Genomic DNA, 56662 nt, shown 5'->3' on the forward strand with positions numbered 1-56662 from the left:
GCGCGATGTCAAGCAGATCGACTGTCAGCGGATTTTGAACGCCATGGAGGACGACTACGCCGGTTCAACCATCCGGCAGACCTATATGACAATGGGTACGTTCTTCAAAAGCGCCAGAGAGAACGACCTCATTGCCAAACACCCAATGGACGGTGTCCGCTACACAAAGCCCGTTCGTGCACCTGATGATATCCATTTTTTGACCGTAGCTGAGCAGAAACAATTTTTGGATGCTGCCAAGCATTCCCATAACTACGCTCAGTATGCGCTGATTCTGGAAACAGGCTTACGCACTGGTGAAATGATCGGTCTGACATGGGATGCTATTGATTGGGAAAAGCATACTCTGACCGTCAACAAAACTTTGGAGTATCGTCACAAGCAGGGCGTGTGGCGTGCTGGCCCTCCGAAAACGGAATCCAGCTACCGCACCATTCCTCTGACCGACACCGCTTACGACATCCTGCGGGAAATCTATGACACCAGAGAATACCGCAAGGAATCGAAAGACCTGTCCACTGTCCTGACCTTTATGGATCGTAAGACTGGTCAGAAGCGGAAATTGGTTATGCGTGATTTAGTGTTCATCAACTGGCGCACCGGAATGCCCGCCAAGAACAGCTCCTATGACACTCACCTCTACAAGCTGTGCGACGATGCAGGGATCGAGCGATTCTGTATGCACGCTCTGCGCCATACATACGCTACCCGCGCCATTGAGAGCGGAATGCAGCCCAAGGTCCTGCAAAAGCTTCTGGGTCACGCCAGTATCACGACCACTATGAACCGCTATGTTCATGTAACAGACGATTCCATGAAAAAGGCCGTAGCGCAGTTCGCAAAGGCACAGGAAGCACAAAAAGGGTGAGCAAAGGGTGAGTAAATCCGATTTTCCCACCCAACGCCAAATTTAGTTTTCGTAAAAAACAACCTATATCCGTTCAATATAGCTGTTTATCATCTACATCATAAAAGGAGAAATCATAAAAATGAAATTAGGTATCGTCGGCCTGCCGAACGTCGGCAAGTCCACTCTGTTCAATGCCATCACCTCCACCAAGAACGCAGAAGCCGCAAACTATCCCTTCTGCACCATCGAGCCGAACAGCGGCATCGTAGCCGTGCCGGACAAGCGTCTGGACAAGCTGGCCGAGATCTGGCAGACCAATAAAAAGACCCCTGCCATCGTGGAGTTCGTGGATATCGCGGGCCTTGTAAAGGGTGCCAGTCAGGGCGCGGGTCTGGGCAACAAGTTCCTGGGCCACATCCGCGAGTGCGACGCCATTGTGCATGTGGTGCGCTGCTTTGACGATGACAACATCATCCATGTGGTGGAGGATGTTTCCAAGGCTGAGGCCGTGGACCCCATTGCCGACATCGATGCCATCGACTACGAGCTGATCCTGTCCGACCTTGAGGTGGTGCAGAACCGCGCAGGCCGCATGGCAAAGGCTGCCAAGAGCGGCAACAACAAGGGCGCTGCCGCCGAAGCCGCATGGCTGCAGCAGCTGGCCGACCACCTGAGCGCCGGCAAGCCTGCCCGCAGCTTTGATTTTGACGAGGGCGATGCCGAGCAGCAGACCGTGCTGCATGAAATGGGCCTGCTGAGCGCAAAGCCGGTGCTGTACGCCTGCAACGTGGGCGAGGACGACCTGATGGAGGGCATCGAAAACAACAAGTATGTCCCGCTGGTGGCCGCACGCGCCAAGGAAGAGGGCGCACGCTACATTCCCATCTGCGCCAAGACCGAGGAGGATATCGCCGACTATTCCCCCGAGGAAAAGAAGGCTTTTCTGGCTGAAATGGGCATTGAAGCCAGTGGTCTGGACAACCTCATCACTGCCAGCTATGATTTGCTGGGCCTGATCTCCTTCCTGACCGACGGCAAGAAGGAGTGCCGCGCATGGACCATCCGCAAGGGCACCAAAGCACCGCAGGCTGCCGGCAAGATCCACAGCGATTTCGAGCGCGGCTTCATCCGTGCCAGCGTCATTGGCTACAGCGATCTGGAAGCCAATAACTTCGATTATGCCGCCGTCAAGGCCAAGGGTCTGCAGCGCACCGAGGGCAAGGAGTACGTTGTCAACGATGGCGATGTGATCGAGTTCCTGTTCAACGTCTGATTTTCGGCAAAGATGTCACTTCCGGTTTCGCCCCTTCCCGTGAAAAAGTAAGTTTCAAAAGCCCGCAGGCTTTTGGAACTTACAAAATTAAAAATAAATTTCTGCTATCTATGGCCAGAGCGCACGCGTCGGCCATTTAAAATCGTAAAAGAGGTTTCCTATGATTTTCGGTATTATGGGCGCAATGCCCGATGAAGTCGATCAGCTGTGTGCAAAGCTGGAGAATGTCACCGTGGAGCCCTACGGCGGCGTGGATTACCACAAGGGCACGCTGGCCGGCAAACAGGTGGTGGTGTGCTGTGCCGGCATGGGCAAGGCCAATGCCGCCGCCACCACGCAGGTGCTCATCACAAAATTCGGCGCGGAGAAGATCATCTTTTCCGGCATCGCAGGCAATATGACCTCGAAGATCAGCATTGGCGATGTGGTCATCGGCAAGACCGTGCTGTACCACGACGCACAGCTGGACATGATCTGCCAGAACCCGCCGTTCCTCAAGGAATACACCGGCGACCCGGAGCTGATCGCTGCCGCCGAAAAAGCCTGCGCCAAAGCGGGTGTGAAGGCTCTGGTGGGCAAGATTGCCACCGGCGACCTGTTTGTGGGCGACAGTGAAACCAAGGCTGCCATTGAAGCCAAATGCGCCCCCGACTGCGTGGAGATGGAAGGTGCCGCTGTGAGCCAGATCGCCGCCAAGAACGGTGTGCCCTGCGTCATCCTGCGCGCCATGAGCGACAACGCTGACGAGGACGGCCACGAGGTGCTGGTGGTGAAAAAGTTCAGCATTGCGGAATATGTAGCCACCGCCACCCGCATCGTGGCAGCAATGGTGGAAGCGCTGTAAAAGGATCTGCCGCCATTGCGGCAATGACCCCGCCCGTCAGGCAGCTGTACCTGACGGACGGGGTCGCTTTTTTCATGCGCCGCAGCGCAGCCTTATAAGAACTGTTCCAGCTTTACCCGGCTGTCCTCCTGAAACTCCTGCAGCCTTTGGGCAAGGCGCTTTGCGCCGGGCGCGGCATTGGGGTAATCCTTCTGGGCCTTTACGCAGTCCACCACCCCCATGCCGCTGCCCTGTGTGAGCATCTCGGCCAGATTGCGGGTGGACTTATCCGTGAGGGTCTTCATACTGATGCCCATTTTGGTGTTCAGCTTTGCCATGGCGCTTTGACCCTGCGCGGTGCCGCCGCAGGCCTCGATGGCGGTGTGCGCTTCCTGATTGAGCTGGTGGTACACATTGCGCTGGCGCAGCAGCTCGGCCTTGAACTGCACATCGTCGGTCATCGGCACGATCTGTTCCAAGGTGTTCTTGCCCATCTCGGTATTCTGCACCACGGCTTCCAGCAGGTTCAGGTTGTCGTTTTTCTGGTTTTCCATACAAAAAATCCCCCTTCTGGCCTTAGTCTGCGCCAAAAGGGGGATTTTATACACTGGTTTTATTCTGCACGCATTTGATCGCCGCCGGCGTTCTGTGCCTCCCGCAGGCGTGCATCGCACAGCTCGTACAGTGCCTGCCAGTTCTTTGCAGGGACATCCTCAAGGCTCGCCACGCCGCAGCTCAGGGTAAAGGGCACCCGGCGCATCATGCCGGTGGTGGTGATGCATTCCCGGGGCATCTGCCGATACAGGTTCTGCATTTCCTCTGCCAGCTGCTTGCCGTCGGCATCCAGACAGCCCACCGCAAAGATGCTGCCGGTCAGGCGGCAGACCACGCGGGCCGCAGGGGTATCAAAGCTCTTTTTCCACTGGTTGCCCACAAAGCAGTGCAGCTGATCCATCACAGGCTGGCCGTAGGTATCCCGCAGCTTCTGGCCGTTGTCGATGCTCACCAGCGCCACAGCCGCCTTGCGGCCCTGCGCTGCACACTGTTCCAGCTTTTGGGCAAACACCGTTTCCAGATAACGGCGGTTGTACACGCCGGTAAGGAAATCGTGGTTCATATCCTCGCGGCACAGCTCCCGCTCCCGGGGTGTCATGCGCTCTTCCGGCAGCACATTGCCTGCCAGCGGTGCGCACATTTCCAGCTCCCAGCATTTGCTGTCCGCTTCCACTCTGCGGTGCAGCACACAGTCCACACGGCCATTGCGCAGCTCGTAGTCCACCCGCAGGCCATCGTCCTGCCAGCCGTCACAACGCGGCGCTTCGGTCAGGGTCACCGCCTCAAATACGGCCTGCGCTGAGCGCACAAGTTCCCGCAGATCCTGCTCGGTACATTCTTTCTTCATGTAATTTTCCCCATCATCTGCGCACGCGGCGCTCCCGTATCCCGCGTGCAGTCACCTGTTCCCCATACGTTCAGGAACCATCTGCCGCATTATGCATCCCGCGCCCGCCCTGTTTCCAGAAATGCCGGGAACGCATCAGGCAAAGAAAAATGGCATAATGCCGCTTTAGCAACATTATACCATTCAGCTTCCGATTTTACCAGCAAAACGCACAATTTTCTGCCGGAGTTTTTACATTTTCGTCAAATTGCTAAGCTCCCGCCGCTCTTCGCCTTCTGTTTATACGCGGCAGTACACACTGCACTCGTCGTGGATGGTCTTGGCCAGTGCCTTGGCGGCAAAGCCGTCAGCGGCGCGCCATGCCCAGTTTCCGCCCAGCTTGCCGGGGGTATTCAGGTGTGCTTCCGCACCCAGACCCAGCCAGTCGTACATGGGGATGATGGCCCGGTCAGCCACCGACCCCAGCGCTGCGCGCAGCAGAGCGATGCGGACATCATCGGTCCGGATGGCCGCCAGCTCCTTTGCGGTGGGCTTTACGCCGGTCAGGTGCAGGTAAGCGGCAGCGGCAGCCTTTTCCTTTTCGGAAGCGCCGTTCTCCCACCAGTCGGTCAGGGTGGTGTTATCGTGGGTGCCGGGATACACTACGCTGTTCTTGACGTGGTTGTGGGGCAGATACTCGCTGTCCCCGCCGCTGAAGGCGAACTGTAGCACCTTCATGCCCGGGAAGGTGCTGTCGGCCAGCAGCTTTCGCACGCTGGGGAACAGTTCACCCAGATCCTCGGCAATGATGGGCAGCTTGCCAAGGGCAGCTTCCAGCGCATCGAACAGCTCCATGCCGGGGCCGTTCTCCCACTTGCCGGTGCGGGCGGTGGTGCTGTCCGCCGGGATGGCCCAATAGGTATCGAAGCCGCGGAAGTGGTCGATGCGCAGCAGGTCGTAGATGCCCAGTGCGTGGCGCACCCGGCGCACCCACCACGCGTAGCCAGTCTTTTTGTGGTATTCCCAGTTGTACAGCGGGTTGCCCCACAGCTGACCGTCGGCAGAGAAGTAATCCGGCGGGCAGCCCGCCACACGGGCAAAGCCGCCGTCGGCATCCAGCTCAAACAGCGCGCCGCCCACCCATGCATCCACCGAGTCGGCAGAGACATAGATGGGGATGTCGCCCAGGATCTGCACGTCCTTTTTGTTGGCGTAGGCCTTCACTGCCTGCCACTGGGCCGCAAACTTGTACTGCACGAACTTCCAGAAGCCGATCTCCTCCTCGTTTTCGGCGGCAAAGGCAGCAAGGGCCTTCTTATCGCGCAGGCGGTAGGGGCGCTCCCACTCCACCCAGTTCTTCATGCCGTTGGCCGCTTTCAGGGCCATGTACAGGGCGTAGTCGTCCAGCCATTCCTCATTGGCGAGGGTAAAGGCATAGTAATCATCCGGGAAGTAATAGCTGCAGCCGTGCAGCCCAGCGCACTGCTTGCGCCATGCGGCGTAGGCGGTGCGCAGGACTTTAAAGCGGCTCACATACAAAGTGCCGTAGTCCACCTCTTTGGGGTCTGTGCCCCATTTTTCGGCCTTGAGCTGGGCGGCGGTGAGCAGGCCTTCTTCCTTCAAAGCGTCGAGGTCGATAAAATAGGGGTTGCCCGCAAAGGCCGAGCAGCTCTGATAGGGGCTGTCACCGTAGCCGGTGGGACTGAGCGGCAGGATCTGCCAGATCTTCTGGCCCGCTTGTGCCAGAAAATCCACAAACTTGAATGCTTCCTTGCCAAAACAGCCAATACCGTAAGGGCCGGGCAGGCTGGACACCGGCATCAGGATTCCACTTTCACGCATGCTATTACCTTCCTCATTTTTAACATTTTATGGGAATATCGTTGTTTCTTATCATAACATATCCGCAGACTATTTTCCACAGGCAAAAAACGTGGTATACTTATTTTTAAACTGGATGTGTATCCCTTTTTCGATTTTAAATAGCCTCCGCTTTCGCTCTGGCTATATTCAGCGGAATCCAGATTTTTTATTTCGCGTTTGTCGCGGCCTGCGGAACTTGTCAGGGCAAGGCCCCTCCATCTGCTGACGCAGACCGCTCGCCGCTTAAAAGCCCCACCGGGGCTTTCATTGCTGCGCAAACGCGGGCCGCTCCAAACGCATTTTCACCAGAAGGGCCGAAACCGGCAGATGCAGTAAAAGCTCTTTTGTTGTTGGCCTTTACGGCCCCTTGCGTGAAAAAGCAGAATTGGAACGACCGCAGTCGTTCCAATTCTGCAAAAATAAAAATAAATTTTCCGCTGAATATGGTCAGAGCCTGCGGCGGCCATTTTAAATCGTCAAACTGCACCCTGAACAGGAGGTACCCGCGCCATGCAGCGCACAGAAAAATATTTTGAACAGGACGCTTTCCGCACCCAGTGCGAGAGCGTCATCCTTGCCGCAGAGCCGGACGAAAAGACCGGCGGCGGGCGCATCGCACTGGACGGCACAGTGTTCTACCCGGAAGGCGGCGGTCAGCCTGCCGACCGGGGCACCCTGACCCTGCCGGACGGTGCCACGCTGAATGTGACCGATGTACACGAGCATGACGGCATCCTCTGGCACAGCGTGGACGCTCTGCCGGAAAGCGCTGTTCCCGGCACTGCCGTTTCCGGCTGCATCGACTGGGAATGGCGCTTTGACAAAATGCAGCAGCACACCGGTGAGCACATCCTTTCCGGTATCCTGCACCAGATGTTCGGGGCCGAGAACGTGGGCTTCCACATCGGTTCCGAGGCTGTGCGCATGGACACCAGCGTGCCCATTTCTGCCGAGGGCCTGCAGGCAGCCGAGCTTGCCGCCAACCGCATCGTGTGGCAGGATGTGCCGGTGCTGGTCAGCTACCCCACCCGGGAGGAGCTTGCCGCCCTTGTCTACCGCTCCAAAAAGGAGATTGAAGGGCAGGTGCGCATCGTGACCATTCCCGGTGCGGATGTCTGCGCCTGCTGCGGCACCCACACCCGCACCACCGGACAGGTGGGACAGATCAAAATTCTGGCATCCGAGAACTACAAGGGCGGCGTGCGGCTGAGCGTGGTGTGCGGAGCCCGTGCGCTGGAAGCGGCACAGGCCATGCGCGCCCGGCAGGCCGACATCGGGGCGCTGCTCTCTGCCAAGGCCGACCAGACCGCTGTGGCGGTGCATCGCGTCTACGACGAGTATACTGCGCTCAAGTTTACACACTTTGGCGTATGTTCTCAGCTGTTCGATGCACTTGCCCAGCTGGCAAACCCCGGTGAGGATGCCATCCGCACAGTGCCCGGCCTTGACCCGGACGGCCTGCACCGGCTGGCGGTGCGCCTGACCGAAGCCACCAAAGGTCTCTGCGCCGCCCTGACCCCCACCGAAAAGGGCACCGGCTACTGCATCGCGCAGGCAGACGGCGATGTGCGCGCCCTGACCAAAGCCCTGAACGCCGCCCTGAACGGACGCGGCGGCGGCAAGCCCGGCATCTGTCAGGGCAGCTGCGCCGCTGCACCGGAACAGGTGGAGGAATTTTTGCGGGAGCAAAACCGGTAAGCATCCTCGCCCTCTCCGTCTTTGCTTCGCAAAGCCACCTCTCCCAAAGGGAGAGGCTTTGGCAGTACGGAAAACCTTCCGGCTTTGCCAAGGGCTCCCCCTTTGGGACCGATTTCCCCCGGCCGGGGGAAAATGGCGAAGCCAAAAAGGGGAGCGCTGGCGCGTCAGCGCCTGAGAGGGCGAGCCACGTTAAATTTAAGGAGAACAACAAACTATGAGAATGCGTTTCAAACCCTATGCCCACGACGAGCTGATGGCAGCCGACTTCCATGTGCACGAGCCGCTGATCTGGGGCAGCAAGTGGCACGCCCAGTACGCCCGCCCGGAGCAGCCCTTTGTGCTGGAACTGGGCTGCGGCAAGGGCGGCTTCATCTCCCAGCTGGCCTGCGCCCACCCGGAAAACAACTATCTGGGCATCGATATCACCGATAAGGTGCTCATCCTCGCCAAGCGCAAGATCGAAGCCGCCTATCAGGCTGCAGGCCGCCCCATCGACAACGTGAAGATCATGAGCACCGACATCGAGCGCATCAAGGGGGTCATTACCGCCGAGGATACGGTCAGCCGCATCTACATCAACTTCTGCAACCCGTGGAGCAAGAACGGCTCTTCCCACAAGCACCGCCTCACCTACCCGCGCCAGCTCATCAACTACCGCGAGTTCCTCAAGGACGGCGGCGAGATCTACTTCAAGACCGACGACGATGATCTGTTCCGCGACAGTCTGGAATACTTCCCCGCTTCCGGCTACGACATCGAGTGGATGACCTTTGACCTCCATGAGAACGAGCCGGAGTGGAACATCCGCACCGAACACGAGGGCATGTTCACCGAAATGGGCATCAAGATCAAGGCCCTGATCGCCCGCAAGGACCCGGACCCTGCCAGCGTGACTTGGATCGAGCCGAAGATTCTCAAGCGTCAGGCCCGCGAAGCCGCCGAGGCCGAGGCTGCTGCCAAGACTGCACAGGAAGGCGAAGACAATGAATGATCCCTGCGAGATCTGCCTGAACAATGTGCAGGATGAGTACGGCAGCTGGTACTGTGCTCAGGGCGGCTGTCTGGACGAGGACGAGATGGCCCGCTATCTTTCCCGCAGCACGGCTGCCTGCCCGTTCTTTGAGCCGGGCGATGAATACAAGATCGTACAAAAACAGAACTGACCTGCACAGCAGCATGATTCTCACAGGAGGTGTTTTATGCTCAACTTTCTCACGACCACCACAATGTGCGGCTTTTCGCTGTACCATGTGCTGGCCTTCTTCCTCATTTATTCCTGCACCGGCTGGTGTCTGGAGGTCATCTTTGCCGCCGCCACCACCGGTCAGCTGGTGAACCGCGGCTTTCTCAACGGCCCGGTGTGCCCCATTTACGGCTTCGGCATGGTCATCGTGCTGTTCGCCCTGACCCCTCTGCAGGGCAGCGTCCTGCTGCTGTACATCGGCGGTGTCATCCTGCCCAGTGCGCTGGAACTGGTAGGCGGCTGGGCACTGTATAAGCTCTATCACACCCGCTGGTGGGACTACAGCGACTTTCCCTTCAACATTGGCGGCTATATCTGTCTGGAATTCAGCCTGCTGTGGGGCGTGGGCACGCTGGTGGTCATGCGCATCGTCCACCCGGTCGTCGCCGGTCTTGTGGATATGGTCCCGCCCTTTGTGGGCTTTGTCGTTATGTGTGTGCTCTATGCGGTCTACGCGGCAGACGTAGTCGTTACGGCCTTTGCCGCCTCCGGTCTGGCCAAGACGCTGGATGCCATGGAGCAGCTGGCTGACAGTATCCATGCCGTCAGCGATGCCATGACCCAGCTGCTGGGCACCACCACCCTGAACGCCGACCAGAAGCTGGACGAGCAGCGCCTGCAGTTCAAGCTTGCCGCCGCCGAGGCCCGCGAAGCCGCACCGGAAAAGCGTGCCCTGCGTGAAACGCTGGCCGCCGTCCGTGCCAAGACCGCTGAGGCCCGCGAGGCGGCAAAGCATGCTTCCGAGATCGCCAAGCTCAACACGGCCGAAGCCGCCAAGGCTGCACAGCTGGCCGCCAAGGGCACGATAGAGCGCGCTGCCGAGCTGCTGCGTCTGGAACAGCTGGCCGAGGAGCTGCAGGCCCGCAGCGATGAAATGCAGGCCCAGCTGCTGCGCACCCCCCGCATCGTTGGCCCGCGCCGTATGCTGCGCGCCTTCCCCGGCCTGAAGCATGGCGTAAAAAAGACCACCCTCAAGGCCCTGCGCCTTGGTCTTGCCCGCCGGGAAAGCCCTGAAGAAGAACCGAAGAAAAACGGCTCCGACACCCGCAAGGATGCCTGAGACCGCTGCCCAAAAGACCGCTGCACAGGAATGCAGCGGTCTTTTTATGCCCCGCCTTCCGGACCCGTCCGGCGTTCCGTTCTTTTTTGCCGCAAAGTTTTAAATATCTATTTTCAAAGGTTTAAAATCGTGCTATACTGTTTTATAGAATGCCACATTTTGTCGAAAACATCCAACAGCGAGGGATTTATCATGTTCGAAGAACTGAAGTTGAATGAAAATGTCGGCGCACCGCAACCCGATGCACTTGCACAGATCGCTCGCAAAGACGACTTCCTGCAGCAGCTGCAGGAGTTTCTGGCGCAGCACAAAGGCGAGAACTGGTGTGTTGCCGCCATCGATATCGAGCATTTTAAACTGTATACCGAGCTGTACGGTTCTCAGCAGGCGCACAGCCTGCTGCTGTCTCTTACAGCCCTTCTGCTGGAGCACAGCAAGGCGACCGGTTCTCCGGTGGGCTACCTCGGCAGCGACGATTTTGTGCTCTGCCTGCCGGATGACAAAGAACAGCAGCTGGCCATCATCAGCCATCTGCAGACCTGCGTGAACGACTACAGGCAGGGCGTTACCTCCTTCTTGTCTTTTGGTGTGTGCCCTGTGGCCGAGCATCCAGATGCTGACGCACAAACCCTGTGCAGCTATGCACAGATCGCATCGGTAGACCCCAGCCCGGCCGTAGGCGGGATGCACCGCTTTACTCCGGCCATGCTCAGCCGTCTCAAGAAGCAGCGTCAGCTGCTGAGCGAGCTGGAGCTCGCCCTGAAAAATCACGAGTTCTGCTTCTTTCTGCAGCCCAAGTGCAACAGCATGACCCGCGCCATCGTGGGCATGGAAGCACTGGTGCGCTGGAACCATCCCACCCGCGGCTGCGTGCCCCCGGCCGAGTTCATGCCCCTGCTGGAAAGCACCGGCCTTGTGACCCAGCTGGATCAGTACATCTGGGAGTCTGTCTGCAAGACCCTGCACAAGTGGCAGGAGAGCGGCAGCAATCTTGTGCCTGTATCTGTGAACGTTTCTGTGGTGGATATCGTCAATCTGGATGTGCCGCAGATCTTCTCCAACCTTGTGGAAAAGTATCAGCTGGAGCCAAAGCTCCTGCTGGCCGAGATCACCGAGACCATGCTGGCCGAAAACGCTTCTCTGATGGAAAACACCATCCAGGGCCTGCACCGCAAAGGTTTCTCTGTGATGATGGACGACTTTGGCAGCGGCTATTCTTCGCTGAATATGCTCAAGGACACCAACGTGGATGCCATCAAGCTGGACATGAAGCTCATCGACATGAACCAGCAAAACCGCAGCAAGGGCGTGCAGATCGTGGAATCGGTGGTGGATATGGCCCACCGCCTGAATCTGCCCATCATCGCCGAAGGCGTGGAAACGCCGGAGCAGGTCTCCATGCTGCAGGCCGCCGACTGCCTGTATACGCAGGGCTATTATTTCTACAAGCCCATGCCGGTGGAGAACGCCGAGGCCCTGCTGGCCCAGCCCAACAGCGAGGATTACTGGGATATGCGCCGCGACCTGATGCGCCGTGACCGCCGGGTCCCCATCTCCAACAGCGAGCAGACCGCACTGGCGCTGCAGGCCTACCAGATCTTTGCGGACAATGTGCTGGAGCTTTCTCTGCTGAACCTTTCCACCGGCGAATACCGGGTCATCAAGCGGGACCCGCGCCTGCCCGGTGCGGGTTCGGACACTGAGGAGGACTTTGCCGCTTACTGTGAGCGCATGGTGACGAATAAGGTGATCCACCCGGACGACGCGGAGATGTTCACCGACCAGACCGATCTGGAGACCCTGCGCTCCGCTGTTTTCAGCACCCAGCAGCCGGAGGCCTACCGCTTCCGCAAAAACGTGTCCGGTCAGTTCGTGTGGATCACCATGGAATTTCTGCCCTGCCGCAACTGCTGCGCCCAGAACCCCTGGGCCACCGTGGTGGTGCGTGAGGATGCACAGGCCGACCATCTCAGCGAGGAGCTGGACTTCTCCTACAGCCACGACACCCTGACCGGCCTGCTGAACCGCAGCCTCTTTGAGACCGATCTGCGGACGCTGCAGTCCAGCGAATACGACTCCATGGTGTGCACCTACATCGACGTGGTGGGCCTGCACGAGATCAATAACCATCTGGGCCACCGCAGCGGCGATGCCATGCTCTGCTGCATTTCCAATGCGGCCCGCAAGTTCTTTGCTTCCAGCCGCATCTACCGCATCGGCGGTGACGAATTCGTGATCCTCACCCCGAATCAGCCGCCCTACAGTGTGTGGGTGTCTGTGGACAGGATGCGTGCTTTCCTGCGCGAGAAGGAGTACGAGATCTCGGTGGGCATCCAGAACACCAACGACCTGCACCGGCTGGACGATGCCATGAATCAGGCCGAAGCTGCCATGCGGCAGGACAAGCAGGCCTATTACGCCCGCAACGGCCAGGAGCGCCAGCTGCGGGGCCTGAACGAGAAGCTGGAGCAGACTCTGACCGAAAAGCGGGATGCCGAACATTTCCTGCGGGTCCTTGCCCCCAAGTACCAGAGCGTGTTCGTTGTGGATCTGAAGACCGACCGTATGCGCGGCGTGATCGTCCCGGACTATTTCCAGAAAATTCTGGATGTCTCCGGCGGCTCTTATATCGCCGTTCTGCAGCAGTACCGTGATACGCTGGTGGAGCCCGCCTGCCGCGAGAGTCTGGCAGACCTGCTGGATTACAACTATATCCGCAGCAAGGTCCTGACCGGTGACATCGTGGAGCGCACCTATAAAAAGACCGACGGCACCACCTTCTGCGTCAAGGTGACACCCTATTCCAAGAGCGGAACGCACATTGATGAGACCATCTGGATCTTCTCCTGTGAGGATGCAGCTCTTACCCCCCCCAGACGAAATAAGTGACTAAAGAAAAAGAGACGGCCGATTTGAACGATCAGCCGTCTCTTTTTTAGTTTATGCCCACAAATTCTCCGGGTACTGGCCCCCTGCCGTTTTGCGGGCGATGGCTTCCACCACCAGCGGCTTGTCCTCACGGTAGGTAACGCCGTACCATTTATCCGTGCTGCGCAGCACCTGAATTTTTGCCTTGCCCTCTTCGATCAGCTCCGTGACCACCAGCGGCAGGAAATACTCACACTTGAGCGGGTTTTTAGGCAGATTTTCGGTCAGCCAGCCCGCAAAGCGCTGCTCGGCTTCGTCCAGAAAGCTTTTGCCAAAGCCCCACAGGTTCATACTCACCGGGGTATCGCCGGGCAGGTCGGTCCAGCTTGCGCCGCCGTCCTCGGTGAAGTGTACGCCGTTTTCGTACGTTTCAATGCGGGTGCGTTCGGTCACACTGTGCAGGGTGCCGTCGGGTTCGGTCACGCATACGCCGCGGGCCACGCTGCCATTCTCGGAGACAGTGTTCCGGAGCAGGTAGCTTACCATGCAGTAATCGTAATAGCTTCCGTCCTCGTGGGTGGACAGGTAATCATACATCACCCGGAAGGCCTCCGGGCCGTAATAATCATCGGCATTGATGACTGCAAACGGGCCGTCGATGAGGTCCTTTGCAGCCAGAACGGCGTGGCAGGTGCCCCAGGGCTTGACACGGCCCTCCGGCACGGCAAAGCCTGCGGGCAGCTCATCCAGCTGCTGGAAGGCATATTTCACGTTCATGGCCTTGGATACACGCTCGCCGATCGCTGCCTTGAAAGCATCCTCGATCTCATGCTTGATAACAAAGATCACCGTCTCAAAGCCTGCGCGGCGGGCATCGTAAAGGGAATAATCCACGATCACCTGACCGTTCGGCCCCACCGGGTCGATCTGCTTCATGCCGCCGTAGCGGCTGCCCATGCCAGCCGCCATGACCACCAGTACCGGTTTGTTCATATAAGGTTCCTCCCCCTGTTCAGGCCGCAACTGCGGCAGAATATTTATTGTCTCATTATACTCCATTTTGGACAGAAAAACAATTTGAAATGGCTCCGCTGTGCCATTATTCCAGCTTATTTTTACCGTGCTCGCCCTCTCAGGCGCTAACGCGCCAGATTCCCTCTTTTGTCGCTGCACGACATCTTCCCCCGGCGCGGGGGAAGTCTTTCCTCAAAGGGGGAGCCTCTGGCGGAACCGCATACTTTGCGTGGATTGCCAAGGCCTCTCACTTTGGGAGAGGTGGCATTGCGCAAGCAATGACGGAGAGGGCGAGGTTGCCGACCTTCTGCAAGTCAAAATTTCCAAAATATGCAATTTATTCTTGCAAAAGTATTGTTTTTGCCATATAAATATTGTATAATGGCAACATCAATGCAGGTTTTACCTGCCAAAAAGCGCCTTTTAGTGAAAGTAAAGCTTTCCAATACGACCAAGAAAGAGGTATTTTATCATGAATGAAGCCGTTACCAAGCGCTTTCTGCTGTATTTCCGCCTGATGCTTCTGGTGTGGATCCTGATCGCCAATGCCATCATCCATGTGACCGGCCTGGAGTACAGCTGGCTGATCTTCCTGAGCAATATCATGATGTTCACGCTGGAAGGCGATGTGAAGGATCGCTTCGTCACCGTTGAGCTGGGTGGTCTTGTAGGCCTGATCCTCACTGTGATCGCTCTGCTTTCCATCACGGCCCTGACCCCGGTGCTGGGCGGCTTCTTCGGCTTCCTCATCCCGCTGGCCGTGGTGCTGTTCATCCTCATCATCCTGCACCCCTACGCACCCAAGGTGCTGAACAACGTGGGCTTTGCCTACCTGACTGTGGCCTGCATCGACACCACCGCTCTGGCCACCCACCTGCCCCAGTTCTTCATCACCTTCATCGTGGGTTCGATCCTCTTCAACGGCGTGTGCGTGCTGTTGATGAAGCCCGCCAAAGCTCTGGCCGTCAAGAGCGTCCAGAAGGAAAACGCCTGATTTCCTTTTTATAAAGCATCCAACGCCAAAGGCCGCTGTTTCCATTTGAGCAGCGGCCTTTGGCGTTTCGCTGCAGCAAAAAAAAGCGCCGCTCTCCCCTGCCGGGAAAGCGGCGCTTTGTGTTTTGCAGTGTCTGCTTACAGGCTGCGGTTGCGGATCTCGGCAATCACCTTTGCGATGAATGCATCCAGCTCCATCGTGGTGGTCTCGCCCTTGCGGTCACGCACAGAGATGTTGCCTGCCTCGGCTTCCTTGGCACCCAGAACCAGCATATAAGGCACACGGTCCACCTGCTGTGCCTCGCGGATCTTGTAGCCGATCTTCTGGTTGTCGTCGTCCAGCACAACACGGACACCGGCTTCTACCAGCTTTTCGGTCACGCCCTCGGCGTAGTCCAGCGTCTTTTCGGAGACGGGCAGCACCTTGACCTGCGTGGGAGCCAGCCAGGTGGGGAACTTGCCCTTGGTCTCTTCGATCAGGTAAGCCATGAAGCGGTCCAGAGAGCCCAGGATGGCGCGGTGCAGCACCACGGGGGTCTTTTCGGTGCCGTCCTTGTCCACGTAGGTCAGGTGGAACTTTGCGGGCAGGCAGAAGTCCAGCTGGCAGGTGGACAGGGTGTACTCGGCACCCACAGCGGGCTTGACGTTCACGTCCAGCTTGGGGCCGTAGAAGGCAGCCTCGCCGATCTCCTCGGTGAAGTGGATGCCCAGCTCGGTCAGCACTTCGCGCAGGGCCTGCTCTGCATGGTTCCACATGGCATCATCGTCGTGGTACTTCTTCTTATCGGCAGGATCACGCAGGCTCAGCACGCAGCGGTAATCGGTAATGTTGAAGTCCTTGTACACCTCAAAGATCAGGTCGCACACGTTTGCGACCTCGCTCTTGATCTGCTCCGGGGTGCAGAACAGGTGAGCATCGTTCTGGCAGAAGTGACGGCCGCGCTCGATGCCCTTCAGGGTGCCGGAGGACTCGTAACGGAAATCGTGGGCGATCTCACCGATGCGCATGGGCAGGTCACGGTAAGAATGGGGACGATTTGCGTAGATCATCATGTGGTGGGGGCAGTTCATCGGGCGCAGAACATAGCTCTCGCCCTCCATCTCCATGGCGGGGAACATGTTCTCACGGTAGTGATCCCAGTGACCGGAGGTCTTATACAGGTTCACAGTGCCGATGCAGGGAGTCATAACGTGCAGGTAGCCGCGTGCACGCTCCTTCTCCTTGATATAGTTCTCCAGCTCCTGCCAGACGGTGTAGCCTGCGGGCAGGAACATGGGCAGGCCGCGGCCCACCAGATCGTCGGTCATGAACAGGCCCATTTCCTTGCCGATCTTGCGGTGATCGCGCTCACGGGCCTCCTGCTGCTCCTTCTCCCATGCATCCAGCTCTTCCTGATTGCGGAAGGCCACGCCATTGATGCGGGTGAGCATCTTGTTTTCCTTGTCGTTCTTCCAGTATGCGCCAGACTGCTGGGTGATCTTGAAGGCCTTCAGCGCCTTGGTGTAGGTCAGGTGGGGTCCGATGCACATATCCACGTACTCGCCCTGCTGGAAGAAGCTGAACTCGGTCTCATCGGCCAGATCCGCCATGTGCTCGATCTTGTAGTTCTCCTTGCGCTCTTCCATCAGCTTCACGGCCTCGGCGCGGGGCAGGATGAAGGGCTTGATGGGCAAATTCTCCTTGACGATCTTGCGCATCTCTTTTTCGATGTTTGCCAGATCCTCGTCGCTGAGCTTCTGGTCGCCCAGATCGACGTCGTAGTAGAAGCCGTTCTCGGTGGCAGGGCCGAAAGCAAAGTCAGCCTGCGGATACAGGCGCTTGATGGCCTGCGCCATGATGTGGGCTGCGGTGTGACGGATAACGTGCAGTTCCTGATCCTGCGGGCACTCGTCCACATGACCGTCCTTATAGATGATCTTCATAATGTTTGCTCCTTTGACAGATAAAGTAAAACAAAAAAGCGCTTCATCCCGCACACTTACTCACGGGATGAAGCGCCTGAAAAAATCAGAAACGTTCCACGGTTCCACCCGAATTGCGTGCTTTTCTGCACGCCACTCGCTGTGCTGTAACGGGCGCACCCGGCAGAGGTTCTCCTCTGCGCTCTGCGGTGGTAGAGCTCCGGCACATGACAGGCTGCTTGCAGCGCCCTTGCGGGGCAGCCCTCTCTGCATCATGGAGATTGGAACTCAGTTTGTCCGCATCATCGCTTTTACAGGATGAAACTACGCTGATTGTAGCACGCTCCGGGTCAAAAATCAAGTGAAAGATGCAGAAAATCAAAATTTTCCGCGCAGGGTTGACTTTTTTGTGCAGCCGCATATAATAAGGGTAGAGAAAGTTGATTGAGATTGCAATCTTGCATCGGCTCACCAAAAGCGAACCCCCTCGGAGTTGCCGCTCCAAGGGGGTTCTTTTGTGCTTACTTGCCCTTATGGTGGTTGTTAAGCCACTTGCACAGGTAATATGCCGTCACCTGTGCTGCAACAGCCACGAGAAAGTCGACTAAAATTGCAGGCATCCGCTTCACCTCCCCCTGTTGCCAGATTGGGGAAAGGGCAGCGCATCCAGTATAACACAAACAGCTGCCGTGTGCAATTTTCGACACACGGCAGCTGTTGTTTTTGCTCTGGCAGGCCAAAGGCCCCGCTCCTTTGTGCGCAGAAGCGGGGCCTTTGATCTGGTTGCCATTAGAGATTTCGGATCGGAGCTTTACTCCACATCCTGCAGGGCGGCAAAGTCCTCTTCGCCGGTGCGGATCTTGACCACGCGGGTCACGTTGTACACAAAGATCTTGCCGTCGCCGATGTGTCCGGTGTACAGTGCCTTCTTGGCGGCCTCCACCACAGCGTCCACGCTGATCTTGGAGACGATCACCTCCACCTTGATCTTCGGCAGCAGGGTGGTATCCACAGGCACGCCGCGGTACTTCTCGGAAGTACCCTTCTGGATGCCACAGCCCATCACCTGAGTGACGGTCATGCCGGTAACGCCCAGATCGTTGAGGGCAGTCTTGAGCTGATCGAACTTGGAAAGCTTTGCAATGATGGACACCTTGTGCATACCGGTGTCGTACACGCCATCGTGGATCACGGGCGAAGGCTCGCGCACCACAGGAACGGCAGCGCTGATTTGCTTGTCGGTGGCCTTGGTCACATCGTCCTCGCCGAGGTCGGTGTTCTCGTTGGGCACCATGGCAGCAGAGTTTGCATCGGAGATGGAGAAACCAGCGTAAGCGGATGCCAGACCATGCTCGTGGATATCCAGACCGTCGATCTCCACCTCTGCGGGAACGCGCAGGCCGATGAACTTATCGATGAGCTTGAAGATAATGAACATCACAACGACAACGTAGATGTCAACGGTAACGAGGCCCAGCAGCTGGGTGCCCAGCTGTGCCAGACCGCCGCCGTAGAAGAGACCTGCGTGCTCGGTGTTGGCACCGGTGGAGAACAGGCCCACCGCAATGGTGCCCCACACGCCGTTTGCAAAGTGGACGGAAACTGCACCAACAGGGTCATCCACCTTGGCGATGTTATCGAAGAACTCAACGCTCAGAACAACGAGCAAGCCGGCCACAAAGCCGATGAAGAATGCGCCGAACGGAGAAACGGTATCGCAGCCTGCAGTGATCGCCACCAGACCGGCCAGAGAACCGTTCAGGGTCATGGAGACATCGGGCTTGCCGTAGCGCAGCCATGTAAAAATCATGGTCACACAGGTGGCAACGGCTGCAGCAAGGTTGGTATTGAAGCAGACCAGACCGGTCATGGTCATGGCCTCGTCGGTGGCAAGGCTCAGAGAAGAACCGCCGTTGAAGCCGAACCAGCAGAACCACAGGATGAACACGCCCAGAGCACCGGCGGTCAGGTTGTGGCCGGGAATGGCGTGAGGCTTGCCGTTCTTGTCGTACTTGCCAATGCGGGGACCCAGCATCCATGCGCCCAGCAGAGCGATGACACCGCCCACATTGTGGACTGCTGCAGAGCCTGCAAAGTCATGGAAGCCCATGCTCTGCAGCCAGCCGCCGCCCCACATCCAGTGGCCGCAGATGGGGTAGACCACCAGCGAGATCGCAGCAGAATAAACGCAGTAAGCCTTGAAGTTGGTGCGCTCGGCCATGGAGCCGGAAACGATGGTGGCAGCCGTTGCGCAGAACACGGTCTGGAACACGATGTAGACCCACAGCGGGATATCCAGACCCAGATGGCTGTAATCGCCCTGAATGAACGGGTCGAAGCCGCCGATCAGTGCGCCGGTGCCGCCGAACATCAGGCCAAAGCCGATGATCCAGTAGCACGGGGTGCCGATGCAGAAGTCCATCATATTCTTCATCAGAATATTACCGGTGTTCTTGGCGCGGGTGAAACCGGCTTCGCACAAGGCGAAGCCCGCCTGCATAAAGTAGACGAGGAACGCTCCCACGAGCGTCCAACAGGTGTTGATGGAGCTGAACATAACTTTTCATACCTCCCACGAATGTGATGCCGCAAGGCCACCAGAACCTTTTGGCGTGTGCGGTGTTCCCCGTGCCGATCGCACGCAGGAACGCTTCATTTGCACTCAGGAGACCCTCTATCTTCCCCCGAGCGGCAATATCCCCGAAAACACAAAAGGCGCTGGCGGAATCTCTTCCGTCAGCGCCTTTGCTTTCGATGGCAAGAGTATAGTCCCTTTGTGCAAAAGTGTCAAGGGCTCATGTCAAGGTTTTACGTTTTTCACAACGCAAAGAAAGTTATCACGGCAAAAGTTTGGCAAAACTCTGTTTTCAGCTGCGCACTAGTCATTCTTTTCCGCTTCTGTGTCGTTTTCCGCTTTTTTGCGGCCGGAGCGGTGTCCGCCCTGCATTTCCCAGTGCAGCATCAAGCTCATCATGGCGCGCAGTGCAAAGGTAGCAGCCAGTGGCACCACCGACTCCAGATTCTGCAAAAGGAAGGTCTTTGCGATCTCCGCCGACATCAGGAATTCCAGCGCCGTGGTCAGGCCGCTGCTCATCTCGTGGTGGAAATCATGGTGGTCATGGAAGAAGGTCGCCCGCACATAGTGGTAGGTGGCCTTGATAAGACTGGTGACGATGATGAACAGACCGATCACTTCGGCAAGGCCCGCGATCATGGGCACTGCGGTCTCCAGAAAGCCTTCCAGTCCATGGGTAATGCCTGCGTTCAGATGATAAAGCCAGCCCATAGCAGCATCCTCTTACAGCAGCGTCTTGACGTATGCTGCCAGCTCCTCGTCCTTGCAGGAGGCGAAGAACAGCTCGCTGAACTTTGCACCGGCCACAGCGCCCTTCAGCAGGTTCTGATCGATGCTCTTCAGGCACTCGATCAGCGGCTTGAAGGTAGCGGCACGCACGCCGTCCAGGATCTTCTTGTTGCGCTGCTCAGGCTCCACGCGCTCCTTGGGGTAGCCCTGACCGTGGCCGAAGCCGAACAGTTTCTCGAAGCAGTACTCAAGGTTCAGCTCACCGCCCCAGCCGAAGCCCTTGGCAAACGGCATGGCAACGGCGTTGCCGTCGTTGACGTGGGCAAAGGTGTAGGCATCCACAGGGTCCTCCACATGGCCGCAGATCACGCCGGGGAAGCTGTTCAGGGCCAGCATGGCACCCTCGCCGGTGCCGCAGCCGGTGATGACATAATCGGCTGCGCCGCTGTTCAGCAGGATGGCAGCCAGAATGCCGCACTGCACATAGGTCAGCTGGGCAGCATCGTCGGCAGCGTACATGCCGTAGTTGACCACCTCGTGGCCCATGGGTTCCACTACCTTTTTCAGGGCAGTTTCAATGATGCCGTTCTTTGCGGCCTGACTGTTCTCGTTGATGAGTGCAATTTTCATGGGTTTATGATTCTCCTTCTTATTTTTCTTCCCTGCAGATGCAGGTGTTATACAAAGTCCTCCCGCATGGGGGTAAAGAAGTCCAGCATCACGCCGCCTTCCAGACACACACAGCCGTGCATCACGCCGTCCTGCTTGAGCAGGGTGTCGCCGGGGCCCACCTCGCGGGTCTCGTCGCCGATGGTAAAGCGGTAGCGGCCGGAAACGATGTAGGTGACCTGCGTGTGCGGGTGGCAGTGCATGGCACCCACACCGCCGGTCTCAAAGGTATTTTCCACGCACATCGCATCCTTGCTGTAGGCCAGAATGCGGCGCTTTACGCCCTTGCCGCATACCTCCGGCTCGATCTCGGCATGGGGCACCCATACTGCGTCTTTATGCTGTTTTTCCATTATAACACAACATCCTTTCCCATACAAATACAAAAAGCGGCAGCCAGCAGGCAAAGCCTGCCCGGCTGCCGCCGTGCTCAGTCCTTTGGGAGATCCTCAGCCATTACTGGGGCTGCTTGCCGATGTAAGCCAGAATGCCGCCATCGACGTACAGGATCAGGCCATTGACAAAGTCAGAAGCCTCGGATGCCAGGAAGACAGCAGGTCCGCCCAGGTCCTCTGCCTCGCCCCAGCGGCCTGCGGGGGTCTTGGCAACGATGAACTGGTCGAAGGGATGACGGCTGCCGTCGGGCTGGATCTCGCGCAGAGGTGCGGTCTGCGGGGTAGCGATGTAGCCGGGTCCAATGCCGTTGCACTGGATGTTGTATGCGCCGTACTCAGAAGCGATGTTCTTGGTGAGCATCTTCAGGCCGCCCTTGGCTGCAGCGTAGGCGGAGACGGTCTCACGGCCCAGCTCGCTCATCATGGAGCAGATGTTGATGATCTTGCCGCCGCCCTGTGCGATCATGTCGGGGATGATGGCCTTTGCCACGATGAAGGGAGCGTTCAGGTCAACATCGATGACCTGACGGAACTGAGCAGCGCTCATCTCGGTCATGGGGATGCGCTTGATGATACCGGCGTTGTTGACCAGAATGTTGATGTGGCCAACTTCCTCGGTGATCTTTGCCACCATGGCGTTGACGGCATCCTCATCGGTCACGTCGCAGACGTAGCCGTGAGCCTTGATGCCTGCTTCTGCGTAAGCAGCGATGCCCTTATCCACCAGCTCCTGCTTGATGTCGTTGAACACGATGGTAGCGCCATTGGCTGCCATTGCCTTTGCAATTGCCATGCCAATGCCGTAGGATGCGCCGGTGATCAGCGCGACCTTGCCGGTCAGATCAAAAGATTTGGGAGTGCACTGTGCCATAATAGAGTCCTCCAATCAAATTGTTCCTTTGCGGGGAAGCCCCGTTTTTGCTCTGCAGGACGCTCAAAAAGCCGAACTCTCGATTTTAGCGTCCTTCTTGTATACAGGGTAACATTCTTTTTGGGCTCTGTCAAGGCATTTTCTTCTGCATTTTTGCTGTATTTTTAATTTTCCGGGAAATTTTTTCGTGAAAAGTCGTGCAAAGCTGCAAAAAACCGGTTTTTTCTTGTATACACGGTTTCAGTCATTAGCAGTGCGCACAATTTCGGCGGAAAAATTTGGGCTTGTTGACAAGAGCCATATTAAGCCATCCAGAATATCATCCCAGCTTCTTTTTCTGCTGCCGTGCCACAATGGGCATCAGCAAGGAGGCAGGCAGCAGCTTCTGCGCCGTGGTGCATGCCCGCATAAAGGCCGAGGGCACGATGATGATCCTGCGGTGCATCATGCCGTGCATGGCTTCCTGTACGCAGAACTCCGGCGTGATGCCCTTGAGGGCAAACACCACCCCTGCCCGGTCGTTGAACTCGGTATCCACCGGCCCCGGGCAGAGTGCACACACATAGACCGGGCTGTGCAGCTCCTGCAGCTCCCGGGCAACGCCCCGGGTCAGGCTGACCACATAGGCCTTGCTGGCATAGTAGCCCGCCATATAGGGCCCGCCGGGCAGCAGCCCCGCCGAGGATGCCACGTTCAGGATGGTGCCGCCGCCTGCCGCGTGCATCCTGCGCACCACAAAGCGGAACAGCCGCGCCATGGCTTCCACATTCACCCGGATCATTTCCTCTTCCCGGGCGTCGTCGGTCTCCAGATAGCTGCCGCACACGCCAAAGCCCGCGTTGTTGATAAAGATATCAATGGTCTCCCCCTCCAGCTCCTTGAAAAGGCGCTGGCAGTCCTCTTCCTTTGCAAGATCGGCAGGCAGGATGCGGCAGGGCGTGCCCAGTTTTGCGGCCAGCGCTTCCAGCCGGTCGGTGCGGCGGGCAGTCAGGATGAGCCGGCAGCCCAGCTTTGCATAGCGGCGTGCAAACTCCTGCCCGATGCCGGAGCTTGCGCCAGTGATCCAGATGGTCTTTTGCATGGTGATTTTCCTTTTTCCTCTCGCCCCCAGAGCGGGGGCTTTCTGTACTTATTGCCCCTATTTTAACACAGTTTGACCGCATTTTCTATGCAATTTTCGTAAACTATAAAAAGAGTGTCCGGAACGCCTGCGGCATCCCGGACACTCTCATAGATTTTATTTCAACAGGTTGTCGTTGTCGAAGTAATCGATCCGCATGGACTTGCGCACCTCGGCCAGCGTGGCGGCGGCAGTCTTTTCCGCGTAGGCGCTGCCCTCCTTCAGGATCTCCACCACCTCGGGCAGGCGCTGCTCCCACTCCTTGCGGCGGGTGCGGATGGGCTCCAGCTCGGCCTGCATGACGCTGTTCAGGAACTTTTTCACCTTCACGTCGCCCAGACCGCCGCGCTGGTAGTGCGCCTTCACCTCGTCGAGGTTCTGGTATTCCGGCCAGAACTCTGCAAAGTGCTCCGGACGGCAGAAGGCGTCCAGATAGATGAACACCGGGTTGCCCTCCACCTTGCCGGGGTCCTGCACACGCAGGTGGTTGGGGTCGGTGTACATGGACATGACCTTCTTTTTGATGTCCTCCGGTTCCTCGGACAGGTAGATGCAATTGCCGAGGCTCTTGCTCATCTTGGCCTTGCCGTCGGTGCCGGGCAGGCGCAGGCAGGCGGCGTTCTGGGGCAGCACGATCTCCGGCTCGGTCAGGGTATCGCCGTAAACGGCGTTGAATTTGCGCACGATCTCGCAGCACTGCTCGATCATGGGCTTCTGGTCCTCACCGGCAGGCACGGTGGTGGCGTGGAAAGCGGTGATGTCCGCCGCCTGACTGATGGGGTAGCAGAAGAAGCCCACCGGGATGCTGGTCTCAAAGTTGCGCATATGGATCTCGCTCTTGACGGTGGGGTTGCGCTGCAGGCGGCTCACGGTGACGAGGTTCATATAGTAGAAGCTCAGCTCAGTCAATTCCGGCACCATGGACTGGATGAAAATATGGGTCTTGGCGGGGTCGATGCCGCAGGCCAGATAATCCAGCGCCACCTGCAGGATGTTCTGGCGCACCTTTTCCGGGTTGTCGGCGTTATCGGTCAGGGCCTGCGCATCGGCGATCATAACGTAGATCTCATCGTACTCGCCGGAGTTCTGCAGGCGCACCCGCTCCTTCAGGGAACCGACATAGTGGCCCACATGCAGGCGGCCGGTGGGGCGGTCGCCGGTCAGAATGATTTTTTTCATGATGTTCTCCTTTTTCAAAGGGCAAACTCCCCCAGTCACGGCTTACGCCGTGCCAGCCCCCTCGGAGATGGGGCCTTTGGCAGTGCGGCCAAGTTTCCGGTTTTGCCAAAGCCTCCCTCAATGAGAAAGACTTCCCCCGGCCGGGGGAAGATGTCACGCAAGTGACAAAAGGGGGAGCAGTGGCATTGCCGTAGGCAATGACGGAAGGAGTTTCCTCCTGTTTCGCTTATTATTTTAAGTATATCCCGCCTCGCATTTTCTGTCAACAAAAGCGACCAGAGAAAAAGAAAAAAGCGACGGAAAACTTCCATCGCTTTGCTGGCGCCTCTTGCCTGACTCGAACAGGCGACACCCTGATTAACAGTCAGGTGCTCTAACCGACTGAGCTAAAGAGGCATCTATATAAAACGGCACATGACCGTTTTACTACTATAAAATGGTGACCCGTACCGGAATCGAACCGATGTTAAAGGCGTGAGAGGCCTCTGTCTTAACCGCTTGACCAACGGGCCATACGTCCATTTTGCATCGGGTGTTCGCTCCCGACTTGGCTATTTTAGCATAGCACACCTGCTTTGTCAACACAAAAATTCAATTTTTTCAAAAAATCTCTCGCACCCGGGCCGCGCCGGTGTGGAACAGGCCCAGCGCCAGCCCCAGATATACGCCGATTACCGTATCGTTCTGGTCAAATTCCATCTGCTGGCGCTGCGGCAGGCCGGCCAGTGTACCCTTGTATACGCACCGCAGCTCTTCCAGCCGGGTGTAGTCGTTCGGGTGCATCAGGGTGCTGTGCTTGGGCAGCTCCATGGCACCGCTCTTTTCCAGCACCTCGCTGACGAACTGGGAGCAGAAATAGTGCCGGCGGCGCTTCCAGCGGATATGCATCCCGCAGAGCGCAAGACCGATAACGTTGAACTGGTAAAGTCTGCCGTGGGCCATCATGTGCTCGGCACGGCGGCGGGCACGGGTGTAGGCTTCATCGCTCACATCCAGCGCATACAGTGCGCAGGGCACGTTCTCCCGCAGACGGAACACGCCCCGGTTCAGGTATTCCCTGCTGGGCCCTGCCGGGAACATGGTATAGCCGTTTTTGCGGGTAGAGCTGTACAGGCAGCTCAGGTCTTCGTCAAAAGCCAGCGAAGCGTGGGTATAATTTGCACCGGTAACGGCGTAAACGAGGTTTGAAAGCAGCGTACCCGACCGGGTGAGCAGGATGTAAATGGTCTTCATGATCTTTTTCCTTTTTATATGCAGCACACAGAACGCGCGGAGCTGTCTTTTTATCAGATCCAGTATACCACAGGCAAAGCTTCTTTGCCATAAAAATCATCAAAATCTCGTAAATTTTGCACAAATCGGGCTGTGGAACGGTTCTGCCCTTTCCTGCCGCGCCGTTTTGTGGGAAGGGTTGCTTTTGTGCACGGGTTTTTCATGCATCCCAGCTCGTCAAAATTTTATCAAAAAATTGTTTTTCTGCCTTTCCACCTTATTTTTTCAGGTTTCGCCCCCTGCTTTTGTTTCCTGAAATTGTTTCAGGCAGTTAAATTTCTTAATGAAATTTGTTTCTTTTCTGCAAATAGCACGGTTTATTTATTGATTTTGCAAGGCTTTTATGTATAATGGTATACAGGAGAATTTGCATTTACAAACTGCAAGCCTTCTGCGCAGCGCCCGGCCCGCCGGGAAACGCTGTGCCCTATACAGGACGTATGGATCAAACGAAAGTAGAGGTATAGCGAATATGGCAAAGTTGGATCTTACCAAGTATGGCATTACCGGCACGACTGAGATCGTGTACAACCCCTCCTACGAGCAGCTGTTCGAGGAAGAGACCAAGCCCGGTCTGGAAGGCTACGAAAAGGGCCAGGTCAGCGAGCTGGGTGCTGTGAACGTTATGACCGGCATCTACACCGGCCGTTCTCCCAAGGACAAGTTCATCGTTATGGACGAGAACTCCAAGGACACCGTGTGGTGGACTTCCGACGAGTACAAGAACGACAACCACCCCGCTTCTCAGGAAGCATGGGCTGCTGTGAAGGCCATCGCTCAGAAGGAGCTGTCCAACAAGCGCCTGTACGTGGTGGATGCATTCTGCGGTGCCAACAAGGATACCCGCATGGCCATCCGCTTTGTCATGGAAGTTGCATGGCAGGCACACTTCGTCACCAACATGTTCATCAAGCCCACCGCTGAGGAGCTGGAGAACTTTGAGCCCGATTTCGTTGTCTACAACGCATCCAAGGCCAAGGTTGAGAACTACAAGGAGCTGGGCCTGAACTCTGAGACTGCTGTTGTGTTCAACATCACCAGCAAAGAGCAGGTCATCGTGAACACCTGGTACGGCGGCGAGATGAAGAAGGGCATGTTCTCCATGATGAACTACTTCCTGCCGCTGAAGGGCATGGCTTCCATGCACTGCTCTGCCAACACCGACCTGAACGGCGAGAACACCGCTATCTTCTTCGGTCTGTCCGGCACCGGCAAGACCACCCTGTCCACCGATCCCAAGCGTCTGCTGATCGGCGATGACGAGCACGGCTGGGACGACAACGGCGTGTTCAACTTCGAGGGCGGCTGCTACGCAAAGGTCATCAACCTGGATAAGGACTCCGAGCCCGATATCTACAACGCCATCAAGCGCAACGCTCTGCTGGAGAACGTCTCTCTGGATGCTGAGGGCCACATCGATTTCGCTGATAAGAGCGTTACCGAGAACACCCGTGTGTCCTACCCCATCAACCACATCAAGAACATCGTCCGCCCCATTTCTTCTGCACCCGCTGCAAAGAACGTCATCTTCCTGTCTGCTGACGCATTCGGCGTTCTGCCCCCGGTCTCCATCCTGAGCCCCGAGCAGACCCAGTACTACTTCCTGTCCGGCTTCACTGCAAAGCTGGCAGGCACCGAGCGCGGCATCACCGAGCCCACCCCCACCTTCTCTGCCTGCTTCGGCCAGGCCTTCCTGGAGCTGCACCCCACCAAGTATGCTGAGGAGCTGGTCAAGAAGATGCAGAAGAGCGGCGCTAAGGCTTATCTGGTCAACACCGGCTGGAACGGCACCGGCAAGCGCATCTCCATCAAGGATACCCGCGGCATCATCGATGCCATCCTGAACGGCGACATCAACAATGTGCCCACCAAGAAGATCCCCTACTTCGACTTCGAGGTTCCCACCGTGCTGAACGGCGTGGACACCGGCATTCTGGATCCTCGCGACACCTATGCTGACGCTTCCCAGTGGGAAGAGAAGGCCAAGGATCTGGCAAGCCGATTCATCAAGAACTTCAAGAAGTACGAGGGCAACGAGCACGGCAAGGCTCTGGTCTCTGCCGGCCCCCAGCTGTAAGCTGATCTCCGCCTGATACTGAAGCGATAAAAAAGGACGTGTTCCCGCAAGGGAGCACGTCCTTTTTGTTCTGCAGCCCGGCAGGTAAACGTTCCGTCGGTTGTATTTTCCACATTCCTGTGTTATCCTGTGGAAAAGGATGTGAGCAGAATGGATGCAAAAGAATTTGGTGCATTCCTTGCACAAGTGCGCCGGGAGCGGAACATGACGCAGGCCGAACTGGCTCAGCAGCTTCACGTTACGGATAAAGCCGTCAGCCGCTGGGAACGCGGCATCGGGCTGCCAGACATCAACACGCTGGAGCCGCTGGCCGATGTGCTGGGCCTGACCCTCGCTGACCTAATGCACTGTCATGACTCCCGTCAAAAAGATGGCACTCCTCCCGTTCCTCTGGAAGATTTTTTCACCATGCTGCGCCGCCAGCACACTGTAGACTGGCATTCTGTGCGTACTGCTCTTCTTGCATTAAGCATTGCACTTGCCCTGTGGGGAATTTTTGCCTGTCCAGGCAGATTAGCTGTGCACTGGCGGACTCTCAGCGATGGTTCGCTTCAGGCCGACGGCTGGATATCCTCCCTGGTCATTTTTCCATTGTTTGCCGGATTTGAATTTCTATCTCTTGAGCTCTGGAACAATTTTGAGCAAACCGGTTACTACCGGCGCTGGGGTGAGGTGAATCTTTTTATCATTCATGCCATGTCTTTCGGCACGCCTCTTACCCGTCTGATGCGGCTCGTGCTGGATCTTCTGTTCTTTTTCTGTTTTGGATTTCTGCTTCCATGCTGCGAAGCATGGCTGATCCTTTTGAATTAAATGTCACTTCCCTCTCCGACCCCATCCGTGAAAAAGCAAAAGAGCAAAGCCCGCAGGCTTTGCTCTTTTGCATAAGGATCCATCATTTTTCGCTGCTATGCCCAGAGCACAGCGGAGGGCATTCCCCATCGTTTTTACTTGGCAGCGTCGAACTCTGCCTCGATCTCTGCCGAGGGTGCCGGGGTGAGCAGGCTGACTACCACGCACACCACCAGAGAAGTCAGGAAGGCAGGCAGCAGCTCGTAGATGCCAAACACGCCGCCCAGCGGGCTGATGATGTACTTCCATACAAAGACCATCAGGCCGCCGGAGAGCATACCGGCCAGTGCGCCCTGCCAGTTGCAGCGCTTCCAGAACAGGGAGCACAGCACCACTGCGCCAAAGGAGCCGCCAAAGCCGGCCCATGCAAAGCTGACGATGCCGAACACGCTGGAGTTGGGGTCGCGGGCCAGCACCACGCCCACCACGCTGATGCAGATGATGGTCAGGCGGGCAGCGAACAGGCTCTGCTTCTCGGTCAGCTTCATGTGGCCGAACTCCTGCAGGATGTTCTGGGATACGCTGGAGGCCGCTGCCAGCATCTGGCTGTCGGCGGTGGACATGGTAGCGGCAAGGATGCCGGCAAGGATCAGGCCTGCCAGAATGGCTGCCAGCACGCCGTGCTGGGCGATCAGGCTGGCCACGCGCACGATCAGGGTCTCGCTGGAAGAGCCGCTCAGGAACTCCAGTGCGCCCGCCTTGGTCATGCCCAGACCCACCATGCCGATGACGATGGAAGCGGTCATGGCAATGACCACCCACACGCTTGCAATGCGGCGGCTGAGCACCAGCTTCTTTTCGTCCTCAATGGCCATGAAGCGCAGCAGAATGTGGGGCATACCGAAGTAGCCCAGACCCCATGCCAGCGTGGACGCGATGTCCAGCAGACTGTAGGAGGCGGCGGTGTTGTCTGCCGCATTGTGGCTTGCAGCCATGGTCAGGTAGCCGGGCAGGCTGCGGGCGTTGTCCAGAACCACGTCCCAGCCGCCTGCCACGCTGACACCATACATCAGCACTGCGATCAGCGCCATGCTCATGACGATGGACTGGATCAGGTCGGTGGTAGACACCGCGCGGAAGCCGCCCATGATGGTGTAGCCCACAATGACCACAGCGGACAGGATCATGGCCGCCATGTAATCCACGCCAAACAGGCTGTTAAACAGCTTGCCGCAGGCGGCAAAGCCGGAAGCGGTGTACGGGATGAAGAACACGATGATAATGACCGCGCCCAGCGCGTTGAGCAGGTTGCGCTGGTCATGGAACCGCAGGGAAAGGAACTGCGGCACCGTGATGGCATCCAGATTGGCCGAGTAGCGGCGCAGGCGGCGGGCCACGATGAGCCAGTTGAGCCATGTGCCCACAGCAAGGCCGATGGCCGTCCAGCCCGGCGACGCGATGCCGGTGAGATATGCAAGGCCCGGCATACCCATCAGCAGCCAGCTGGACATATCGCTGGCTTCGGCGCTCATAGCCGTGACCAGCGGGCCCATCGTGCGGCCGCCGAGGTAGAAATCGCTGCTGTCCTCGTTGGACTTGCTGTAGACAAAGCCAACCAGCAGCATTCCCACCAGATAGATCACAATGGTGGCAATGATGCAGATATTGATCATTTGATTACCCCTCTCTTTCTTCCCCTCAACGGGAACATATCTTAAATATTACCACAAAAACCTGCATTCCTGCAAGTTTTTCGGGCAATTCAAGGACACAAACTGCTGTTTTTCCGGGTTTTGAACAGAAAAAGCAGTATTTCTGGTGCAAAATCCATCAGAAACACTGCCGTCGTAAATTGATCTCCGCAGCCCGGCGTAAAACCGTATCCGTATTGAACCAAAAAAGCGCCCCCTGCCATGGCCTTGTAAGGGTCAGCAGCGGGTGCTCTTTTTGGTTTATGTCCGTACAAAGAAATCCGGGAACCGTTCCAATATCTTCTGGAAATTCTCGCGGTACATGCCAAGGTGATGCTCAAACAGGGCTTCTACGTCCACGTCCAGCGGCAGGCCGTCCCGCAGGTAGCCAAAGATCTGCTCGTGCTCTTTCTGCACCGAGGCAATATTTCCCCGGCAAAGGGCCGAGTCCAGATACCGCACACGGTCCATATGGGAAGTAACGTTGTGCATGGCCTCCCAGATACGGTCGTAGCCGGAATCGTGGTACAAAAGCCTGTGGAAGTCGTTATCCAGCGAGATGAAGAAGTCATCTGCTGCATCCCGATCCAGATAAAGGTCTTCGTTCTGCCGGTTCAGCAGTTCCTGAAATTCGTTCAGCTGTTCCCTTGTCAGCTTTCCGGCCAGCCCGCGCAGCAGCGCCGGTTCCAGAATGCGGCGCATGGCAAAGCCTTCGTTCAGGTATGGAACGCTGATCTTGGACACAATGCTGCCGCGCTGCGGCAGAACATCCACAAGCCATTCGCTTTTCAGCATCATCAGCGCTTCGTGTACCGGTGTGCGGCTCATGGCCAGCTGTTCGCACAGTTCGGCCTCGCTCAGCTGACAGCCCGGCTGCAGCTGCAAGGTCATAATATTTTTGCGCAGCATACGGTAGGCGTAAGCCCGGTTATTTTCGTCCATTCTGCGCACGTCCAGCAGCAGCGGCAATGCGCTGGCCTTTTCTTCTCTCATAGCAGTTCCCTTTTTTGCTTGCCGTAATTTTACCGCAGGGCGCACCGCCCCGCAGACATCTGAAATCATTCTTATTATAAAGCATCCCGCGGCACATGTCAAAAAGAATAAACATCCACCAGCCGAGCTGGTGGTTTTTCCTATGCGGGCATAGCCCTCTATTCTTGACCATGCGTCAAACGCACAAGATAGACATTGTCAGTTGCCAACGAATTATCGGATAGGTTCTTCTGAAATTTTGCAAAGTGCGCTTTTATTGATTTTAAGTCGCTCTACGAGCTTCATAGCTCGCAAACTTTAATTAGTACTCATACTTTAATTAGTACTCATACAATATAGCTTCTACTATTCCAAAATTCTTCGTTTGAGTTTTATTACTCACCGATATAATCTTTATCGAACCACCCGCCTAGCGAGTGGTTTTAGATATGCAAAAAGACGCTTTGTGATCTCTCGCGAAGCGTCTTTGCCTTTGATGCTTAAGGTATAGCGTTTTCCGTTATTGCTTTCAATCCGAAAATTGCAACAACTTTTTGCCGCTGTATTTTCTTGTTTTGTAAAGTTATACAAAGTCCTTCCTTGATTTTTGTCAAAATTAAAAGTCACGCGTCCCGATCCATATTCTGTACTTTTTTATTTGCTCTTTGTCATTTTATTTTTGAATAAGTATTACTTCTGCCATTATTCTGCAATAAACTTTCCAAAATCAAGTCCAGAACACTATACTGTCACGCCCAGTTTTTTCGGCCATAGCGGGTGGTCAGCAGGCAGATCTCCTTTTGAAGCTTCTTTGTCAGCTGGGTCTTTTTCAGCCGCCAGCGCCAGTTCTGGCCCACGGTGGAGGGCTGATTGATGCGGGCAGAGTTGTCCAGCCCCAGCCAGTCCTGCATGGGGATGATGCAGGCCGCCGCTGCGCTGCGCAAGATCAGTGCGATCATGCTTTTATAGAGCTGCTCTTCCGGGGTGGCGTAGTCGTACAGGTAGTCCCGCACCATGGCGCGCTCGGCATCGGTGACGGTCTGGTACCACGATACCAGCGTCTCGTTGTCGTGGGTGCCGGTATAGGCCACACTGTTCACAGGGTAGTTGTGGGGCAGATAGTCGCTGGCGCTGCCAGTGTCGCGGGAGTCAAAGGCAAATTCCAGCACCTTCATGCCGGGGAAACCGCTGTCCCGCACCAGCTGACGCACCGTCTCGCTCATATAGCCAAGATCCTCTGCAATGATCTCCCGCTTGCCCAGTGCCTGCTCCACGGCACGGAACAGCTCGATGCCGGGGCCTTTCTCCCAGTGGCCCTCTGCCGCGGTCTCGCTGCCGTAGGGGATGGAGAAATACTCATCGAAGCCGCGGAAGTGGTCGATGCGCACCACGTCGTACAGCTCGAAGCAGTACCACAGGCGGGTGATCCACCACTGATAGCCGGTTTCGCGGTGGGCTTCCCAGCGGTAGAGCGGATTGCCCCAGAGCTGACCGGTGGGCGAAAATCCATCCGGAGGAACGCCAGCCACCGCCGTGGGCAGATTTTCCCCGTCCAGCTGGAACAGCCCCGGGTTTGCCCATGCATCTGCCGAGTCCAGCGCCACATAGATGGGGATATCGCCGATGATCCGGATGCCTTTGCTGTTGGCGTAGGCTTTCAGCCTGCGCCACTGCTCGTCGAACTTGAACTGGAGATACTTGTGGTACTCCACCTCAAAATACAGCTCCCGGCGGTAGTAGTCCATGGCAGGTTGCCAGCGCAGACGGATGTCCTCGGCCCACTCGATCCACGGCTTGCCCTCAAAGCGGTCCTTCACCGCCATGAACAGGGCAAAATCATCCAGCCACCACTTGTTTTTCTCACAGAACGCCGTAAACACTTCGTTGTGACCGATGTCGCTGCGGGAGTACGCCAGCCGCAGCAGACGGCCGCGCTCGGTATACAGGCGGCTGTAGTTGATATCATCTGCCTTGCGGCCGAAGTTTGCCTTTTTGCACTCGTCGGCAGTCAGCACCCCTTCCTCCACCAGTGCATCCAGACTGATGAAATATGGGTTGCCTGCAAAGGCGGAAAAGCTCTGATAAGGGCTGTCGCCGTAGCTGGTAACACCCAGCGGCAGGATCTGCCAGTAGGTCTGTCCGGCTTCCTTGAGCCAGTCCACAAAGTCGTACGCCTCCTGCGAGAAGCAGCCGATGCCGTAAGGGGACGGCAGACTGCTGATGGGCAGCAAAATGCCTGCACTTCTCTGCATCTTCGTTTACCTTCCTTTATAACTCGATCAAAATACCTGCATCGATGCCCTGAACGATGCTTACGAAGAAACGCTGAAGGCCCTGTTCACCGCGCCGGACCGCCCCACCGCCATGCTGGTCAGCGACGACATCCTTGCCGTGGTGCTGGAACAGTTCTGCGGCAAGCTGGGGCTGCGCGTCCCGAAAGACCTTTCCATCGTGTCCTTCAATAACTCGCTGTTCTCCCGCATCACCAGCCCGCAGCTGACCACCGTGGACGTGAACCCCTACCAGCTGGGCATGGAAGCGGCCAGCCAGACCATCAACCACATCGAGAACCCGAATCTTCTGGCAACCAAGATCATCGTGCCGCATAAGCTCATCCAACGGGAGAGCTGCTGCCCGCCGCCGGAGATCTGATGTGCAAAAAAGAGGCCGTCCCCTCTCTTTTCCAGAGAGGCAGAACGGCCTCGTTTTGCTTATTTTTTCCGGTACTCCCGCGGTGTCATGCCGAAGTGTGCCTTGAACGCCCGGTTAAAATAGGAGAGGTTCTCAAACCCGCACCGGGAAGCGATGGTCAGAACCGTCTCATCCGTGGCCTGCAGCGCTTCGGCGGCGGCGTTGAGCCGGTACTCGTTCAGAAAGGCCACAAAGCTCTGCCCGGTCATCTGCCGGAACCACCGCATGAAGTGGCTGGCACTGAAGGAGCAGACCCCGGCGGCATCGGCGACCCGGAGTTCCTCCGTATAATGGGCCGAAAGCCATTGCAGGAGCGTTTTCAGCCGCTGGGTGTCGGCTGTCTCGGCGGCAAGCCGCTGCCGGCCCTGTGCAAGGAGCAGGGCAAGAAACCGCAGCAATGCCCCCTTGACCTGCAGCTCGTAGCCGGGGAGCTTGGCGCGGTTGGCATCCTCCACCTCCCGCAGGCAGGCGGCGGCCTGCAGATAGCACAAATCGTTCGGGGTCAGCCGCGCAGGCAGCGACAAGCGCCCGCTTTGCAGCGGAAGCAGATATTTCTCGGCACAAAGGTCCTCTGCGCCACCCAGAAGCTCCAGCTCAAAAATGATATTTTCGTATTCCATGCACTGCCCCTCGGCCTGCCGCAGGGCATGGAGGGTGCCGGGCGTAAAAATAAAGATGTCCCCCATGCGGGCCGGGCAGCTCTCAGCGCCCACCTGCACCAGTCCTGTGCCCCGCTTGACAAAGACCAGCTCCATGCTCTCCTGCCAGTGGAGCGCCACCTGCGGAAAGTCCCCCGGAATGGTGCAGGGATACAGATTGAAGGGAAACCGCACGGCACCATGCTGCTTGGTCTCCTGCAAAGATGCCTGATTTTGCATTGTTTCACCTCCCGATGATAGGATTGTACCACAGTCTGCGCTTTTTAGGCAAGATTTTGATTGTTTTATGTGGTATATCTGGAAGTACAGATGTCAAACCTGTTTTCCGTAGCAAAGGAGGATGCATTTATGAGCTTTACCGAAACGTTACAGGGTCTCACGGGCAAGCCGCTGGCAGACTGCACGAATCAGGAGCTGTATCTCGCGCTGCTGGAACTCGTCCGGCAGAAGAGCGCCGACCGTGTGCAGCCGGTCACCGGCCGCAAGCTGTACTATATCAGCGCCGAATTTCTCATCGGCAAGCTGCTGTCCAACAACCTCATCAATCTGGGACTGTACGATGAAGCCCGCGATGCACTGGCTGCCGTCGGCAAGAGCCTTTCCGATATCGAAGAGGTGGAGCCGGAACCCTCTCTGGGCAACGGCGGTCTGGGCCGTCTGGCTGCCTGCTTCCTCGACTCTCTGGCAACGCTGAACCTGCCCGGCGACGGCGTGGGCCTGCGGTATCACTTCGGCCTGTTCCACCAGTCCTTTGAGGACGGCGTGCAGAACGAAAAGCCCGACCCGTGGCTCACCGCCCATAGCTGGGCGGAAAAGACCGACATCACCTACCCGGTGGAGCTGGCGGGCAAGGAGTACACTGCCCGGCTGTACAAGCTGGCGGTCACCGGCTACGAGGGCCGCACCAACACCCTGAACCTGTTTGACCTTGACACCATCGATGAAAGCATCGTCCACGACGGCATCGCCTTCGATAAAACTGCCATCGACAAGAACCTGACCCTCTTCCTCTACCCGGACGATTCCGATGAGGCAGGCCGCCGCCTGCGGGTGTACCAGCAGTACCTGATGGTCTCTGCCGGTGCCCAGCTCATTCTGGCCGAGTGTGCCGCCCGTGGCTGCGATTACCATGATCTGGCCGACTACGCCGCCATCCAGATCAACGACACCCACCCCAGCATGGTCATCCCGGAGCTGATCCGGCTGCTGGGCGAAAAGGGCATCGAATTTGAGGAAGCCGTAAAGATCGTCACAAAGACCTGCGCCTACACCAACCACACCATTCTGGCCGAAGCGCTGGAAAAGTGGCCCCGCGCCTATCTGGATGCCGTGGTGCCCCAGCTGATGCCCATTATCGAAAAGCTGGACGCACTGGCCCGCACCCGCACCAAGGACGAGAGCCTTGCCATCATCGACAAGGACGACCGGGTGCACATGGCCCACATGGACATCCACTTCACCCACTCCACCAACGGCGTGGCAGCGCTGCACACCGAGATTTTGAAAAATTCCGAGCTGCACGGCTTTTACGAGCTGTACCCGGAAAAGTTCAACAATAAGACCAACGGCATCACCTTCCGCCGCTGGCTGCTGGAATGCGACCCCCGCCTGACCGCCGCGCTGGAACAGCACATCGGCTCCGGCTTCCGTAAGGATGCCGCCGAGCTGGAAAAGCTGCTGGCTTTTGCTGACGACGAAGCTGTGCTGGAGCAGCTGACCGCTGTGAAAAAGGCCAACAAGGAAGCACTGGCAGACTGGCTGCTGCGCACCCAGAAGGTGAGCGTGAACACCGATGCTGTGTTCGATATCCAGTCCAAGCGCCTGCACGAGTACAAGCGCCAGCAGCTGAACCTGCTGTACCTCATCCATCAGTACTACGAGATCAAGGCCGGGCACCTGCCCGCTGCTCCGCTGGTGAGCATCTTCGGTGCCAAGGCGGCACCTGCCTACACCATTGCAAAGGACATCATCCATGCGCTGCTGACCCTGTCCAAGGTCATTGCCGCAGACCCGGAAGTGTCCAAGTGGCTGCAGGTGGTGTTCGTGGAGAACTACAACGTTACCGCCGCCGAAAAGCTGATCCCCGCCTGCGACCTGTCCGAGCAGATCAGCCTTGCCTCCAAGGAAGCTTCCGGCACCGGCAACATGAAGTTCATGCTGAATGGCGCGCTGACGCTGGGCACCATGGACGGTGCCAATGTGGAGATCAGCCAGCAGGTGGGCGAGGAGAACATCTATATCTTCGGCCAGACCTCCGATCAGGTCATCCACCGCTACGCCGTGGGCGACTACGACCCCGCCCAGTGGGTGGAGGGCGATGCCAACATCCGCCGCGCCATCAACTTCCTCACCGGCCCGGAGATGTTGGCCGCCGGTCACGCCGAAAACCTGACCCGCCTGCACAACGAGCTGATCCATAAAGACTGGTTCCAGACCCTGCCGGACTTCAATGCCTACGTTGTGCGCAAGGGGCAGGCCCTCAGCGATTACGCCTGCGACCCGAAGGGCTGGCGGCGCAAGTGTCTGGTGAATATTGCCAAAGCGGGCATGTTCTCCTCCGACCGCACTATTGCCGAGTACGACCGCGACATCTGGCATCTGGGCGAATAGTTTATTATCGCAATTTTATTGATCTTCTGCCGCAGGACGAGATCCATCTAACCATGGGCACCGCATTTGGAGCTGCTCTATGAGCCGGGCGCAGATGAACACAAATAAAAGACGGGGTGCTGCACAAATGCACAGCACCCCGTCTTTTACTTACCTTTGTAGAGGACGAAGGATGGCACCGTGCGGCAGAGCGATACAGTGAATTTCTGCGCCGTCACGAGGGACAGCGCATCCTCTTTCTGGAATTGGGCGTTGGCTACAACACCCCAGTCATCATCAAATATCCATTCTGGCGGATGACCGCCAAAAATCCAAACGCATTCTACGCCTGCATCAACCAAAATTAGGCAGTTTGCCCGCCGGAAGTTCAGCGGCAGTCTGTCTGCATCCATGCAGATATTGGCGCAGTTACCCGCCGAAGGCGAACCGACCATCTCTACGACTGCTCTGCTGGAACTTCTGAAGAATGCAGACCCCGAAGTAAAGGCGCAGCTCCGTCTGGCTCTGCTGACCTGATGCAAAATTTACCACGCATTTCAAAGTAATTCCAGCCCATGCAGAGGATTCCTATGAAAACACCAACCGTGCAAAAACCGTGCGTTGATCGTGCAAGCCCCGATTTTTCGGGGTTACATAACAAAAAAGAACGCCAAATCTTACGATTTGACGTTCAATATCTGGTGCACCTCCAGGGACTCGAACCCTGGGCCCACTGATTAAGAGAAACCAACGCGCAACAATCGTCAATTTTCAGAATTACGCAAATTCGTTATTTTTATCGTTTCACCGTAAATTTGCGTTTTGCATCTGCTGCATTCTTTGCACCTGTTATCCTCTCTTGCATCTGTTATCCAGCCGTTTCGGTGTGCAAAAAGTGTGCAAAAATGTGCAGAGCCAAAATCAACCCCTTAAAACAGGTATCGGATTTTTATGCAAAGCCGGGAAACCGGTCGGGTTCGAGCCCAAAACAGCAGCTGAAATCTTGCCTGTTTAGACCAAGCATCAAATGTACATTCACAACTATGATTCATGGCAGGGATTTGGACAATCGAACAGACATCACCTTAATATAGAAAGAGGTTTCCTATGAACAAATTGCTTTCCTGCCACTATAACATGGATACCAACCGGGTGGAAGCCCGGTTTACGGACGGCTCTGCCGTTGCCATCGACTGCACCGCCATTGAGGACGAGTACGGCAACACCCCGGCACAGCGGGCAGAACTGGACTGGCTGCTCTACAACAAGCCCTTGGAGTATGCACAGATGGTGCTGAGTGGCGAGATGGAACGCTACCTCTCCCTTGGCTGCGAACACGGCAGATTAGAGGACTAACCTTACATAGAAGCAACAACAGCCCCGCTTTGGTGAAGAAGAAACCAAAGCGGGGCTGTATTGATGAAGGAGAAATGAAGGGAATATCAGGTTACAGATTCAGCTCAAACTGTTCTGCCGTGATTGTTGCTTTGCCATCGGCAGCAAAGGTGATGCCATCGGCAGACTGAGGCGTGTAGATCCATGCGGTCATGGTCTGCTCGCCATCGTTGGCGAAAACTTCGATGCTGTTCTTATCCAGCAGGATGCGGAGCTTCAGGGCACCGTTCTGGCGGCGCACCTTGCAGCTGCGGGTATGCACGATGTCGGCGCGGGAACCGGCATAGCTGCGATCCAGCGTCAGCTCGGAAGTGTAGGGATCGTAGGTCAGGCTGGTGTGATGGTCTGCATCGGCGGCCAGCTTCAGGGTGAAGGAGCGGTATTCGCCGGGCTGCACCGTGACGGTCAGGTCCGCCACACGGCCCTTGATGCCTTCCAGAGAAGTTTCGCTTTGCACGGTCACATTTTCGTGGAAGGTGCGCTTGCCGTGGACGGCATCCAGTTCACGCACCGGAGTCTGAAGAATGCGCCCATCCTTGATGTGCAGTTCGCGCGGGCAGATGGTCTGCCCGAACCACTTGCAGCCCTGCGGCTTATCCTCGGTGTCCGACCATGTTTGCAGCCATGCGGTCATGATGCGGCGGCCATCCGGGGCAAGGGTGGTCTGGGTGGCGTAGAAGTCGATGCCGCCATCCATCAGCTGCACATTTTCCTTGGTGAAGGTGTGGGTGGCTTCGTCATAGCTGCCGATGAAGGCAATGACGTTGTGACCATTGTGGAACTCGCCCTTGGGCAGCATCTCCATGGGGCCGAGCATCAAGACCTGCTTGCCATCCAGCGGGAAGAAGTCCGGGCATTCCCACATTTTGCCGTACTGATTGTTGCAGCGTTCCAGCACTGTGACAAAGTGCCAGTCGAAGCCGTCCTTGCTCTGGAACAGTGCCGCTGCGCCGCTGCCGTCCTCGGCAAGGCAGACGGTGACGGCAGAGTAGGTGCCGTCGGCCTCCCGCCAGATCTTGGGATCCCGGAAGTCGAACCTGCTGAAGCCTTCCGGCAGGTCTTTCTGGGTCAGCACCGGGTTGCAGGCGGGCTTTTCGTAGTCGAGACCGTCACCGATGGCAATGCTCTGGGTCTGGATATCCCGCATCTCCCCATTGGGCTGCTTTTCTGCGATCACGCTGGTGTACATCAGCAGCTGCCTGCCGTCGTCCATCTCGGTGGCAGAGCCGGAGAAACAGCCGGGGCCATTGTCTGCCGGGGAATCCGGTGCGAGCGCACAGGGCAGATACTCCCAGTGCAGCAGGTCTGTGCTGACGGCATGACCCCAGTGCATGGGCGCCCACCGCACATCGTAGGGGTTATACTGATAGAACTGGTGATACTTGCCTTTATAATAAGAGAAACCGTTTGGGTCGTTCAGCCAGCCCACATAAGGAGTCATGTGGTAGGCAGGGCGTTCCGCCGGGGAAATGGCAGCGCCGTGCTTGGCCTCGTAGGCACGGGCTTTGTTCAAAATTTCACTTGGCATCGCGGATGCCTCCTTGCGTCTTAGAATCAGGCGTTCGCCTTGTAGCGGTCGTATGCGCCCTGGTAAGCTGCCAGCAGCTTATCCATGCCGCAGCTATTGGTCAGGGTGTCCAGATAGGCTGCCCACTCGCTGTCGGAGGGGCCACCGTCCTTCAGCCACAGACCTTCCTGCTCAGAGACTGCATTCTCAAAATCTGCACGGTAGCGGTCAATGGTGTCCAGTTCCTCGCTGGTGAACACGCAGTCGATAGGGTAGGTGGTGGTGTCGTCCACAAAGGGCATCCAGAAGTCCTTCAGGTCGGTCAGACGCTCGATGGCGCGGTCCTCCATGTAGAAGTACTCGTCGTAGTACTCGCTGAGGATCAGCTTGGGACCCCAGACCTCGTAGGTAGACTTCAACTCACCGGCACCCTTGTTGTACTTTGCCTTGGCCTCCTCCTCGGTGATGGACTTCCACTTGCCGTTGGCGTCCTGCTCGGTGAAGAACACGCCAATGGGGCCGTACTGCAGCTGCATCACGGTCTCGCCGTCATACCACTGGTCAAAGAACTTCAGCAGGTTGGCGGGGCTCTGGCACTTGTTGGTCACGTTCAGGTTGCCGCTGTTGGTGCCGCCGCCGGTACGCACGGTGACGTTGTGGGTGCCGTCCGGGCCGTTCAGCACCGGCAGGAACACATAGTCCTTGGCGTAATCGCCCATCAGTTCCTCGATGTACCACCATGTGGAAACGCCCAGATAGCCCTGTGCGCCCTTAGCCAGCAGCTGGTTGGCATCCTGACTGAACATCTCCACGTCCATCAGACCCTCGGCGTACCAGTCGTGGAAGTAGGTGACCGCCTTGCGGTAGTTGTCCTCGGCGCAGACAAAGCGGCACTTGCCGTCCTTCTGCAGCACCAGATCGTTGCACACATCGTTGGGCCAGTTGGTGAAGCCGAAGCCTGCGTAGAAGATGTTCTGACCCCAGCACCACTCGTCAAAGCCGGTGGACATGGGGATGGTGCTGCCGGGAGCGTTGCCGTAGACCTTGGCGGACATATCGTTGTCCTTGAAAGCCTTCAGGGCGGCGTGCAGCTCGTCCAGCGTGGTGGGCACTGCCAGCCCCAGCTCGTCCAGCCAGCGCTTGTTGATCATGGAGAACTGCGGAATGGTGAAGATGCTGTAATCCTCATCGGCACCGATGCCTGCAGTGCCCATCTGCTCGGCAGCAGGCAGACCGTAGATGCAGCCGTCGCTCATGGTGATGGCGGCACGGATGTTGGGGTGCTCATCCAGAATCTTGGTCAGGTTGGGCATGATCTCGGCGTTGATATAGGGGGTCAGGTCCAGGAAGGTGCCGTCTGCACCGTAGTTGGCGATATCGTAATTGGAGAAGCCTACACCCATAAAGGCGTCCGGCAGCTGGTCACCTGCAATGCGGATGTTCACCTGTTCGCTGAGGGAGTCGCTCATGGTCTCGTAGTTCATCTTGATGCCGACGTTATCTGCCAGCTTCTTCAGCACCTCGTTGTCGTTGTAGCCGGGGCTCAGGGCGGACTGACCGCCCACGATGTCAAAGCTGGTCTGGTCGGTGTTGGAGGGGTCCGGTGCAGCAGGCTTTTTGCTGCCGCCGCAGGCAGACAGCGCCACGGCAGAACCGGCAACGGCACAAACCTTCAGGAAATTGCGGCGAGAGATCATCTTTTTCATGGTTGTTCTCCTTTTCTGTAATGTTATATCAGATTCTTTTCGTTTTCTGGAATGGGCAGCGGCTTCAGTGCTCTCTTGAGATGCTCTGCATCCGCTTCGTGCCTTGGGCGGCACTCGCGTCTTGCAGGCCGCGGTCGAAATTTTAGCCTTTCACGGCACCTGCCATGAAGCCTTTTTCAAAATATTTCTGTACGAAGGGGTAAACGATCAGCATGGGGGCGGCTGCCACGATGATGGAAGCAAACTTGATCATTTCGGTCAGCTTATTCAGTTCTGCAAAGCCGCCCGCTACCATAGAGGACTGGCTGGCGCTGGTAGAACTCTTGATCAGGATATTGCGCAGCACCAGCGGCAGCGGAGCCTGATCGGCTCTCAGGTAGATCAGAGCGGTGAACCAGTCGTTCCAGTAGGCCACCATGCTGTACACCACCATAACGGCCATAATGGAACGGCTCAGGGGGATGACCATCTTTACAAAGACGGTCCACTTGGAGGCACCGTCGATCTCGGCGGCTTCCAGCAGTTCTCTGGGAATGTTGTTCTCGAAGAAGTTGCGGACGATGATCACGTTGCCCACAGCCACCACACCAGGCAGGAACAGCGCCCACATACTGCCCAGCAGACCGGTCTGCTTGACGATGAGGTAGGTAGGCACCAGACCGCCGCCGAAATACATGGTGATGACGAAGAACAGGCTGATGTACTTGCGCCCGGGCAGATCCTTCACGCTCAGCGGGTAAGCCACCAGATAGATCATGACCACCGAATAAATCGTGCCGATGACGGTGTATTTGATGCTGTTGACAAAACCGGAGAACAGCGCGCTGTCTGCAAACACAGCCTGATAGCCTTTCAAGGTGAACTGGCTGGGCAGCAGGAAGGTCTTGCCGGCGTACACATCGTAGGGGTCTGAGAAGGACGCCACCAGAACGTAGTACAGCGGGTAAGCCACGATGAGCATGACGGCGGCGCAGATGACCACCAGAACGATATCGCTGACCTTATCGGACAGACCGCCGGGCTTCTTTTGATGGGATGCTGCAATGTTTTTTGCCATAACAGTTCGCCCCCTTTACACAAAGCTGACGTCCGCCGCCTTTTTGGCGATGCGGTTGACGATGATGAGCAGGATGATGTTGACCACCGTGTTGAACAGGCCCACAGCGGTGGAATAGCTGTACTTGGCGTTGATGATGCCCTGCTCGTAGACATACACGGCAATGATATCGCTGGTTGCTTTGTTCAGTTCGGTCTGCAGCAGCAGCACCTTTTCAAAGCCCACGTTCATCAGGTTGCCGACACTCATGATGAGCTGAAGTACGATCATGGGGATCAGTTCGGGGATATCAATGTGCAGGATGCGCTGGAACATGGACGCGCCATCGATCTTAGCGGCTTCGTACAGGCTGGTATCCACAGCAGCCAGACAAGCCATATAAATGATGGTACCCCATCCGGCTTCCTGCCAGATGCCGGAGGCCACATAAATGGTACGGAATGCGGTGCTCTCCGAAAGAAAGTCCACGCTGGTGCCCAGGATCAGGTTCAGCAGACCGCCGGACGGGCTGAGGAAAATTTTGATCATACCACAGATGACCATGGTGGAGATGAAGTGGGGCGCATACAGCACCGTCTGCACCACCCGCTTAAACTTTGCAAAGCGCAGCTGGTTGATGCACAGGGACAGGATGATGGGGATGGGGAAACTCCACAGCAGGCTGTACAGGCTCAGCAGCACGGTGTTTTTGATCATGCGCACACAGTTGGGTGCGGTGAAGAACCGTTCAAACCAGTACAGGCCGACCCACTCGCTGCCGGTGATGCCCCGGCTTGCCTTGAAATCGCGGAAGGCGATCTGGATGCCGTACATGGGCCAGTACTTATAAACGATGGTCAGCACCACGGGGATCAGCAGCATCACATAGAGCTGCCAGTTTTCCCGCAGCCGTTGGCTGAGGCTTTTGCGGTGGACCGGGATAGCGTCCAGCTGACGTGCAGCAGCTGGCGAGGTCTGCGTCATAAAAACTCCTCCTTCTTGTTTTTACGCTGCCCACAGGCCCGTGGGCTGGGGTCCCCTGCCGTTCGGGGATCGTTTTTGCCGTTTCTCGTGAAACGTTACACGGCTTGCAACACAAAGATAGCACGCCAGCGTTTTTGTGTCAACAGGTTTTTACGCAAAAAACGCCTTGTATCCATGTTTTCAATGTTTTGTACACTTGCTGTATGATGTTTTTGTGCAAAATGCGTCATCGTGCGTTCGTGAAACGATTCATGAAATTTCACGAAAAAGCCTTTACATTCTGGAAAAACCATGCTATACTGAAGCTGCAAAAACCTCAGAGTTAGCAGGAATACAGCAAGATTTCCTTTGATATATATCCACTTGAAATAAAAACGTTTCACAAACAAAGGAGTGGCCCGCATGGCAAAACAGAACACCGCCCCTACGATGAAGGATGTGGCCAAGGAGGCAGGGGTCTCTCTGGGCACTGTATCCAAGGTCATCAACGGCATCCCGGTGGGCGAGGAATACCGCAAAAAGGTGGAGCAGGCCATCAAGGAACTGGACTACCACCTGAACGCCTATGCGCGCGGCCTGAAAAGCAACCGCACCAATACCATCGCCGTCGTCCTGCCCACCATCGCACATCCCTATTTCGGCCTGATCGCTCATTGCATCAACAGCTCGCTGCAAAAGCGCGGCTACCGGATGCTGCTCTGCGATACCGACTATGACAATGAAAAAGAGCAGGAAATGATCTGCATGGCCGAGCAGAACAAGGTGGACGGCATCATTGCCCTGACCTATGACCCGAAGCTGGAAGTACCCTCGGAGATCAACTCCGTCTCCATCGACCGGTATCTCGGCGCCAACATCCCCTGCGTGGCATCAGATAACTACGCAGGCGGGCGGCTGGCCGCCGAAAAGCTGATGGAAAACGGCTGCAGGAAGCTCGCCTTCCTGCGCGTCGGTTCCAGCATCGTGGGCGAGACCAACAAACGCAAGGACGGCTTTGTGGCCGCCTGTGAAGCCGCAGGCGTTCCTTATGAAATAAAGAATCTGGAAGATGCGCGGGACGGCACCGTCTTTGACCCCATGGCCGAGTTCGCGGTGTTCCTGGACGATCATCTGCAGGACGGCGTGTTGGAGTTTGACGGCATCTTCTGCGTGACCGACCGTCTGGCCTACCAGATTGTTCAGCTGCTGCGTCTCATGGGGCTTCGGGTGCCCGAGGACGTGCAGGTCATCGGCTTTGATGGGCTGCGCACCTTCGGCGACATGGATTATTACTGTTCCACCATCGTTCAGCCCGTGGACGCCATCGCAGAGACCTGCGTGGAAGTCGTGCTGAACGAGAACCGCGCCAATACCCCCTCCCTGCTGTGCCTGCCGGTCAGCTATGCTTACGGCGGCACCACCAAGGCATGACCGCCCCGGAAAAAGGCCGGTGGTACTGGGTCAGGAACTGGCTGCATTACCACTGGGTCTATCTCGTCATCGCAGCCGTGGTGCTCTGGGTGGGCATCAGCTGGCTGGCCAACGCCCTGAACTGGGGCGAGACCCTGCCAGATTATCAGATCGCATACGTCGGCAAAAGTTCCCTGCCGGAGGATACTGCCCGCTCCATTGAAAGCGCCTTTGCGCAGTACGGCGAGGATCTGAACGGAGACGGCGTTGTCTGCGTCAGGCTCAACCAATACGTCAGCGACACCGAGGACAAAGAAAACGCCTCGACCTATGCACTGGCGGCGCAGATGCAGTTTCTCTCCGACATGAACGCTGAGGACAGCTATTTCCTGCTGCTGGACGACCCGGCACACTTCCAGCTGGATTATCAGGCCCTTGCCAACTGGGACGGCACCCCGCCGGGCGACAGCGACTATACCGCCGCCGGGAAAACCGTGTGCTGGGCAGACTGTCCGGCCTTGGTCGAAGCGGACCTTGGAACGTATCAGACCACTGTATTGGGAACGACCGTCACCGGCGAGAATATGGAACTGGTTAAAAATCTGTATTTAGGCCGCCGGTCCTTTTATGAAAACGCAAAAACAGAAAAAGCCGCCCGTGCCCGTGAAGGGGCCGAACGGCTGTGGCAGAACCTGACGAAAGGAGCAACCCCATGAAACGGAATGGACTGTTTGTGCTCGTCCTTGCACTGGCGGCGGTGCTGTGTACCGGCTGTGGCGTGAAAGACGAAGACCTGAAAAGCGACCCGCTGGTCAATGCGGACGGCACTGCCCCGGTGGGCAGTACACTGGTCGCTCCTGCGCCGCAGGATGATTTCGTTCTGCTGGACAACAAGGATATCCTTGCCGCCAACGGCCTGTACTATGCTTCTTGGGTCAACGGAGAACCCCAGCCCTATGAAAACAGCGAGGGTAAGACAGTCGATCTCTATGATGCCCAGCTGACGCTGGTGGTACAGGAAAACAAGACCGAAGAAAAGGCAGCTTCCGCTGTTTCCGGCTGGCAGGAGCTGGCACAGCAGAACTACGATATTTCTGACACACAGACCCTGACTGCCGCCGGGCAGGAGTACACTGTCATTCAGTTTACCTATCAGGACGAGAGCAACCCCTATGCCTTTGGCGTTGCCGCCTTTGGACAGAAGGGCACCAGTGCCATAGAGTGGGAGCTTTCCTGTCAGGAGAGCTACATCGGCGATGCACTGGCTGTACTGACCGAATTTCTGAACGGCTGCACCTATTAAGGAGGCGTAGAAATGGGCTTATTCTTTCCGAGTGACCCGGTCATCCATGGTCAACGCGCCACTGGTCTGCCCCGGTATCAGGAGCTGCTGGAACGAGACTGGAAAAGCTTTCTCTTTGCGGATTTTGTCACCTTGGGTCTGTGCATCCCCTACGGGCTGGGGGTGGGGTACGCCCTGCTTTCTTCCAGTCTGCTGGTGCTGATTCCCGTCTGCGTGGTGGGTGGACTGCTGGTGGGCCCGGCAATCTCCTGCATGATGGACGCGCTGTTCCGCAGCTACCGGGATGCACCCCGCGGCTGGTGGGAAAATTACTGCAAGGGCATGAAGCAAAACTGGAAAGCATCCCTTCTGCCCGGCATCGTATTCTGCCTTGCGCTGGGCATCGAGCTGTTCTTCGGCATGGTGCTGTTCTCTGCGGAACAGCTGCCGGGCATCGGGACACTGGCCGTTTTCTTTGTCGGACTGCTGTTGCTGCTGATGCTGTTCACCGCCTTTTGGCCGCAAGTCGTCCTGTTTGAGGAAAGCAACCTGCACCGACTGCAAAACGCCATCCTGTTCTGCCTGAAATATGGCAAGCATGTGATCGGCACGGCAATCCTGCAACTGGGCTGGTGGCTTCTGTTCGTGTTGTTTTTGCCGTGGACGGGCTTTCTGGTGCCGTTCCTCGGTGTGTGGTTTATCTGGTTCGTCTGCTTCTTCCTGCTGTATTCCGATTTTGATGCCGCGTATGGCATTGAGGAAAAGATCCGGCAGCAGTTCCCGGAGCAGACACCCCGCTACGATGAATGATAAGGAGAAGGACTCATGGACATTTTAACGATTGGCGAAGTTTTGATCGACCTGACCCAGACCGGCAAGGATGAACGCGGCATCCCGCAGTTCGCAGCAAATCCCGGCGGCGCACCGGCAAATCTGGCGGTGGCTGCCGCCCGGCTGGGCGCACAGACCGCCTTTATCGGCAAGGTGGGTGCGGATGCCTTTGGCCGCTACCTGAAAGAGGTTCTGGCAGAGAACAAGGTGGACGTTTCCGGCATGGCGGTGGATGCAGACCACCCCACCACCATGGCGGTGGTCTCGGTGGATGCCACCGGCGAGCGGGATTTCAGCTTCTACCGCAGTGCCAACGCCGATGTGATGCTGCGCAAAGAGGACATTTCGGACGAGGCTCTGAAAGCTGCCAAAATCGTCCACTTTGGTTCTGTCAGCCTGACTGCCGACCCTTCCCGCACCGCGACGCTGGATGCTGCCGCCCGCGCCAAAAAGCTGGGTGCTGTCATTACTTATGACCCCAATTACCGTGCCAACCTCTGGAAGAACAAAGAGGATGCCATTGCCCAGATGAAAGCACCCCTGCCGCTGGTAGATATTCTAAAAGTTTCCGATGAAGAACTGCCCCTGCTCACCGGCACCACCGACTGCGAAAGCGGCACAGCCCAGCTTGCCCAGAACGGAATCCGGCTGATTTTTGTCACCTTGGGTGCAAACGGCGTGTTCTACCGCTTTGGGGACAAGACCGGTCATGTCGCTGGCGTCCCCTGCAAGGTGGGCGACACCAACGGCGCAGGCGATACCTTCTTTGGGGCTGCCCTGTCCAAGCTCTGCAAGGAGGAGCTGGACACCTTGACGGTGGACAAACTGGAAGGCATTCTGGCCTTTGCCAACAAAGCCGCCAGCATCACCACCAGCCGCCACGGTGCTATCCCTGCCATGCCCACCCTTGCGGAAGTGGAGGGCTGAACCATGGCAGCAAAACAGGAATTTGAGTCCCGGTTTGCCAAGCACAAGGACGAGCTGGAATGGCTGTTCATGGAGCTGTACCACAACCGGGAAGGGCTGGAAGTTCTGGAGCGTGAGATGGCACAAGCCTACAACGCCCGCAGTGCTGAGCTGAAAGCACTGGACAAAGCCCGCACCGCCGACCCGGAGTGGTACAAGCGGGGCAATATGTTCGGCATGACCATGTACACCGACCTCTTTGCCGGAAACTTGAAAGAACTGGCAAAGAAACTGCCCTACCTCAAGGAGCAGAAGCTGACTTATCTGCACCTGATGCCCCTTTTGCAGATGCCCCATCCCCACAACGACGGCGGCTATGCGGTGGAGGATTTCGACACCGTAGACCCTGCCCTTGGCACCAACAAGGATCTGGAAAACCTGACCCGTGAACTGCGCAAGGCCGGCATCAGCCTGTGTCTGGATTTTGTCATGAACCACACCGCCAGCACCCACCGCTGGGCCATGGCGGCAAAGGCGGGCGACCCGTGGTTTCAGGCCTATTACCATCTCTACGAGGACCGCACCATCCCCGACCAGTACGAGCAGACCGTTCCGCAGGTGTTCCCCAACACTGCGCCCGGCAACTTTACATGGTGCGAGGAGATGCACAAGTGGGTGCTGACCACCTTCCACGACTACCAGTGGGATCTGAACTACGCAAACCCGGCGGTGTTCGTGGACATGACCAAGAGCATCCTGCACCTCGCCAACCTTGGCGTGGAGGTGTTCCGCATTGATGCGGTGCCCTACATCTGGAAGCAGCTGGGCACCACCTGCCGCAATCTGCCGCAGGTGCACACCATTGTGCGGATGCTCCGCATGGTGCTGGAATGCGTCTGCCCGGCGGTCATCCTCAAGGGCGAGGTGGTCATGGCACCCAAGGAGCTGGCTGCCTATTTCGGCACCCCGGAAAAACCGGAATGCCACATGCTCTACAACGTATCCACGATGGTCAACCTGTGGAGCGCCCTTGCCAGCCGGGACACCCGGCTGCTGAAGGCGCAGCTGGATGCCCTGCACGCCCTGCCAAAAAATTGCTGGTTTGTGAACTATCTGCGCTGCCACGATGATATTGGCTGGGGTCTGGACGAAGCGGTGGAAAACCGGCTGGGCATCGACCCGCAGAAGCACAAGGAGTATCTCTACCACTTCTACGAGGGCAACTTCCCCGGAAGCTGGGCAAAAGGCGAACTGTACAATTACGACCCTGCCACCGGCGATGCCCGGAGCTGCGGCACCACCGCCAGCCTGTGCGGCGTGGAGCAGGCGCTGGAAAAGGGCGATAAAATCGCACTGGATTATGCCGTGAAGCGTGACCTGCTGCTACACACTGCTATGGCGTTTTTGCAGGGCTTCCCCATGCTGAACTGCGGTGACGAGATCGCACAGCGCAACGGCTGGGATTACAAAAACGACCCCGACCGTGTGGAGGACAGCCGCAACCTGCACCGCACAAAATTCAACTGGGAGGATGCAAAGCAGCGCACCCAAAAAGGCACGCTGCAAAACCAGCTGTGGCAAGGCATGGAGCAGCTGCGCAAAATGCGTGCAGACCCCTGCTTTGCCCCGGATGCGTGGGTGACCACATGGGACAGCCACAACCCCGGCGTGCTGGCGCTGGTGCGCAAGCGCGGCGAGGAAACGCTGGTGGGACTGTTCAATTTTACCGAGTACCCGGCAGGGGCAAGTCTGGACGCTCTGGGTGGCGAGTATCACACCCCGGAGGGCACTTCCGTCTGGCTGGCGGATGTGGAGCTGGAGCCCTATCAGGCGCTGCTGGTAAAAAACAAATAAGCAAAACGAGCCCATCTGGCTCTCTCTTTTTGCCAAAGTTTTTGATGCATTTTCTTGCAAGCTGCCAAAAGTGGCGTATTCTCAAAAGTTTTTGTTGACAAAGTTCGTTTTTTGTGGTAATCTATCCCAACAATTTAATATAACATATTTACTTAGAGTTCCAGCTCTGCTCCCGAAGGAGCCGGAGCAAGTTTTTGACTTTCTTTTCGCTACATAACGAACCCGAACCAAGGCCATCCCGGAAAGGATGGTCAGGTTCAGGTTGTTGTGTGGCGATTTTTTATTGCCAAATCCAGCACCGTACCTTGACAACCGCATGACCGTCTGCATGGGATACCCGGCGATAACCCCGCAAGGGAGAGCCGGAAAACGCCGCCGGAAGGGGGCAGGAAATCCATGCAGGGAGAACGGCACACCCAATATCAACTGGTCAAAATGGCCAGTTGATGTGGTGAATGACACAAAGCGTCATTCACCAGAAAAACTTTCTGCGTTACGGCTGACCCCATGTGGACATTTTGACCACATGGGGTGAATTGCCGCAGCTTGAATCAATGTAGACAATTTGTCCACATTGACTCCGTTCGTGTTACGTTTGACCTCGACTTGACATTTTGTCAAGCCACGGTGAAATCCGGTAAGTGTTGCTTTTCAGTACTTACCAAATGACCGTAACACGGTCGTTCTGTGGTGGGTTACGAAAACCGTAACTCACCACTTGGAAGTAGTAAATGGACAAAATGTCCACTTACCACCCAGCCATAACGCACAGATTTTAGTTGGTGATCATTTTGATCACCAACCAGACAATCGTAACGCTTTATTGTGTAAAAGTGGTGGTTACCATTTTGGTAACCACCATATACCCGTAACATTTGGGGCAAATAATGCTTTTCATTATCCACCACACACCCGTAACAGCCAAAGGAGGATGCCTATGACAACAGAACAATGGGAACGTGAAAATCAGGACACCCTGATGGAATATTTCATTGATGGCGACCCCAGTGTGCGCAGAATCCAATGTGAATACTGCCGCAAGGTCATCTACACCCAGACCCGGAACCGAAAATATTGTAGCTTCCAGACTTGCGGTCACAAGATGCTGAATCTGCGGAAAAGCCTTAAAAAGCGCGTTGAGCGAGGAAAGTATACCTGCGCTTGCTGCGGGAAGCAGTTCTTACCAATTCGGGCGGATGCCAGATATTGCAGCAATGCCTGTCGTCAGAAAGACTACCGCCAGCGTAAAGTGAATGCTGCTTCTATCCTGTAAAGTGGTGCTTCCCATTTTGGGGATTTGGGAGTGAGCGATTATCTGAAATCAGGTTACGCTTTCCGTAACTTGATTCGTAGCCCTTGCTGAATCAAGTTCCCACTTTGGGAACTTGATTTTAGCCGTAACGAAGCCACCGGAGTTATCATTTTGAGAACTTCGGTTTTATCTGTAACACATCACCCCCACTCCGTAAAAATCAGGTGGTCAAGATGACCACCTGATTCCACCTGTAACACTGCAAGGTCTATTGAAAATCAGGTGCCGCCACCCGGCACTTGATTCTACCCGTAACAGAATCAGTGGGTCAAAATGGCCCACTGAAAAAGCCGGACGAGCTGTGGGCAGGGATTCGCAAATCTTTGCCCGCAGCTTGCCAAAATCAACGGACCAAAATGGCCCGTTGAAGGGAGTCAAGGGGGAACGCCTTGCCCAGTGATATGATGCTGTGCGTCATATCCTACTGGGTATTATCTGGCGCAAAACGGCGGCAGATCCAGCAGCTCCGCTGCTGCGTTCTCCCCACCAAGCTGTTGAAACGGAGGGATGTCTATCTGAAACTGACACGACACAACGGACGAGCCGGAACCCACGGCACCTATAACCCAAAGCACAATGACCGGAGTTTTAACCTTGCCAACAGTGAGCACATCGACCCGGAACGAGCCAAGGGCAACATCTACTGGGACTGCTTCCACGGATTTCGCTCCACTATCGCCCCACAAGACCCGGATGATCTGGCCGGGACATTCTCGGATGTGGAACGGCAATTCTACGAGACCCACTACACGGCCTTCATCGAAAACCAGAACGAGCGTAACGCAAAGATCCGGCACACCGAACGAAACCGCTCCATTCCCGACCTGCTGTCCAGTCGCAAGACCTGCCCGGAAGAAACTATCTACCAGCTGGGAACGCTGGATGAACACGCTTCCGCAGGGGACTTGCTGAACATCGTCACCGAGTTCATCGAGGAGTTCAAGGGCAAATTTGGCGAACACGTTCATGTACTGGACTGGGCATTGCATCTGGATGAGAGCACACCCCACATCCACGAGCGCCATGTGTTCGACTGCGAGAACAAGTACGGCGAGGTGGCTCCCCAGCAGGAAAAGGCGCTGGAAGCGTTGGGTTTTGAGCTGCCTGACCCGGGCAAGCCCCTCAGCCGCCGCAACAACCGCAAGATCACCTTTGATGCAGCCTGCCGGAAGATGCTGTTCGAGATTGCCAAGCGGCATGGGCTGGAATTGGAGGAGAAAGCAGAATACGGCAACCGGCAATATCTCGAAAAGCAAGACTTTATCCTTGCCAAGCAGAAGGAGCAGCTTGCTGCCCAGCAGAGCAAGCTGGACGAGCTGACCCTGAAAGTTTCGGACATGGAGACCCTGCTGGAAGATGTTTCGGCTGCGGCCTACGACAAGGCGGTGGATATCGTGACGGATGTTGTGCGCACAGAGACCCGGAAGGAAGATATGCGGATGATCGAGGACACGAAAAAGTGGGTGCTGTCCCCGGAGCGCAAAGCTCCCAAGGCCACACGGGAGTACACCGCAAAACATCTGGATAGCATGCTGGACAAGTTCCTCAAGACCATGCAGACCACCGCCACTCGTTTGCAGGAGAAGCTGCTGAAGCCGGAAGTCCGGCAGAAAGGCAAAGAGCAGGTCAAGGAAAAAGCACGGGATTCGGTGCTGCAACTGCTGAACCGCTTGCAGGCGGAACAGACCCAACGGAAGCCGTCCGCACCGCCTGCCGCCGAAAAATCGGAAAATTGTTTTCAATAATAGTACGAGGTGATGTTTATTGAGCAAAGAAGTCAACGAAGAACGCACTCCCCGAACCGTTGCGGACGTAAAAGAAATGCTGACCAAGCACTCCAACGGCGAGATCCAGCGGACGATTCAAAACTGCATCACGATTCTGCAGAACGACCATGTGCTTGCCGATGCCATCCGGCTGAACCTGTTGAGCGAGCGCATTGACATTGTAAAGCCCGTGGGCTGGCCCCGCTCCGGCAAGACGCTGAACGACACCGACATGAAGTATATTCTGCGCCGAATGGAAAAATACGGCATTTCCAGCGAAAAGAAAATCGAATCTGCCATCCGCATTGCTGCCAACGAGAACCGTTATCATCCCATCCGGGATTACCTGAACGGTCTGCAATGGGATGGCACGGAACGGATCCCCCACGTCCTGCACCACTTCCTCGGTGCTGCGGAGGACGAATACACTTGCGAAGCCATGAAGATTTTCTTGCTGGGAGCCATTAAGCGCGTGTTCCAGCCGGGATGCAAATTTGAAACCATGCTCTGTCTGGTGGGCGGTCAGGGTGTGGGAAAGTCCAGCTTTTTCCGACTGCTGGCGGTCAAGGATGAGTGGTTCTCGGACGACCTGCGGCGGCTGGACGATGACAACGTGTACCGCAAGCTGCAAGGTCACTGGATCATCGAAATGTCGGAGATGATCGCCACCGCCAATGCCAAGAGCATCGAGGAGATCAAGAGCTTTCTCAGCAAGCAGAAGGAGACCTATAAAGTCCCCTACGAGACCCATCCTGCCGACCGTCTGCGCCAGTGCGTCTTTGCTGGCACGACCAACCGGCAGGATTTTTTGCCCCGTGACCGCACCGGCAACCGCCGTTTCATTCCTGTTCCGGTGGATGCGGAACTGGCCGAAGTCCACGTTTTGGACAACGAAGAAGGATCCCGTGCCTATATCGACCAGCTCTGGGCAGAAGCCATGACCATCTACAACAGCGGCAACTACAAGCTGGCGTTCAGCCCTGCCATGCAGGAAACGCTGCAAGCCCATCAGCAGGACTTTATGCAGGAGGATGCACAGGCTGGCATGATCTATGCCTTTCTGGAGGACTACACGGGGGACCGGGTGTGTTCCAAGCAGCTCTATGCGGAGGCGCTTGGCAACAACAACATCCCGGCTGAGTGGGAGACCCGTGCTATCTGCGAGATCATGAACACGGGTATTTCGCGCGGCGATATCCAAGGCTGGCAGGCGCACAAGACCGCTAAGCGTTACCCGAAGTACGGCGTTCAGAAAGGCTGGGAGCGCGTAACCAGCCACGAAACCGGGGCTGAAAATTTCTCCGAAATAACGGATGCGGAAGCCGAGCAGATGGGCTTTCCCTTCTGATGGACAGCGGTTACACGTCTGGTTACAGATTTGGTTACGCCGTCGTTACACCGAAAAGTCCGCATGACTGCTGCATTTTCCGCTTTCTGTAACCATGTAACCTTAAAAAGATAAGAAAAAGTATAAAGTCCACCGAATGTCCTGTGTGCAGAAAAAGAGAGTTTTCCTGCCCGGTTACAGGCGTTCGGTTACAAGGAATTGGAGGTCTGCCTATGAATATGAATCGGCCTGACATGACCGAAAATGTGAAATATAAAGATTATACGAATGAATCCTTGCAAATGGACTCGAACCTCGCTACAATGGAGATGTCTAAATCCCCTGCCATTGGATCTTCTGACCAGACCAAAGCAGCCAAGCACGAACCTCTTGTTTACCGGGTGGAGGAGATTGCCCAACTTTTGGCGATTTCTCCCCGTGCGGCGTACAACCTGTGCAACACCACGAAGGATTTCCGGGTGCTGCGCATCGGCACCAGCATCCGGGTGAACAAGCAGAGTTTCGACAACTGGTTTGCGGCGGTCTGAGGGAGGTAATCTATGGCATCTATTATGAAGCGCGGAGATTCCTACTCCGTCCGTTATAAGTACAAAGACCATTCCGGCAAGCCCTGCGAGGGCTGGGAGAGTTTCAAGACCAGGAAGGAGGCGCAGGAGCGAAAAATCACGGTCGAGAAAGAACTGCTGGACGGCACGTTCCTTGTTCCCGACACCATAACGGTGGAGGAAATGCTGTACAAGTGGATTCCGATCCAGTCCACCAAACACAAGTGGTCACCCAAGACCTACACCCAGTCCGTGGCGATGGTGCAGAACCTTATCGTGCCCTATATCGGCAATCGCAAGGTGCAGGAGCTGCGAACCTACGACATTGAAAAGTTCTATGCTACCCTTGCCAAGACCCCCTGCGGGCAGTATGTGCACGGTGTGAAACAGAATCTTTCCGACAAGCAAAAGAAGCGGCTGCTGTCCAGCACCTCCATCCACGAAGTCCACACGCTACTCAAGACCGCATTTTCCTATGCGGTAGAATGGGACTTGATCCACAAGATTCCCCTGCCCCGTGATGCCCCCAAGGTCAACATCGAGGAACGCACCATCTGGGACGAGAAAACCATGCTGGCAGCGTTGCAGACCATCGAGAACCCTGCCCTGCATCTAGCGGTGCACATGAGCATGATCCTTTCGCTCCGTGAGGGCGAAATCCTCGGCCTACAGCTGAGTGATCTGGACTTTGATGCAGCCGATGGGCGTGGCACTATCTCGGTCAATAAGACCATGCAGCGAGCCAACAAGGACGCTCTGGAAAAGCTCGACCCCAAGCAGGTCTACTACACGTTCCCGGACAGGCGTGAGGGTAGCAAATCCTCTCTCATCCTGAAAAAGCCCAAGACCAAGAAGTCAAATCGTATCCTGTATATGACCAAACCTCTGAAAGAGGAACTTCAAGCATGGCTTGAAAAGCTCAAGCAGGACGAGCAGAGCGCCCCGGAGAAGTACAGCAACTGCGGACAGCTGTTCCGGCTCCCGGACGGTCTGCCCATCGCACCGGAGCTGCTGACGAAATGGTACCGTCTGTGGAGAGCGGAGCACCCGGAGTTTGAACAGATCGTGTTCCATGGTCTGCGGCACTCCAGTGCCACCTATCAGCTCTTGCAGTCGGACGGCGACTTCAAGTCGGTGCAGGGCAATACAGGTCACGCCACCGCATCTGTCCTGATGGACACCTACGCCCACACGCAGGACAAGCCCCGGCTGGAACTGACCGAGAAGATCGAAGCGAACTTCTATTCCCAAGACCTGACCCCGGCAGCACCCCAGCCCCAGCAAAATGAAAAGCCGGCGGCAACAAAAATCTCCGGCAAGGAGATCCTTGAAGCCATCCGGCTGATGGACGCAGACGAACGCAGAGAATTGACGAGAGCCTTGTTCGCCTAAAATTTCTTCTTTTTATGCAAAGGAAAGCAGGCTGTGCAAACCTTGCTCAGAAAAGCCCCTGATTTGGGCAAATGTGCAAACGGTGTGCAGAAAGTGTGCAGCCGCTTTCCTACATAAAGAAAGAACGCCAAATCTTACGATTTGACGTTCAATATCTGGT

At 56.6% G+C, this 56662-nt stretch carries 46 protein-coding genes, 2 tRNA genes and 1 pseudogene (1 of these 49 only partly in view); 26 read left to right on the forward strand and 23 right to left on the reverse strand.

All coding sequences use genetic code 11. The annotated features are described in order from the left end of the window. The 3 genes from DXA66_RS09680 to DXA66_RS09690 all read left to right on the forward strand — a co-directional run. Positions 1-868 carry the 3' portion of a tyrosine-type recombinase/integrase gene (locus DXA66_RS09680; RefSeq protein ID WP_333490622.1) on the forward strand. It extends 143 nt beyond the left edge of the window, so only the last 868 of its 1011 coding nucleotides appear in the window; its start codon lies off the left edge, out of view; the stop codon is at positions 866-868. Between the two features lie 121 nt (positions 869-989). Next, positions 990-2123 carry a redox-regulated ATPase YchF gene (gene ychF, locus DXA66_RS09685; RefSeq protein ID WP_097777075.1) on the forward strand — a complete coding sequence of 378 codons (1134 nt, stop codon included), beginning with the start codon at positions 990-992 and terminating at the stop codon, positions 2121-2123. Between the two features lie 160 nt (positions 2124-2283). Further along, positions 2284-2967 carry a 5'-methylthioadenosine/adenosylhomocysteine nucleosidase gene (locus DXA66_RS09690; protein WP_118528524.1) on the forward strand — a complete coding sequence of 228 codons (684 nt, stop codon included), beginning with the start codon at positions 2284-2286 and terminating at the stop codon, positions 2965-2967. A 92-nt stretch (positions 2968-3059) separates the two neighbouring features. Here the strand turns inward: DXA66_RS09690 and DXA66_RS09695 are convergent, their stop codons facing one another. From DXA66_RS09695 to malQ (DXA66_RS09705), 3 genes are all read right to left on the reverse strand, one after another. Then, a complete protein-coding gene (locus DXA66_RS09695) occupies positions 3060-3500 on the reverse strand; it encodes a hypothetical protein (RefSeq protein ID WP_044953312.1) in 441 nt (146 codons plus the stop codon). Positions 3501-3559: 59 nt separating this feature from the next. Continuing rightward, entirely contained in the window at positions 3560-4348 is a 789-nt protein-coding gene (locus DXA66_RS09700; RefSeq protein ID WP_118528526.1) for a diguanylate cyclase domain-containing protein, read from the reverse strand. A 279-nt stretch (positions 4349-4627) separates the two neighbouring features. Then, positions 4628-6169 (reverse strand): 4-alpha-glucanotransferase, encoded by a 1542-nt coding sequence (malQ, locus tag DXA66_RS09705; protein ID WP_118528528.1) that lies wholly within the window; start codon positions 6167-6169, stop codon positions 4628-4630. Positions 6170-6700: 531 nt separating this feature from the next. On the opposite strand from malQ (DXA66_RS09705), the gene DXA66_RS09715 reads away from it, so the two are divergent. From DXA66_RS09715 to DXA66_RS09735, 5 genes are all read left to right on the forward strand, one after another. Further along, entirely contained in the window at positions 6701-7888 is a 1188-nt protein-coding gene (locus tag DXA66_RS09715) for an alanyl-tRNA editing protein (RefSeq protein ID WP_118528532.1), read from the forward strand. 214 nt (positions 7889-8102) lie between these two features. Continuing rightward, a complete protein-coding gene (gene trmB, locus DXA66_RS09720) occupies positions 8103-8879 on the forward strand; it encodes a tRNA (guanosine(46)-N7)-methyltransferase TrmB (RefSeq protein ID WP_118528534.1) in 777 nt (258 codons plus the stop codon). Further along, positions 8872-9051: a DUF6472 family protein gene (locus tag DXA66_RS09725; RefSeq protein ID WP_097777082.1), complete on the forward strand. Its 180-nt coding sequence runs from the start codon at positions 8872-8874 to the stop codon at positions 9049-9051. Before trmB ends, DXA66_RS09725 begins: the two co-directional genes overlap by 8 nt. A gap of 36 nt (positions 9052-9087) precedes the next feature. After that, complete coding sequence (locus tag DXA66_RS09730) at positions 9088-10191, forward strand: putative ABC transporter permease (RefSeq protein WP_118528536.1); 1104 nt, start codon at positions 9088-9090, stop codon at positions 10189-10191. Between the two features lie 192 nt (positions 10192-10383). After that, a complete protein-coding gene (locus tag DXA66_RS09735) occupies positions 10384-13080 on the forward strand; it encodes a diguanylate cyclase (RefSeq protein ID WP_118528538.1) in 2697 nt (898 codons plus the stop codon). Between the two features lie 51 nt (positions 13081-13131). Here DXA66_RS09735 and DXA66_RS09740 read toward each other — a convergent pair whose 3' ends face one another. After that, positions 13132-14052: a sugar phosphate nucleotidyltransferase gene (locus DXA66_RS09740; RefSeq protein WP_118528540.1), complete on the reverse strand. Its 921-nt coding sequence runs from the start codon at positions 14050-14052 to the stop codon at positions 13132-13134. 493 nt (positions 14053-14545) lie between these two features. Between DXA66_RS09740 and DXA66_RS09745 the strand changes: the two genes are divergently transcribed. Next, positions 14546-15067 (forward strand): hypothetical protein, encoded by a 522-nt coding sequence (locus DXA66_RS09745; RefSeq protein ID WP_118528542.1) that lies wholly within the window; start codon positions 14546-14548, stop codon positions 15065-15067. A gap of 137 nt (positions 15068-15204) precedes the next feature. On the opposite strand, the gene thrS is transcribed toward DXA66_RS09745, so the two are convergent. From thrS to DXA66_RS09800, 11 genes are all read right to left on the reverse strand, one after another. After that, the gene (gene thrS, locus DXA66_RS09750; protein ID WP_118528544.1) at positions 15205-16989 is read right to left on the reverse strand and encodes a threonine--tRNA ligase; all 1785 of its coding nucleotides are present in this window, start codon (positions 16987-16989) and stop codon (positions 15205-15207) included. A gap of 790 nt (positions 16990-17779) precedes the next feature. Further along, entirely contained in the window at positions 17780-19525 is a 1746-nt protein-coding gene (locus DXA66_RS09755; protein ID WP_097781013.1) for an ammonium transporter, read from the reverse strand. Between the two features lie 321 nt (positions 19526-19846). Next, on the reverse strand, positions 19847-20254 hold the full coding sequence (locus DXA66_RS09760) for a DUF1622 domain-containing protein (protein WP_097774183.1): 408 nt from the start codon (positions 20252-20254) through the stop codon (positions 19847-19849). Positions 20255-20266: 12 nt separating this feature from the next. Continuing rightward, complete coding sequence (locus DXA66_RS09765) at positions 20267-20902, reverse strand: RpiB/LacA/LacB family sugar-phosphate isomerase (RefSeq protein ID WP_118528546.1); 636 nt, start codon at positions 20900-20902, stop codon at positions 20267-20269. 47 nt (positions 20903-20949) lie between these two features. Next, positions 20950-21294 carry a cupin domain-containing protein gene (locus tag DXA66_RS09770; RefSeq protein ID WP_005938337.1) on the reverse strand — a complete coding sequence of 115 codons (345 nt, stop codon included), beginning with the start codon at positions 21292-21294 and terminating at the stop codon, positions 20950-20952. A gap of 103 nt (positions 21295-21397) precedes the next feature. Next, entirely contained in the window at positions 21398-22207 is an 810-nt protein-coding gene (locus tag DXA66_RS09775) for a gluconate 5-dehydrogenase (RefSeq protein ID WP_118528548.1), read from the reverse strand. 319 nt (positions 22208-22526) lie between these two features. Then, the gene (locus DXA66_RS09780; protein WP_118528550.1) at positions 22527-23288 is read right to left on the reverse strand and encodes an SDR family oxidoreductase; all 762 of its coding nucleotides are present in this window, start codon (positions 23286-23288) and stop codon (positions 22527-22529) included. Positions 23289-23444: 156 nt separating this feature from the next. Then, positions 23445-24506, reverse strand: a complete 1062-nt coding sequence (trpS, locus tag DXA66_RS09785; protein WP_097781017.1) for a tryptophan--tRNA ligase — start codon at positions 24504-24506, stop codon at positions 23445-23447. 319 nt (positions 24507-24825) lie between these two features. Next, a tRNA-Asn gene (locus tag DXA66_RS09790) sits at positions 24826-24902 on the reverse strand. Between the two features lie 41 nt (positions 24903-24943). Then, positions 24944-25018 (reverse strand) — tRNA-Glu (locus DXA66_RS09795). 88 nt (positions 25019-25106) lie between these two features. Next, on the reverse strand, positions 25107-25739 hold the full coding sequence (locus tag DXA66_RS09800; protein WP_097777089.1) for a hypothetical protein: 633 nt from the start codon (positions 25737-25739) through the stop codon (positions 25107-25109). A gap of 511 nt (positions 25740-26250) precedes the next feature. On the opposite strand from DXA66_RS09800, the gene pckA reads away from it, so the two are divergent. Together pckA and DXA66_RS09810 are read left to right on the forward strand one after the other, a co-directional pair. Next, complete coding sequence (gene pckA, locus DXA66_RS09805) at positions 26251-27855, forward strand: phosphoenolpyruvate carboxykinase (ATP) (protein WP_005938221.1); 1605 nt, start codon at positions 26251-26253, stop codon at positions 27853-27855. 150 nt (positions 27856-28005) lie between these two features. After that, positions 28006-28668 (forward strand): helix-turn-helix domain-containing protein, encoded by a 663-nt coding sequence (locus DXA66_RS09810; protein WP_118528552.1) that lies wholly within the window; start codon positions 28006-28008, stop codon positions 28666-28668. 134 nt (positions 28669-28802) lie between these two features. On the opposite strand, the gene DXA66_RS09815 is transcribed toward DXA66_RS09810, so the two are convergent. From DXA66_RS09815 to malQ (DXA66_RS09825), 3 genes are all read right to left on the reverse strand, one after another. Next, positions 28803-30320 (reverse strand): sodium/proline symporter, encoded by a 1518-nt coding sequence (locus DXA66_RS09815; RefSeq protein WP_118528554.1) that lies wholly within the window; start codon positions 30318-30320, stop codon positions 28803-28805. A gap of 279 nt (positions 30321-30599) precedes the next feature. Then, entirely contained in the window at positions 30600-31331 is a 732-nt protein-coding gene (locus DXA66_RS09820; protein WP_158576371.1) for a GntR family transcriptional regulator, read from the reverse strand. A gap of 728 nt (positions 31332-32059) precedes the next feature. Next, on the reverse strand, positions 32060-33562 hold the full coding sequence (malQ, locus tag DXA66_RS09825) for a 4-alpha-glucanotransferase (protein ID WP_118528558.1): 1503 nt from the start codon (positions 33560-33562) through the stop codon (positions 32060-32062). 82 nt (positions 33563-33644) lie between these two features. On the opposite strand from malQ (DXA66_RS09825), the gene DXA66_RS09830 reads away from it, so the two are divergent. Then, entirely contained in the window at positions 33645-33962 is a 318-nt protein-coding gene (locus DXA66_RS09830) for a substrate-binding domain-containing protein (protein ID WP_371682336.1), read from the forward strand. A 59-nt stretch (positions 33963-34021) separates the two neighbouring features. On the opposite strand, the gene DXA66_RS09835 is transcribed toward DXA66_RS09830, so the two are convergent. Further along, a complete protein-coding gene (locus DXA66_RS09835) occupies positions 34022-34879 on the reverse strand; it encodes an AraC family transcriptional regulator (RefSeq protein ID WP_118528562.1) in 858 nt (285 codons plus the stop codon). Between the two features lie 129 nt (positions 34880-35008). Here DXA66_RS09835 and glgP point away from each other — a divergent pair, with 129 nt between their 5' ends. From glgP to DXA66_RS09850, 3 genes and pseudogenes are all read left to right on the forward strand, one after another. Further along, positions 35009-37270: a glycogen/starch/alpha-glucan family phosphorylase gene (gene glgP / locus DXA66_RS09840; protein WP_118528597.1), complete on the forward strand. Its 2262-nt coding sequence runs from the start codon at positions 35009-35011 to the stop codon at positions 37268-37270. A 152-nt stretch (positions 37271-37422) separates the two neighbouring features. After that, positions 37423-37815: pseudogene (locus DXA66_RS14580) on the forward strand (hypothetical protein); the annotation flags it as partial. Positions 37816-38356: 541 nt separating this feature from the next. Next, the gene (locus DXA66_RS09850) at positions 38357-38605 is read left to right on the forward strand and encodes a DUF6061 family protein (protein WP_055186445.1); all 249 of its coding nucleotides are present in this window, start codon (positions 38357-38359) and stop codon (positions 38603-38605) included. A gap of 91 nt (positions 38606-38696) precedes the next feature. On the opposite strand, the gene DXA66_RS09855 is transcribed toward DXA66_RS09850, so the two are convergent. The 4 genes from DXA66_RS09855 to DXA66_RS09870 form a co-directional block, all read right to left on the reverse strand. Continuing rightward, positions 38697-40172, reverse strand: a complete 1476-nt coding sequence (locus DXA66_RS09855) for a glycoside hydrolase family 32 protein (protein WP_118528564.1) — start codon at positions 40170-40172, stop codon at positions 38697-38699. A gap of 26 nt (positions 40173-40198) precedes the next feature. Continuing rightward, positions 40199-41857, reverse strand: coding sequence for a substrate-binding domain-containing protein (locus DXA66_RS09860; protein ID WP_243089083.1), 1659 nt, complete (start codon positions 41855-41857; stop codon positions 40199-40201). 142 nt (positions 41858-41999) lie between these two features. Further along, positions 42000-42914, reverse strand: coding sequence for a carbohydrate ABC transporter permease (locus DXA66_RS09865; protein ID WP_118528566.1), 915 nt, complete (start codon positions 42912-42914; stop codon positions 42000-42002). 15 nt (positions 42915-42929) lie between these two features. Next, positions 42930-43877, reverse strand: a complete 948-nt coding sequence (locus tag DXA66_RS09870) for a sugar ABC transporter permease (RefSeq protein ID WP_118528568.1) — start codon at positions 43875-43877, stop codon at positions 42930-42932. A gap of 402 nt (positions 43878-44279) precedes the next feature. Here DXA66_RS09870 and DXA66_RS09880 point away from each other — a divergent pair, with 402 nt between their 5' ends. From DXA66_RS09880 to xerC, 11 genes are all read left to right on the forward strand, one after another. Then, on the forward strand, positions 44280-45287 hold the full coding sequence (locus DXA66_RS09880; protein WP_118528571.1) for a LacI family DNA-binding transcriptional regulator: 1008 nt from the start codon (positions 44280-44282) through the stop codon (positions 45285-45287). Beyond that, positions 45284-45982: a hypothetical protein gene (locus tag DXA66_RS09885; protein WP_118528573.1), complete on the forward strand. Its 699-nt coding sequence runs from the start codon at positions 45284-45286 to the stop codon at positions 45980-45982. The genes DXA66_RS09880 and DXA66_RS09885 overlap by 4 nt, the downstream gene beginning before the upstream one ends. Further along, positions 45979-46569 (forward strand): hypothetical protein, encoded by a 591-nt coding sequence (locus tag DXA66_RS09890; protein ID WP_118528575.1) that lies wholly within the window; start codon positions 45979-45981, stop codon positions 46567-46569. Before DXA66_RS09885 ends, DXA66_RS09890 begins: the two co-directional genes overlap by 4 nt. A gap of 12 nt (positions 46570-46581) precedes the next feature. Further along, positions 46582-47358, forward strand: coding sequence for a hypothetical protein (locus DXA66_RS09895; RefSeq protein WP_118528577.1), 777 nt, complete (start codon positions 46582-46584; stop codon positions 47356-47358). A gap of 15 nt (positions 47359-47373) precedes the next feature. Further along, positions 47374-48306: a carbohydrate kinase gene (locus tag DXA66_RS09900; protein WP_118528579.1), complete on the forward strand. Its 933-nt coding sequence runs from the start codon at positions 47374-47376 to the stop codon at positions 48304-48306. Between the two features lie 3 nt (positions 48307-48309). Continuing rightward, complete coding sequence (locus DXA66_RS09905; RefSeq protein ID WP_118528581.1) at positions 48310-50139, forward strand: amylosucrase; 1830 nt, start codon at positions 48310-48312, stop codon at positions 50137-50139. Positions 50140-51076: 937 nt separating this feature from the next. After that, entirely contained in the window at positions 51077-51412 is a 336-nt protein-coding gene (locus DXA66_RS09910) for a hypothetical protein (protein WP_118528583.1), read from the forward strand. 440 nt (positions 51413-51852) lie between these two features. Next, positions 51853-53196: a hypothetical protein gene (locus DXA66_RS09915; RefSeq protein WP_118528585.1), complete on the forward strand. Its 1344-nt coding sequence runs from the start codon at positions 51853-51855 to the stop codon at positions 53194-53196. 76 nt (positions 53197-53272) lie between these two features. Beyond that, positions 53273-54565, forward strand: coding sequence for a virulence-associated E family protein (locus DXA66_RS09920; protein WP_243089085.1), 1293 nt, complete (start codon positions 53273-53275; stop codon positions 54563-54565). A 212-nt stretch (positions 54566-54777) separates the two neighbouring features. Further along, complete coding sequence (locus tag DXA66_RS09925) at positions 54778-55092, forward strand: helix-turn-helix domain-containing protein (protein ID WP_118528587.1); 315 nt, start codon at positions 54778-54780, stop codon at positions 55090-55092. 12 nt (positions 55093-55104) lie between these two features. Beyond that, on the forward strand, positions 55105-56502 hold the full coding sequence (gene xerC / locus DXA66_RS09930; RefSeq protein WP_118528589.1) for a tyrosine recombinase XerC: 1398 nt from the start codon (positions 55105-55107) through the stop codon (positions 56500-56502). The last annotated feature ends 160 nt before the right edge of the window (positions 56503-56662 follow it).

Source organism: Faecalibacterium sp. OF03-6AC (genome assembly GCF_003478175.1).
Taxonomy (GTDB): Bacteria; Bacillota; Clostridia; order Oscillospirales; family Ruminococcaceae; genus Faecalibacterium; species Faecalibacterium taiwanense.

Bases quoted from the DNA above. Each gene is read 5' to 3' on its own strand.
- ychF (WP_097777075.1), top strand. From the start codon at position 990: ATGAAATTAGGTATCGTCGGCCTGCCGAACGTCGGCAAGTCCACTCTG.
- DXA66_RS09690 (WP_118528524.1), top strand. From the start codon at position 2,284: ATGATTTTCGGTATTATGGGCGCAATGCCCGATGAAGTCGATCAGCTG.
- DXA66_RS09695 (WP_044953312.1), bottom strand. From the start codon at position 3,500: ATGGAAAACCAGAAAAACGACAACCTGAACCTGCTGGAAGCCGTGGTG.
- DXA66_RS09700 (WP_118528526.1), bottom strand. From the start codon at position 4,348: ATGAAGAAAGAATGTACCGAGCAGGATCTGCGGGAACTTGTGCGCTCA.
- malQ (WP_118528528.1), bottom strand. From the start codon at position 6,169: ATGCGTGAAAGTGGAATCCTGATGCCGGTGTCCAGCCTGCCCGGCCCT.
- DXA66_RS09715 (WP_118528532.1), top strand. From the start codon at position 6,701: ATGCAGCGCACAGAAAAATATTTTGAACAGGACGCTTTCCGCACCCAG.
- trmB (WP_118528534.1), top strand. From the start codon at position 8,103: ATGAGAATGCGTTTCAAACCCTATGCCCACGACGAGCTGATGGCAGCC.
- DXA66_RS09725 (WP_097777082.1), top strand. From the start codon at position 8,872: ATGAATGATCCCTGCGAGATCTGCCTGAACAATGTGCAGGATGAGTAC.
- DXA66_RS09730 (WP_118528536.1), top strand. From the start codon at position 9,088: ATGCTCAACTTTCTCACGACCACCACAATGTGCGGCTTTTCGCTGTAC.
- DXA66_RS09735 (WP_118528538.1), top strand. From the start codon at position 10,384: ATGTTCGAAGAACTGAAGTTGAATGAAAATGTCGGCGCACCGCAACCC.
- DXA66_RS09740 (WP_118528540.1), bottom strand. From the start codon at position 14,052: ATGAACAAACCGGTACTGGTGGTCATGGCGGCTGGCATGGGCAGCCGC.
- DXA66_RS09745 (WP_118528542.1), top strand. From the start codon at position 14,546: ATGAATGAAGCCGTTACCAAGCGCTTTCTGCTGTATTTCCGCCTGATG.
- thrS (WP_118528544.1), bottom strand. From the start codon at position 16,989: ATGAAGATCATCTATAAGGACGGTCATGTGGACGAGTGCCCGCAGGAT.
- DXA66_RS09755 (WP_097781013.1), bottom strand. From the start codon at position 19,525: ATGTTCAGCTCCATCAACACCTGTTGGACGCTCGTGGGAGCGTTCCTC.
- DXA66_RS09760 (WP_097774183.1), bottom strand. From the start codon at position 20,254: ATGGGCTGGCTTTATCATCTGAACGCAGGCATTACCCATGGACTGGAA.
- DXA66_RS09765 (WP_118528546.1), bottom strand. From the start codon at position 20,902: ATGAAAATTGCACTCATCAACGAGAACAGTCAGGCCGCAAAGAACGGC.
- DXA66_RS09770 (WP_005938337.1), bottom strand. From the start codon at position 21,294: ATGGAAAAACAGCATAAAGACGCAGTATGGGTGCCCCATGCCGAGATC.
- DXA66_RS09775 (WP_118528548.1), bottom strand. From the start codon at position 22,207: ATGGCACAGTGCACTCCCAAATCTTTTGATCTGACCGGCAAGGTCGCG.
- DXA66_RS09780 (WP_118528550.1), bottom strand. From the start codon at position 23,288: ATGCAAAAGACCATCTGGATCACTGGCGCAAGCTCCGGCATCGGGCAG.
- trpS (WP_097781017.1), bottom strand. From the start codon at position 24,506: ATGAAAAAAATCATTCTGACCGGCGACCGCCCCACCGGCCGCCTGCAT.
- DXA66_RS09800 (WP_097777089.1), bottom strand. From the start codon at position 25,739: ATGAAGACCATTTACATCCTGCTCACCCGGTCGGGTACGCTGCTTTCA.
- pckA (WP_005938221.1), top strand. From the start codon at position 26,251: ATGGCAAAGTTGGATCTTACCAAGTATGGCATTACCGGCACGACTGAG.
- DXA66_RS09810 (WP_118528552.1), top strand. From the start codon at position 28,006: ATGGATGCAAAAGAATTTGGTGCATTCCTTGCACAAGTGCGCCGGGAG.
- DXA66_RS09815 (WP_118528554.1), bottom strand. From the start codon at position 30,320: ATGATCAATATCTGCATCATTGCCACCATTGTGATCTATCTGGTGGGA.
- DXA66_RS09820 (WP_158576371.1), bottom strand. From the start codon at position 31,331: ATGAGAGAAGAAAAGGCCAGCGCATTGCCGCTGCTGCTGGACGTGCGC.
- malQ (WP_118528558.1), bottom strand. From the start codon at position 33,562: ATGCAGAGAAGTGCAGGCATTTTGCTGCCCATCAGCAGTCTGCCGTCC.
- DXA66_RS09835 (WP_118528562.1), bottom strand. From the start codon at position 34,879: ATGCAAAATCAGGCATCTTTGCAGGAGACCAAGCAGCATGGTGCCGTG.
- glgP (WP_118528597.1), top strand. From the start codon at position 35,009: ATGAGCTTTACCGAAACGTTACAGGGTCTCACGGGCAAGCCGCTGGCA.
- DXA66_RS09850 (WP_055186445.1), top strand. From the start codon at position 38,357: ATGAACAAATTGCTTTCCTGCCACTATAACATGGATACCAACCGGGTG.
- DXA66_RS09855 (WP_118528564.1), bottom strand. From the start codon at position 40,172: ATGCCAAGTGAAATTTTGAACAAAGCCCGTGCCTACGAGGCCAAGCAC.
- DXA66_RS09860 (WP_243089083.1), bottom strand. From the start codon at position 41,857: ATGAAAAAGATGATCTCTCGCCGCAATTTCCTGAAGGTTTGTGCCGTT.
- DXA66_RS09865 (WP_118528566.1), bottom strand. From the start codon at position 42,914: ATGGCAAAAAACATTGCAGCATCCCATCAAAAGAAGCCCGGCGGTCTG.
- DXA66_RS09870 (WP_118528568.1), bottom strand. From the start codon at position 43,877: ATGACGCAGACCTCGCCAGCTGCTGCACGTCAGCTGGACGCTATCCCG.
- DXA66_RS09880 (WP_118528571.1), top strand. From the start codon at position 44,280: ATGGCAAAACAGAACACCGCCCCTACGATGAAGGATGTGGCCAAGGAG.
- DXA66_RS09885 (WP_118528573.1), top strand. From the start codon at position 45,284: ATGACCGCCCCGGAAAAAGGCCGGTGGTACTGGGTCAGGAACTGGCTG.
- DXA66_RS09890 (WP_118528575.1), top strand. From the start codon at position 45,979: ATGAAACGGAATGGACTGTTTGTGCTCGTCCTTGCACTGGCGGCGGTG.
- DXA66_RS09895 (WP_118528577.1), top strand. From the start codon at position 46,582: ATGGGCTTATTCTTTCCGAGTGACCCGGTCATCCATGGTCAACGCGCC.
- DXA66_RS09900 (WP_118528579.1), top strand. From the start codon at position 47,374: ATGGACATTTTAACGATTGGCGAAGTTTTGATCGACCTGACCCAGACC.
- DXA66_RS09905 (WP_118528581.1), top strand. From the start codon at position 48,310: ATGGCAGCAAAACAGGAATTTGAGTCCCGGTTTGCCAAGCACAAGGAC.
- DXA66_RS09910 (WP_118528583.1), top strand. From the start codon at position 51,077: ATGACAACAGAACAATGGGAACGTGAAAATCAGGACACCCTGATGGAA.
- DXA66_RS09915 (WP_118528585.1), top strand. From the start codon at position 51,853: ATGATGCTGTGCGTCATATCCTACTGGGTATTATCTGGCGCAAAACGG.
- DXA66_RS09920 (WP_243089085.1), top strand. From the start codon at position 53,273: ATGCTGACCAAGCACTCCAACGGCGAGATCCAGCGGACGATTCAAAAC.
- DXA66_RS09925 (WP_118528587.1), top strand. From the start codon at position 54,778: ATGAATATGAATCGGCCTGACATGACCGAAAATGTGAAATATAAAGAT.
- xerC (WP_118528589.1), top strand. From the start codon at position 55,105: ATGGCATCTATTATGAAGCGCGGAGATTCCTACTCCGTCCGTTATAAG.